Genomic DNA, 54,971 nt, shown 5'->3' on the forward strand with positions numbered 1-54,971 from the left:
CCTGCGCCCCCCTCCCCCCCCCCCCCCCCCCCCCCCCCCCCCCCCCCCCCCCCCCCCCCCCCCCCCCCGCTGCTCCGGGTCGGAGGAAAGGCTTGTTGCTCACCGGCCGACTCCGGTGTGGTGGGCCCGACGGCCCGTGTCGTCGGGCAGGCCGGGAGGTCTCGGCAGGGGGTCGCTGAAGCGGTAGGTCTCGATCCGGGCGTCGTGCTGGGCGTTGAGCAGGTGGATCAGCCGTATGCCGATACCGGTCGCGAGGATGATCACCGCGATGAAGACGAGGGTCTCCATGTCGCTCACCTCCAGGGGCTTGCGGGCAGCGGGAGGGTTCGGCCCATCGGGCTCCCGAAGGGCGACATGCAGGCCCCGCCTTCGGCCTCCCAGGTGGCTTCCCGGCGCACGGCGTCGCGGATGCCGCGCCCGATGACGGCTTCGTTGGCCATCAGGACGCCGGCGGTGAGAACGCTGCCGGGGATCGCTGCGGCGGCCATCAGGCGGGCTGCGGCGGCGGGCTCCGTCTCCGGCGGGATGACGAGGAGGTCCCAGCGTCCCACGGTGTAGGAGAGCAGGATCAGCTTGTCGGGATCCTGTTCGGTGAACCAGCCCACGTGCAGCACGCGCCCGTCCACGGCAACGGTATGCGGGACGACCGGCCAGCGGGTGGGGCTCACGGTGACGCGCGTGATGCGGCCCCAGCATTGCCCCAGGGCGGCAGCCAGCGGGGGGAGCTCGGTAGCGAGATCGCGGGTGTAGGGCCACCAAGCCCCGTCCAACTGGCCGGCGAGGGTGGTCGTCGGAGTGAGGGACAAGCGTGCCGGGAACTCTGCGACGAGGTCGCGGGGCGCGGTCCGGTCGAGGGTTGTGGTCATGATGTGGACCTGCCCCCGGACTGCCCGTCGGCAGTCCGGTTCTTAGCGATCGCCGGAAATGGCACCCGCGTGGAAGCCGGTGCGCGAAGGACTTCCGGTACTTCCACTGTACGCCCGTTCGATGGGTAATCACCGGTGTGACCAGGTATTTTCGGGCGGAGGCGCTGTGAAGGGCGTCGGTGCGGCGGCGGGGAGTGCCGTGAAACGACGGGCGGGCTCGCGTACGTCGCAGGCCGGGATCGGTTCCGACCTGCGACGGGGCACAGCCGTACCCCGTAGACAGGCGGATCCACATGGCTGACTTCGGTATTCCCGGGGTGCCCATCGGGATGCCGTCGGCGTCGCTGACCGTGGTCGGTGCCGGGCGCCGTACGTCCCGGTTCCGGCTCGACTTCCCGCACCTGGTCCTCGCCGACGACACCGAAGGGGAGGACCAGCTGTCGGGCTGGTCCACCGACGAGGACGCCTACGAACCGGCCGTCTTGACGGCGGGGGAGTTGGGAGCGTTGGTGTGTCGGCTGACGGCGCCGGGCACGGTGCCTTTGGCGGTGCTGGGGGGGGGGTGCGGGTGGTCGAGCGGTTCCGTTCGGGATCGGGCGGCCTGCGGGCGCTGGCGTGTCCGACCCAAGCACGGGGCGCCGCCGCGGAAGGGACGCGGGCGGGGCGGTCCGTCACGGGGTGCCGTACGCCGGCTTGGGGGTGGAGTGCGCGTGCCGCCGGCACGACTGCGGCGGCCTGGTCCCCGTGTCCTGGTGCGTCGAGCACGGGGACCAGGCCGGCCCGGCGATGGAGTGGCACCCCGGAGGCGGGATCCGCTGCGCCGAGTTGACCCCGAGGGCTGCGGGGAGGTGATGCTGTGATGACCTCGACCGCACTCGGGGAACGCTACCGGCGACTGCCGGTGACCACCCGAGGCCGCCCCGCAACAGCGCAGAGCGTGCGGGAACTCCTGCTCACGGCCCTGACGCGGTCGCCTGTCCGCTGTGCCGGCCCGACAGCGAACTGGGCCTCCGGCCCGTTGGAACGGCACCCAGGCCTTCAGCGACCACGACCTGGTCGCTTTTCGGCGCCCACCCGACGCGGCAGCCGGGCCGTCTGTTTGCCCACAAGCAGCAGTCTCCGCTCGGAACGAGCAGAAAGGGTCCGTCAGCAAGCTGACGGACTCTCATGCAAGATCGAGTTAGCTTGATCTTTAACGTGCGGCGTCGAACGGTGAGTCGTACTTGAACACTCGGTTCGGTACCCGCCTTACGCGGAAGCGGCCTTCGTCTGAACATGTGCTCCGACCAAGGAACACACACGTCCAGCACGAAGGGGGGCGAGTTCTGCTCCTGTCTCACCGCCCGTTCGGACGCTCTGTTCGAGCTGGCCGATGCGGTTCTGTGCGGTGACGGACCGGTGAAATCGCTGGCCGAGCTGTCGCTGGTGGGTGAACACCGCCATAGTCACGGCAGTCTCTACGCCGCCCTTGCCCAGGGCCGGGTCGACGCGGACCGGATGCGGCAGGCACTGGCTTCGGTGCCGCTGCCCTGGGCGGCGGACGGCCGACTGGTCCTGGCCGTTGACGTCACGTGCTGGCTCAGGCCGGCCGCCCACACGTCACCGCAGAGGATCCTGTGTCACACCTATGGCCGGGGCAAGGACCAGCACATCCCCGTTCCGGGCTGGCCGTACTCGATTGTGCGTGCTGGAGCCGGGCCGCAGTTCGTGGACCGCGCCGCTGGACGCGTTGCGTCTGGCGCCTGGGGACGACACCGCCACCGTCACCGCCCGGCAGCTGCGCGACCTGGTCGAGCGGCTGATCACCGCAGGTCACCGGCTCCGGAAGGGGTGATCAGTGGCCGCACCGAAGGGACCCACCAGCCGGCTGGTGCCCCTGGGGAAGGTGCTCACGAAAATGAGGGAGAACCGCGGAGAGCGACGCCAAGACGTCGCCGTGGCCCTCGACGTGAACCGGCTCTACTGGCCGACGCGCATCGAGCGTAGCCGGTCGGCGCTCCCGTAGGAGTCCAGGCGGAGGGCTCGTCGATACCTCTTCCCGGCGACGCCCAGCGGAGCTCTCCGCAGCTCCTCAGGCAGTGACTCTTTGTACCTGGCCACTTGCAGCAGGTAAGTTTGGGGAGTGGCTCTCCCGCTTCTCGGCCTCGCTGCGGCCACCACCGCGTCCGTCTTGCTGGCCTTACCCCAGCCCCTCCCAGCAGCCGCGGATGTCCGTGCTCCGGCGAGGTGTGTCCCTTCCGGCCAAGACTCCAAAGGCAGGTCGTCGGTGGACGCGGGCGTGATCGCTTGGGAAGACGAGACCGTCTTCGATGACGCCCGCACCTACGCGGCAGGCCAGTGGACCAGCGGCAACCTCAAGCAGGTCAAGCTCCACCCGGACACCGCCTCGGAGGTCGCCGACCTGGAGTGGAATGACACCCGCTCGAGCGGCGGCGACTGGAAAAACGTCCTGGCGCGCTGGACCGGACTACCAGGCACGGACAGCGTCACCATGAATCGCTACTACCTGGACGACGGCGGGACCCGCGGGACCGCCGCGCACAGGCGCCGCGTCGCCACTCATGAGCTCGGCCACGCCCTCGGCTTCTGCCACAAGAGCACGCAGGTCGCCTCGGTCATGTGGGCCGACAACGCCGAGGCTGCGCGCGCCGGCATCGACCAGATCACCACCACCGACCGCACCCATTACCACCAGCTGTGGGGATGAACATGAAGAAGATCCTCGTTCTCGCCGTCTCGGCCGGTGCGGCGGCCGCCCTGGCCGGCGGCGCCTGGCTCGGCTGGGACCAGTACCGCACCGCACACACCACGCAGAGCGAGGCAGTCCACGCCTTCGACACCACCAACCCAAACCTCGTGGCGCCTGAAGCCACCGCCGTGTTCACCGGCACCGTCCTGGAAGACCTCGGCCGGCGCACCGTCGAAGGCCTTCCCTCCGACGCCTACCGAGTACGCGTCGACCGCGTCCTCAAGGGCAGCGCGGCCGGGGAGATCCTGGTCAGCCAGAGCGACGAGACCGAGCACAAGTACCAGGTCGGCGAGACCTACATGTGGGCTACCAACCCCGCCACCCGCCCCGAGGAAGGGGTGGCCCAGCTCTACGACGCCGACCCCCGACCGGCCGACGCGGCGGACATCGATACATGGACCACCGCCCTGCACCACGCCTCACAACACTAGCGGAGAAACTGTCAGCGCCGACGGGGAGTTCTGGTCGGTGACCTGGCACACCCGTACCGACCGCGCAGCCGATTCTGATTCCCCGGCGGCTGTGGTTCCGCCCGGCTCGCTGTCAGTGGCCACTGAGAGGATCATCGAATGACGAACTCCGCCATCACGGCCTACTGGGACGCCGCGGCCGACGCCTTCGACGAAGAACCCGACCACGGACTGACCGCGGCACCCACCCGCGCCGCCTGGGCCGCCCGCCTGAACTCCTGGCTGCCGGCCACCCCAGCGAGCGTGCTGGACGTGGGCTGCGGCACCGGCTCCCTGTCCAAGCTCGTCGCCGAAGCCGGCCACCAGGTCACCGGCGTCGACCTCGCCCCGAAGATGGTCGAACAGGCCCGGGAGAAGCTGCGGGCGGCCGGCTTGAAGGGCCGGTTCCTCATCGGGGACGCCGCCAACCCGCCCACGAGCGACGAGCGGTACGACGTCCTGCTCTCCCGGCACGTGGTGTGGACCCTGCCCGACCCACAGGCAGCCCTTCGCCAGTGGACCGCTCGGCTCCGCCCCGGCGGCCTGCTGATCCTGGTCGAAGGACGCTGGCGCGAAGCCGGACAGAGCGGCGTTCCCTACGTCGCAGGCGCCGAAACCCTGCCGTGGTACGGCGGCATCACCGCCGAAGACCTCACCGCCGCCGTACGACCGCTCGTCGCAGGCTTGCGAGTGGAGGACCTCAGCAACGACCCCGACCTGTGGGGCGGCCCGGTCACCGACGAACGCTACGCACTCATCGCCCGCGTCTGACCAACCCCTCCGCAGCCCGGTGGTTCCGGCATCACGGGCACCGGGCTGTTGCCGCTGGCCCGAGCGGCCGCCGCCCCACCTCAAGGAATCTCCACCGCCTGGCGGGTGGCCGCCACCAACCTGGCGTTTGAAGTCACCAGGGTGCTTGCCAGGGCAGCATCGGGATGCTCCTGGCGAAAGGGCCTGGTCATGCCGCAGATGCCCAAGGTCGAGCTGTACGCGGCGATCCGGCGCGCCCACCGTGGCGGCATGAAGATCCGGGAAGGCCCCTCGGTGCGCGCCGAGGCCCCGTCCGCGGAGTCCGGTACCGGTTCAGCCTCCCGCTCGCGCACCCGGACACGGAACCGGCCCCGCAGCCATCGAGGCTGCGGGGCCGGTCGGTCGCCCATCGGGCACCGGCGGATCAACCGGCCTCGCCGCTGATCCCGGCGAGGATACTGCGCCCGTCGCCGCCACGGAGGGCCAGGGCCGCGGGGAGCACGGCCGCCGTCAGCGCGATGGCGGCGCTCACGGCGAGCAGTTCGCCGAGCGGGACCCACGGCACCATCGCCGGGGTCTCTCCGACCAGCCGGGTCAGTGCCACCCACGAGCCGGTGATGCTGATGGCCGAGGCGGCCGCGCCGATCACGGCGCCCGCCGCGACGCACATCAGCGTCTCCACCGTCACCGCCCGGAGTACTTGCCCCTTGGTGGCGCCGGCGAGCCGCAGCATCGCCAGCTCGCGGCGACGGTCGCTGACCGTCATCACGAGGGTGTTGGCCAACGCGAGCAGCGCGTACAGGACCGACAGGCCGAGGATCACCAGCATGCCGTTGCGGGAGCTCTCCGCGTTGGCGTCGGTGGCCGCGGCCGAGACCTCGTCGGGGGTGCTCACCTTGGCCCCCAGACCGTGCACGGCCGCTTCCAGGGCTGCCGCGGCACCTGCGCGGTCCGCGCCGTCCCGCACTCGTACGGTGATCCTGCCCGGCAGGCCGGAGCCCGCGTACGCGGAGTCCACGTACGCCCGCACGCTGTCGTTGCCCGGTGCCAGCACGGCGGCGACCCGCAGCTCCTTGGGGGAGCCGTCCGCCAGCCAGAGCTTGACCGTGTCACCGGCGTGCGGTGAACCCGGCCAGATGCTGCTCACCACGACGGATTCGGATCCGAGGGCGGAGAGCGAGCCCTCGGACACCTTCAGCGCGGCCAGGGACTCCAGCGCCGCCGCGTCGACGGCTGCCGCCGAGCGGGCGACCGCGGGCTTGGGGCCGCGGTCGGCGAGCAGCATCGTGGGCGTGCTGACCAGCGTCGTGACCCCGGGTACGGACTGCACCCGCTGGACCACGGCCCGGCTCAGGCCCGGCGTACCGGCCGGCGAGACGACGAAGTCCGCACGGGAGAGCTGCTGGCGGACGTTGCTGTCCTCAGCGGCGTTGATGGTGTTGATGGTCCCCAGCAGACAGCCGGCGAGGCTGATGATGATCACCACCGGGGTGCTGGTGGCGGCCGTGCGGCGGACCGCGGTCAGCGCGCTCTGCCGGGCGGTCGTCCACACGACGCCGCCCGCCTCCTCGGCGTCGGGGTCGCGGCGCCGGGCGGCCGCGGTGGGCAGCGCCGTCAGGAACTCGATCAGCGGGCCGGCGACCACGCCGGCGAGGGTGACGCAAGCGCCGACGATCAGCAGGCACAGGGATGCCGACGCGGCGGCGTTCGAGCCGGCCTCCGGCTGCACGGCGGCCGTACCGGAGACGGCGGCGACGCCCGCGGCCAGGGCCAGCCCACCGAGAACCCAGCGCACCAGGTTCCCGGCCCGGGAGGTCCGTTCGACCGCCGCGTCCCGCAGCGCCTCGCCGGGGGCGACCCGACCCGCCCGTACGGAGGAGACCATGACGCCGGCCAGCGCCGTGAACATGCCGATGCCCGCGGCGCTCAGCAGCGCCCACCAGGGCACCGGCACCGTGAAGTCCGGGGTGACGATGGAGTGGTCCACCAGCCAGTTCCGGGCCAGCGGGGCACCGGCCGGGCCCATCAGGGCGCCCGCGGCCGAGGCGAGCACGCCGACGAGCACGGCCTCGCACCAGATCACGCGGCGCAGCTGGCGCCGGGTGGATCCGACCAGCCGCAGCAGGGCCAGTTCCCGGCGGCGCTGCGCGATCGACAGCGCGAAGGTCCCGGCGACCACGAAGACGGCGACGAAACCGGCCACCCCGGCCGCCAGACCGAGCGGAGTGTCCACGCTGTCCATCTGGGCCAGCAGGACGAGGTGGTGGGGGTCGGCGACGGCGCGCTCGCTGCCGGTCAGGACGGAGACACGGGCGCCCCCGGCCGCCGCCACGGCCTTGCGCACCTCTTCGGCCGGTCCGTAGGCGGCCAGGGCGTCGACCGCCGGGGAGAGGCGTGCCGCCGCGCCGTCCGAAAAGAACAGCGCGTGCTCGAACGGCGCTTCGTCGGTGACGCCGGTGACGGTGGCGGTGCGCGGCCCGGTAGCGGTCGTCAGGCGCAGTTGCTTGCCGATGAGCACGGTGTCACCGCCGCCCACCACGAGCTCGTCGTCCGCGGCGGGCGGCCGGCCGCCCGCCAGGCGGTAGCCGCCGGCCTCGTGCGCCGACCAGCCGCGCCCCACCTGGTCTTTGGGCCCGCCCTCCAGCTGGGCGTAGAAACTGTGGTCCTCGACGACCCGGCCGGTCGCGGCGACGGCCGCCACGAGCTGCGGGGTAAGGCCCGGCTGCTGGGGCAGTGCCGTGCTCTGCGTCTGACCGGACGTGCCGACGACGTCGATCGTGCTGTTCGGGACGACGACGACCGGCGCCTCGGACCAGCGCTGCCGGGCGGAGTCCACGACGCTGCCGGTCGCGGCTATCACCGGGATCGCGGTCGCCATCAGCCCGACACCGAAGGCGAGCGCGACGAAGGTGCCGACGAAGGACACCCAGCGCACGCGCAGGGTGGCGAAGGCGACGCTCAGCATGCGACGGCTTCCAGACTGGTCATGCGGGCGGCCACCTGCTCGGCCGTCGGGGCCTGGAGGGAGCCGGCGAGCCTGCCGTCGGTGAGGAAGACGACGCGGTCCGCGTACGAGGCGGCGACCGGGTCGTGCGTCACCATGACCACCGCGCGGTCGCCGTCGTCCGCCAGGGCGCGCAGCAGACCGAGCACCTCGCGCCCGCTCTTGGTGTCCAGGGCGCCCGTCGGCTCGTCGGCCAGGACGACCGCGGGGCGGCTGATCAGCGCCCGCGCGACGGCGACGCGCTGCTGCTGGCCGCCGGACAGCTCGCCGGGCCGGTGCCGGGCCCGGTCGGCCAGGCCGACCGACTCGAGCGCCGCCAGCACCTCGGACTTCTTGGGCCGTCGGCCCGACAGCTTGAGGGGCAGCACGACGTTCTGAGCGGCCGTCAGGGACGGCAGGAGGTTGAACGACTGGAAGACGAAACCGATCTTCTCGCGGCGCAGCACGGTCAGTTCCCGGTCGCCCAGACCGCCCAGCTCGGTGCCGCCGACGAGCACGGTTCCGCTGTCGATGGCCTCCAGTCCCGCGGCCGAGCGCAGCAGCGTCGACTTGCCGGATCCGGACGGCCCCATGATGGCGGTGAAGGTGCCGACCGGAAAGCCGAGGCTCACCCGGTCGAGTCCCACGACGGGCTCGGGTCCAGAACGGTAGGTCTTTGCGACGGAGCGGAGTTCGACACCGAATCGTGTAACGGTCATGTTGGCAAGTACACCTTCCGGCCCATCGCGGAACAATGAACTGCGGATCAGTTGTGGGGGTGGTGCCTGCACCACCCCCAGGGTTCAGTGGATGCGGATTCCGCCCTTGCCGGTGCGCACGGTCACGGCGTGCCGGGCCGTGCGGTTGACCGGGAGGGAGATCATCGGGGCCGTGTCGCTGTGCGTCTCGACGGCGTACTCCGTGCCGGCGGGCAGGGAGAGATCGACCGCGCCGGTGTCCGTGAACACCTCGAGAGCGACGGGCGGTTCGGCGAAGTCCCCCCGCACCGCGCCCCGGGAGGTCTCCACGGACACCCGGGAGGAACGGCTGTCGGTGAGGGTGGCGGTGCCCGAGTCGGTGCGCAGCCCGACGGGACCGGCCGCACCGCGAACGTCGATGGTCCCGGTGCCCGTCCGCAGATCGAGCGGGCTGGCGAGACCACTGGCGGAGATCGCACCGGAGCCCGCGCCGACCCGGGCGGCCAGCCCCGCCGGGACCGCGATGTCCAGCCGCAGGGAGCAGCCCGTGCGGCACGTGGCCCGCACGGAGACCCGGCCGTCCTCCGCGCCGACCGACACCTCGGGCCGGGGGCCCGACCACGTGCCCGTCGCCGCGACCCGTACATCGGAATCGGTGCCCGGCCGCAGCGAGACGGCGGTGCCCTCGGTCTCCACCTCCAGCAGGGAACTGCCCGCGGCATCGGCCCACAGCGCCTGCTCGAACCCGCGGGGGGCCGCGAGCAGGGCGACGATGCCCAGGCAGGCGCAGGCCACGGTGACGACCAGCAGCGCGAGGCCGCCGCCGACGGCCCACCCGCGTTCCCGTGCCGACGCCGGACGTGCTGACGTACGGATCTCAGGCTCCCAGGTAGCGCAGGACGGCGAGGACGCGCCGGTGCCCGCCGCCGTCCTCCTTGGGCAGGTCCAGCTTCGCGAAGATGTTGTTGATGTGCTTGCCCACCGCGCTGTGCGTGATCGTCAGGGTCGTCGCGATGGTCGCGTTGGACTCGCCCTCGGCCATCAGCGCCAGTACTTCGCGCTCCCGGGCCGTCAGCGCCGTCAGCGGGTCCTGCCGGCGGCTGCGTGTCAGCAACTGCTTGACGACCTCCGGGTCGAGCACCGTCTCGCCCGCCCGCACCCGTTCCAGCGTCTGGACGAAGTCGTCCACGTCGGAGACACGGTCCTTGAGAAGGTAGCCGATCCCGCCGGTGTTCTCGCCCACGAGGTCGAAGGCGTACCGCTCCTCCACGTACTGGGAGAGCACCAGCACCCCGGTCCCCGGCCAGCGGCTACGGATCACCAGGGCCGCGCGCAGCCCCTCGTCGACGAACGTCGGTGGCATCCGGACGTCCACGACGCAGACGTCCGGGCGGTGTTCCGCCACGGCGGCCAGAAGGGCCTCACCGTCGCCGACCGCGGCCGCCACCTCGAAACCCTCCTCGCCCAGCAGCAGCACCATGCCGTGCCGCAACAGGGCGGAATCCTCCGCGATCACTACCCGCATTGCACATCCACTTCGATAAGAGTCGGGCCGCCCGGCGGGCTGGTCACCGTCAGCGTGCCGTCGATCCCCGCGACCCGCCCGGCCAGCCCGGCCAGCCCACTGCCGCGGGCCGGATCCGCCCCGCCCGCACCGTCGTCACCGATGATCACACGGAGCCGGTCGGCGTCCCGGCGGATCTCCACCCACGCCCGGGAAGCTCCGGCGTGCTTGGCGACGTTGGTCAGCGCCTCCGTCACCACGAAGTAGGCCGCGGACTCGACGGCGGCCGGGGGCCGCGGCTCCGCCTGCACGTCCACGGTGACCGGTACGGGTGCGCGGGCCGCGACGGCGGTGAGCGCCGCGCCCAGGCCCCGGTCGCCGAGCACGGGAGGGTGCAGACCCCGGGCCAGTTCCCGCAGCTCCGTGATGGCCGCACGGGCGTCCTCGCGGGCGCCCTCCACGATCTCCCGCGGCGCCTCGTCACCCGACTTGCGCAGACGGGAGACCACCCGGCCCAGCGTCATCGCCACGGCCACCAGCCGCTGCTGCGCCCCGTCGTGCAGATCACGCTCTATCCTCTTGCGTTCCGCCTCGACGGCCGCGAGCAACAGATCGCGACTCGATGTCAGTTGCACCACCCGCTCGGTGAGCTCGAGATCCCGGGGCGGCGCCAGCAGGGCCCGCCCGAGCGCCGCGTCGAGCGCCACCAGGGCCCGCACCAGGACGGGCGACACGAACACCCCGAACAGCACAGCGGCCACGGAGACCACGAGGGATTCGCCGACCCTGTCCACGGAGACCGGGCCGAGGGCCGCCCGGCCGCGCGGCAGCCGGTCGTAGTAGCCGGGCAGCGCCACGAGCGTGAGCGGCACGGCCCAGGCCAGCGCGACCCCCGCCCCGGTCACCACCGACACCGGGATCAGCGTCACGAAGTACCCGAGCTCCCGCCACGCGCAGCGGTCGCGGGCCAGCGAGCGCAACGCGGGCAGCAACGGCCCGACCCGCCGGACGCGGGGCGGCGCCGGGATCTCCACCCGGCAGGTCGAGGCGAAGCGGCGGCGTTCCAGAGCCGCTAGCCGGCCCAGCGCCCAGCCCGCGGCGACCACGACGGGTACGCCGGACAACGCGACGGGCAGCAGGACGATTCCCGCCACCAGCGCGAGCAGGAGGGCCGCGGCCGCCAGGCCGATCGCCCCGTCGGCCGCGAGATGCGCGCAGCCGCCCCACAGCGCGCCCGACCGAAGCGCCCGCCACGGCCGCCGCGGTATCGCGCCGCTCACCCCGGCCGTCGCCATCCGCCCCACCCCATCTCTTCCTGCAGTCGTCCGGCGTCCCGCGCCGCCGCCCGGTCCGCCCGGCCGGCCCGGTCGCTCAGTCCGACATGGCGACCAGCAGCCGGCGCGGACCGGTGTACGGCCGGTGGCCGTGACCGCCCAGGATCTTGTCGATCACCATGACATCACCGGCCCGCCAGTCCACATCGACCGCCGTCGCCAGACCGCGGTCGCGCGCCTGCACCACGTACTCGGCCGGGATCGGCTCGCCGTCGGCGAAGGTGACCGGCTGGGGCAGCTGCTCGGGAGGCATCAGCCGGGCCGGCGCGGCCGCCGCCTCATCGCCGAGCGCGGCCGGGTGCCACTGGTCGGACTGGTTGAACCGGACCTCCGCCCCCGTCCGGGGGTGCCGGACGGGGGCGGGCCGGTGCGGGGTGACCCGCGGGCTGCCGTCGGGTCAGGCGCTCCCACTCGGCCTCCTCGACCAGCCACTGCTCCTCGGCAGTTTGCTCAGCACTTCGTAGGCCGTGTTGTTGATCAGGTGTGAGCCCGGCGTGCCGGGCCGACATCCCATCACAGGACTGTCTGCTCATACACACGGCTCTGTCGGGGACCTTGTGATGTTGCAGGACCCGCAATATATGATCACCCCCCTGAGCCGGCCGGGCAGGTCCTTCCGCGCAGTGGTGGCCTTTTACTTTGGCGCCATGGGAGAGACGAACGTGAGGCGGCGGATCGAGTTGACGCACGAGAACGTCCACGCCGGTGAGCACGGTACCCGTGCGCGGTGTCTGCCCGAGCCGTGGATGTGCGATGTCTTCCATATCGACGGCAGCCTGAGGGACATTCGGGTCCTCGACACGACCCGCGTCGAGTGGATCGCGGTCCTCGAACGCCTGCGTGTCGTAGCCGACGAGACCGAGGTGGAGCACCCTTACGCGCGGCTCGATCCCGTGCGTCCGGCCTTCGCCGACCTCTTCCGTGTCTGGGCGGACGAGCCGGAGGGCCGGGGGACGAGTTTCGCCTTCCGGGCCCGCTTCGGCCCCGTGTGGTTCTTCGCCCTGCCCTGCGACGAGGAGGAGATCGAGTTCTCCGTCTGGCCCGAGGACGTCCTTGACGAGACGGGGGTGGCCTCCGTGCTGCGGTTCCTGGTCGAGGTCGCGACGGCCACTCAACGACGGGCCCTGATGACCGGTGAAACCGTCCGGTATGACCCGGGGATGCCGACACTGATCTCCCACGACCCGGTCACCGGCCTCACTTCCCACATCTGAAGAATGTTGGACGTGCGCGGCATGTCATCGGGAGCCTGCCGTGTCCGACCCCCGCGTCATCCCGGTCACCAGAGCCACCGGTCGGCAGGGCGGTGCCACCGCCCGCGCCTTGCTCTCCCGAGGCTCGGACGTCCGCGCGCCCGTCCGCGACGGAGGTGTTGGCGTGCGGACTTCTTTCCCCAGTTGTGTACGACGAACGCCCCATCTCTGGCCGCGGGTGGCGGCAGTGCGGCAGGGATCTCGGTTGAGATCGACGCCTCGACCAGGGACACTCGCGCGATGAGCCACAGCACGTCGTCTGAACTGGTCGAGCGAGGGTGGGACGAGCCCTGGTACCGGGTCCGTTCGGAGGGTTTCGAGGCGTTGTTCCTGCCCAGCGGCGGCGAGGACTTGGACGAGGTCTGCAACGTCGATGTCTTCGTGACTCTGGAGGATGGATCTCGTTGGACCGCGACCGCGTTCACCGTCGCGGAAGTCGAGCGCCTGATGAAACTCTGGGCAGGGACCGGCGAAGCCCTCGGGGGCCGGTACTTCTGGGCGTCGGACGGCCTGATCGTCAGGGATGCCGGCATCGACAACATGACCGGCGTGATCGCCGGACTGATCGAAAACGGCGAGTTCTCCGCGATCTTTCAGCAGGTGATCGACAACTGATGCACCGGAACATGAAGACCTGGCCCCACTCCCATCCGGAGTCCGGCCTGCTAGCACCGCAGCAGCGGCTGCGCTCAGTCCGGGCGGCGGGACCGCGTACGGGGCGGTGGCCCGCTTGAGCACGGTCAGCGCCTTCCAGCTCGGACGTGGCCGACGGACCCGCTCCAGCAGGGCCGTCGACACGGTCCGACCGCCGTGGCCCGGCTCGTCACGCGCCGCCCGGGGTCAGGGAGACGTCCCAGAAAGCGGCGTAGCGGCCGCCGAGGCGCAGCAGTTCGTCGTGGCTGCCTTCCTCCACGATCCGGCCGCCGTCCAGGAAGACGACGCGGTCGGCGCGTCGGACGGTGCGCATCCGGTGCGCGACCATCACCACCGTGCGGCCGGCCATCAGGCGTTCGATGCCCTCGTGGACGGCTGCCTCGTTCACCGGGTCCAGTGCCGAGGTCACCTCGTCCAACAACACCACGGGCGCGTCCTTCAGCAGTGCCCGCGCGATCGACACGCGCTGGCGTTCACCACCCGAGAGCAGCGCCCCGCCCTCGCCGACACGCGTGGACCATCCACCGGGCAGACGCTCGATCACCTCGTCCAGCCGGGCCGCCGTCGCCGCCGCCCGTACCTCGGCCTCGTCGGCGTCGGGGCGGCCCAGACGCACGTTCTCCTCGATCGTGCCGTCGAAGAGGTAGACGTCCTGGAAGACGATGGCGAACTGCTCCATCAACACCCGCGGGTCGACGGCACGTACGTCCACACCGCCCACGCGCACGGCGCCCGCGTCCACGTCGTAGAACCGCGCGAGCAACTGCAGGAACGTGCTCTTGCCGGAACCCGAGGGCCCGACCACGGCCAGCCGCTGACCCTGCGGCAAGGACAACGACAGGCCGTCGATCACCGTGCGCTCGCCGCGCCGGAAGGAGACGGACTCGAACTCCACGTCGTGCCGTACCGGCTGGACCGGTTCGGGAGCCTCCGGCAGCGGCTCGGTACGCAACACCGCTTCGAGTCGCGCCAGTTCGTAACGCGCGCTGCGGATCTGGCCGCCGATGTCCGACAGGGACAGCAGCGGATCCGCGCAGCGGGCGGCCAGCACCAGGATCGACAGGACCTCCGCCGCACCGATGTCCCCGCCGAGCGCGAGATAGGCGCCCAGGGCCAGCACGACGGTGAACGTCATCTGCACCGCGAGCGTCAACCCCACCACGCCGGGCAGCGCCGACAGCGCGGAGCGGCGGGACGCGCGCTCGACGTCCCGCAGCGAGTCGTCGAGCAGCCTGAAGCCTTCGACGGTCCGGCCTCCGGCGCGCAGCACCGGCTGGGCCTGGAGGTACTCGATGACCCGCCCGGTGGCCTCGTGGTCATGTTCGTGCCGCTCGGCGTCGGCGGCGGCCATCGAGCGGCCGGTCCGGACCAGGATCAACGCCACGATCGGTACGGCGGCCGCCGCGGCCACACCGATCTGCCAGTTGAAGGCCAGCATCACGACGACGATCGTCAGGGGGGTCACACAGGCGGAGATGAACGGGCCCAGCAGGTGCGCGATCACGCTCATCGCCTGGAGGACGCCGCGGCCGGCCAGCACGGACAGCTCTCCGAGGCGGCCCGCGTCGTACCAACCGAGGGGCAGCCGGGCCAGATGATCGCCGAGACGGTGGTACGTGCCGCGCAACAGCGTGGTCCCGGCATGAAAACCGGACCGGTCGCCGGCGTAACGCAGAACCGCGTAACCCGCGACCGCGGCCCCGAACGCGATCAGCCAGAGCCGGGCGTCTTCGGGTGTGCTGCCGAAAAGGGCCCGCAGCACGGGAACCAGCAGGGCGTAGGACAGGCCCTCGACCACCGCGGTCACGGTCATCAGGGCCACGGTGCGACGCACCGGCCGGGCGTATTCGCGGCCCAGCACGCGCAGCAGCATGCGGATCATCGGAGCTCGTCTCCTTGCGGTACGTCAGCCAGGGTCGTGGCCGGGTCGTCTTCCGTCGTACGCCGGGACTGCCAGAACGCGGCGAACCTCCCGGGCCGTGCCAGCAGTTCGGCGGGTCTGCCCTGTTCGACGATCAGTCCTCCGTCCAGCATCACGACGGTGTCGGCGTCGGCGATCGTCTCCAGGCGGTGGGCGATGACCAGGACGGTGCGGTCACCCTCCAGCGTGGCCAGTGCGCGGCGCACCGCCTGCTCGGTCTGCGGGTCCGCGAACGCGGTCGCCTCGTCGAGCACGAGGACGGGCGCGTCGGCGAGCAGTGCGCGGGCGAGCGCGATCCGCTGCGCCTCGCCACCCGACAGACCGGCGTCCTCACCGATCACCGACCGGTATCCGCGGGGCAGTTCCAGGATGCGATCGTGGATGTTCGCCAGCCGGGCGGCGCGCACCACGTCGTCGAGGTCGGCGTGCGGTACCGCCAGCGCGATGTTGTCCGCGACCGACGCACGCAGCAGGCGGACGTCCTGGAACACGAAGGAGACCTTCCGGTAGAGCTCCCGGCTGCCGAGCTCGCGCAGGTCCACACCGCCCAGGGTCACCGAACCATGGGTCGGGTCGAAGTACCGCGGCAACAGCTGGACCAAGGTGGACTTCCCGCTTCCCGACGGCCCCACGATCGCGGTGGTCGTTCCCGGTTCGAGCACCAGGTCGACCCCGCGCAAGACCTCGTGATCGGCTTCGTAGCCGAATCGGACGCCACGCAGTTCCACCCGGTGACCCCGCGGTGCCGCCGGGTGCGCGGGCTCCGGCAGCGGCCGCACCGCGAGCACCTCCCGGATCCGGCCGACGGCGCGGCGGGCGGCCTGCACGTCGTCGAACCCGTGACCGAGGGCCGCCACCGGAGCGGTCAGGCCCAGTCCGAGGAGCAGGAAGGGCAGCAGATCGGCCGGAGCCATGCCACCGGTGGTGATCAGAGCCGTACCGCCGATCAGGACGACCAACAGTACGAACGGCGGCGACAGCGCCACCTGCATCCCCGCGGCGATGCCGGCGAGCCCGCGCACCATCCTGAAGAAGCTGCCGACGAAATCGTCCACGGCGGTGAGGAACCTACGGTGGGCGCGCCCCGACGCGCCGAACGCCTTGACCACCGCGATGCCCTGGACGAACTCGACGACGGAACTCGAGATCCGTCCCATGGCCGCGTCGAACTCCTCCTGCTCGTGCAGCCGGGCCGGGGTCATCATCAGAGGAACGAGCGCCACTGCCATCACGACCGGTATCAGCGTGATCAGTGTGAGCCGCCAGTCGACGGTGAACAGGTAGACCAGCGACGCCAGAGGAACCACGAAGGCGGAAACCAGCTCGCCGGGGGTGTGGGCGATGAACGGGTGCACCGCGCTGACGTCGTCCCCCACCACCTTCGCCAGCTCACCGGTCCGGCGCCGGGAGAACCAGCCGATCGGTACCCGCCCGAGCCGCGCGGCCAGGCGCCGACGGAGCGTCAGTTGCACCCGGCCGTCCAAGACGTGTCCCAGTCCTGACGAGGCGGCCGTGAACAGAAGCCGGAGGAACAGGCCCGCGGCACCTTCGATCACGACGATCCGTACATGGCCGGCATCGGCCGGGCCGGGCGCCAGCAGCGTGCGCCCCAGCTCGACGACCGCCAGCAGCGGCATCAGACCGGCGAGGGCGCCTATGACCTGCAGCGTCACCACGGCGGCGAAACCCGGGTAATAGGGGCGCAGCAGCGCCGCGGTGCTCTCTTCCGCCGCGGAATCGGTACCGGGCGGTGGTGCGGACCGCTCCCTTGCCTGGGCGGGGTGGGTGGTGGTCATGGTCCTCCTGTCTTCGTCGATCCCGTCACGACCGGGCCCGGATTCGGGCCGGCCGGTCATGGGGTTCGTGGGGGATGGGCGGTGGCCACATGCCGTGATCAAGAACCGGGCCGGAACGGTTCGGCCAGCTGGGCGAGGTAGGAGGCCGGGTAGTCGGGTTTCGCGGCCATGCCCAGGTCTTCGGAGGTGAACCGCCGCTCCGGGTCGTAGGTGTAGGTGCGCATGGCGTGGTCCCAGACGAGGGTGAACAGGCCGAAGTTGACGTCTCCGATGCCGGCCCATTTCAGGTGGTGGAACCGGTGGCCCTGGTTGAGGGCGAGAACCTTGGTGAGCGGGCCGGCGCGGTAATCGGCGTTGGAGTGCTGGAGCAGTAGCTGGACGGCGACGGCGAAGGCCAGGACGGAGGCGACGTCGAGGGGCATGCCGAGCAGCAGCAGCGGGGTGACGCCCCCGAGGGTTTCGAGGCTCTGGTGGAGGGGATGCTTCATCAGACCGTTGAAGCCGTAGAAGCGCGTGACGCTGTGGTGGACGGCGTGCAGCCGCCACAGCCAGCCGACGTGGTGGCTGGCGCGGTGTACGAGGGTGATGCCGAGGTCGGCGACGGCGACGGCGAGCAGCACCTGGCACCACAGCGGCCAGCTGTCCGGCCACGCCCCCGGGGCCGGCGCGAGCGCGGCGGCCGCGGGCACGACGGCGAGCCCGGCAAGGGTGAACACCTCGTTGACGAACGCGTGGACGGTGTCGCGGCGGCCGTCCCCGCGCGGGGCGTTCCACGCGGGCAGGTACGGCAGCACGCGTTCCGCGGCGAACGAGCAGCCCACCGCGAACGCCAACAGCACCAGCAGCCACAGTTTCGGGGCGCCCGCCCCGACCAGCCAAATGGCGGCACCGTTGACGCCGAGCAGCATGAAGGGCACGTACGCGTACCGGACCAGGAATCGAGCGAGGGCGACAGCGGGCGCCGCGGCGGTCGTTGTAGGCATACCGGCAGCCTCGCGCCCGCGGTGCCCGGCGAGCTTGAACGGATCCGCTACCGGCCCCGCCGCGTACCCGGGCCGGCCGCCGGCGTCCAGTGGGCGGCGGCCAGGGCCTGGGAGGGGGTGATGCCGAACATGGCCTTGCACACGCGAGTCAGGTGGGCGCTGTCCGAGAACCCGGCGGCGTGCGCGGCCTCGGTGGCGTTCGCCCCACCACGCACCGAGACGATCGCGGCGTGCAGCCGCGCCCACCGCACCGCCGCCGGGAACGACCAGCCCAACTGCTCGGCGAACAGGTGTCCCAGCCGGCTCGCGGACACCCCGGCCCGGGCGGCGACCTCGCCCACCCGCACCGGTCCGTCCGCCACCGCGCCCGGCAGCGCCGCCAGCGCCGCCGCGAGGGCCGGATGCCGGGGCTGCCCGGGAGCGGCGGCGCCGAGCCGGTCCAGCGCCCGCAGCACGCCCGCCGCGGACACGGCGACGGGCGGCGGGTCGGCCTCGGCGAACACGGACGCCGCGGCGGCCCAGCAGGCCACCCCGCCACGGGCCGCTGTGTCGTGCAGCGCGCGTCCGGCGGTGGTGTCCGCGTCGAGGTAGACCATCACCCCCATCGGCGCCGGCCCCGGGGCCGGACGCACGCCATGCCTGTGCCCGGCGGGGATGACGGCCGCCCGCACGGGCAGTTCGTCCCGCCCGTCGCTCAGCAGCACCCTGCCGGACCCGCACGCCAGCACTTGCACGGCGGCGTGCGCGTGCTCCCGGGCCATGCCGATCACCCCGGCCACGACCAGGCGGCCCGGCGCCGCATCGACCTCGACCCGCCACGCGTCGGCACCACCCCTGGACGACGACGCGGACCCCACGGTGCCCGTGCTCAAGGCTGCCGCGCCGACGTGGACACCGGCGGTACCACCCGGCCGGCCATGGCGGGCTTCGGCGCGGTCGCCGGAACCCCGACCGACCGCAGGACCCCGGCGGGTACCCGTCCGCCACCATCTGCGGCGGCGCGCATACGGCGGGCCACGGGCGGACGGAGCGACCGCGGGACGCCGTCGCTCCCGCCGATCCGCGCGCGCCGAACGGGGCCCGACGCGTCGTCCCGATGCGGACGGCTGAGGTCCTTTGCCAAGCCCACGTGCGTGATCCTCTCCACCTGTCCTCGTCCGCCTGCAACTGGCCCACCTGCCGGGCCATGCCGGACAAACAGCGGGGGCCGGCTCGCGAGAGCCGACGACGGTCACGTACGGACCGGCGCCCCCGGAACACCGGGAGTATACGGAGGGAGACAGCGGCTGGCGGCGGCCGCGATCCGCCTATGGCTCCTCCCGAAGTGAAGCTCCCCGTTCAGAGATCCTCGGTACCCGGATAGTGGAGGCGGAGTTCGCTGAGTACGCGCTCGTCGACAGCTCTGACATCCCACAAGGAGCTGTCGAATTCGGTCAGGACAAGCACCAGCTCGTCCCCGGCGAACCCACACACTTCAGCGTCGATCAACTGAAGGAAGGGGGTCGTCAACGACAACAGCGTCAACGTGTCCATGCCGGAGTCTGCGGACATCCTCTCCATCTCGAGACAGCGAGGATCGACGATCTCGTCAAGTTCGACGCGCCAGGTCAGGTCCAGGCCGAAGCTGCCGAGGCGAACCAGCAGCTCGGCCAGCGTCACGTAGTGCTTCCCGCGCCAGGCACGAAACGTGATCCCCTTCATCCCCGCCTCTGCTTCGGCTGTAGCGCGCGACATGCGACCCCCCTTCGTTCAGCGAACACTAGGCCACAGCCCTGATCGGCTCACACGACCCGCCGGACAGTCCCGAGGGAGCTGGTGGAGCGTCATGAGCTGTGCGGCTCGCGGTGCGGGCCGGCTCGGTGAGTGCCCTCGGGTGGTGCTGGGCAGCACCCCGCCGGCCGGTCCGTTCAGGGACGCCTGCCGCCAGGGGCGGGCGGGCATTGGTGGGTCAGGTGAGGGGGGTGCTGGGGCAGGTGGAGGCGTACTGGGTCAGGACGGTCTTCTCGGCTTCGTCGACGGAGAGGCCGTAGGGGGTCTTGACCGCGATCCATTCGGTGATGTACCAAGCGCCACCAGCGTTCCTGGCGCCACATGGTGCCCCAGAAGCCTTCGGCGACGGGCGGGACAGCGCGAGGCACTTGGGGAAGTCCACGAAACATCTCGCCGACGAGGCGTCTCGCCCCGTGCCGGCTGCGGCGTGGGCTACAGGCGGCGCCGCATGACCGGGTACGGCATGACGATGACAGGGACACGGACGCTGATCAGGGGGGGGGCCGGTCAGCAGACCGATGGTGCTGGTCAGTGCCCCGAGTGCGGTCGCCCAAGGGGAGGAGGTGGGTACCAGCCCGTTCGTCACGACCACGATGACACCCACGAGGATCACGAAGATGCGCGACGGCGACAGCCGCCACGGCTTGTCGGTCGGGCGGGGGGAACGGAGGGGAATCGGGTACCGTCGAGAGACGACGTCATTTTGTGCTCCTCATACGAATGCACGATGGGGGAGGGCTTCCGCGCCCCGGCGCGACGTGGTGGTCGCGACGGTCTTCGCCGCCGCCCTGCGTGCCCGTACGACCCGCGCCGGGGTGATGCCGAGCGCCCCGAGCCGGGCCTGCTGCTCGGCGTTCAGCCGCTTCCAGTCCCGACGTTGGGTGGCGAGCCAGCGGCCGACGTCCTCACCGTGCCGGGTCACTCCGGGGGTGTGATGGCGTTCAGGCGGGCGCCTTCGTCCAGGAGCTTGGTGAGGTAGGCGTAGTGCCGCTGCCAGTCCACCGGCCACCCCAAAGTGGCGGGGTTCCAGTCGGCGTCGATCGCGGCCAGCGCCGCTGCCCGCTGCCACGCCGACCCCCAGATCACGGTAACCGACGCGTTCTGGGCCTGATGGGACTGCTCGGCACGTTGCCTTACCGTGGAGGCCGTCGACCCGGAGCATGTGCGGGCGGCGCTGCCCTCTCCGCCCTGCTTGCCGGCCAGCAGTTCGGGACGCTGGCCACCGTGAAGCAAAGTGGCCATCCCCACCTGACCACCATGCTCTACAGCTGGGATCCCGAGACGCGCACTGTGCGGCTGCCCACCACGGCCGACCGCGTCAAGGTCAGACACCTCCAGCGCAATCCCCGGGCGGCGCTGCATGTGCAAGGCGGCGACGTCTGGTCGTTCGCCGTTGCCGAGGGAGCGGCAGAAGTCTCGGGTATGACCACCGCACCCGGCGACGCGGTCGGACGTGAACTGCTCGCGATGATTCCGACAGCCGCGAAGCCCGAAGACGAGGACGAGTTCCTCAAGCAGCTGGTGGCCGAGCGTCGAATCGTCATCCGGTTGTCGGTGGAGCGGCTGTACGGGACGGCCTTGGACATCGGGTAGATGAGACCGCGTACGTGCGCGGCAGCTCCCCCCCCAGCCCCGCACGGCCCTATGCGACTCTGGACCTGCGGCTCGGGAGCCGGCTCCGTCCTTGGGCACCGGCATCAGCTTGTCGATCGTGATGGAGTTCCACGCTGGCGATGCCGCGCGGCTTCAGCGGGGCGCTGGGTTTCCAGGCTTTCTCGCCGAACCGGCAGGCCGTGTCGGCTTCCCGGCCCGAGTAGATGTCGTCGTCCAGTACGTCGGCTTCTGTGAGGTCCGGGCCGTCCACGCGGCGGTAGGCGGCCCACGTGTTCCGGTCCTTGAGGGGGACCCGCAGGTGGCTGCCCGCGCGGGAGTCCTTGCGGCGGAGCAGAAGTTCGACGGCCACCACCGGCCCAAGCGTGCTACTGGGCAAGCCCTTCACCCGCTGGAGCGTATTGCACAGATGATCTTGCGCGGGCAGCATGGCCTACTGAGGAGACATCGTGGTCGCAGGGAGGTTTGGCGACCGGACTGGAGGCGCACGCCATGATCAGGCTGTCGGACGGGCCCATGACCTGGGTGGCGACGGGGGACAGTATCACCCAGGCCGCACTGCACACCCATGGCGCGCGCGGTTGGGTCGAGCACCTGCACGAGCGCGTCCGATGGCAGCTGGGTCGGCTCACCGACGTCGTGGTCAACACCGGCGTCTGCGCGTGGGGCGCGGTCGACGTACTCGCGTCCCACGACCGCCTCATCGCCCGGTTCGAGCCCGATGTGCTGTCCGTGTCCCTCGGCACCAACGACTGCCTCGCCGGGGAGGAGGGACTGCGCGAGTTCCAGGACGCGATGCGCCGGATCATCACGGGGGCGGGCCCGCGGACGCAGGTGGTGGTGCATACGCCGGTATTGGTCAGTTCCTCGGACCGGGAGCGGCGCGCGGCACTTCCCCTGTACTGCCAGGCCGCACGGGACATCGCGAAGGACACCGGCGCACTGCTCGTCGACCACGAGGCCCACTGGCTGGAGCACCACGGCACGGCTGACCCGATCGCGTGGCTCGACGACCCGGCGCACCCGAACGCGGCCGGTCACCTCCACATGGCGAACCACACCCTGCGTGTCATGGGCTTGGGCGAGCTGGACCCCCTCTAGAGCTGTCAGCCGGACCGGACGGGAGAGACCATGGCTTTTGACCCGCAGTTCCAAGCCCTGTACGACCAGCGCGCCGCGCAAGGTGTCAGGCCGTTGTACGACATGACACTCGCCGAGGCCCGGGCGGCCGACCTGGCCGCTGTCCAGGCCGACGCCGGCGCTCCTGAACCCGTGCGAGAGGTTTTCGACGAGTCGATACCGGGGCCCGCCGGAACGCTGCTCGTCCGCATCTACCGGCCCGAGGCGGGACCGGGCCCCCTGCCCGTACTGGTCTATTTCTTCGGCGGCGGCTGGACACTGGGAAGCATCGAGACGAGCGACGCGATCTGCCGGAGTCTGACCAATGCCGCAGGCTGCCTCACCATCGCGGTGGGATATCGCCTGGCGCCGGAGAACAAGTTCCCCGCCGCGGTCCAGGACTGCTACGCGGCCCTGCGCTGGACCGCCGAGCACGCCGCACGCCTGGGCGGCGACGCTTCGCGTATCGCTGTCGGCGGCGACAGCGCCGGCGGTAACCTCACCGCCGCGATGACCCTCATGGCGCGGGACGCCGGCGGCCCGGCCATCCTGGCCCAACTGCTCATCTACCCCAACACCGACTATCTCGCGGACACCCGGTCCCGCCGCGAGAACACCGATCCGCTCCTGTTCAACGACAAGTCCGTCCAGTGGTACTGGGACAACTACCTGAGCAGCCCCGAAGAGGGGGAGAACCCTCTCGTATCCCCACTGCGCGCTTCCAGCCTCACAGGTCTGCCACCGGCTCTGGTCATCACCGCCGAGTACGACCCACTGCGCGACGAGGGCGAACAGTACGCCCAACGCCTGCGCGACAGCGGTGTACCGGTGGAGTCCACGCGCTACCCGGGCGTGGCCCACGGATTCTTCGCCATGGCGGGCGCCCTCGACGCGGGGAGACGCGCACTCGAGCAGGCGGCCGCATACCTGCGCACCGCCTTCGCCGGCGACTAGCCCGAAGCATGATGGCCTCGCCTTGTACCTGGAACCGATGATTCCGGCAGTGGCCGCGATGCGGCGAACCGTTCCGGCCACGGCATCGGGCCCTGCGCCCCTCCGCGCGGTGGCAGCCCCGCGGCCGCCCCGGCGCTCAGTCTTCGGTCAGGCCCCGGCCCGGGGCGGCTGCGTCGAGCCGGTGGCCCGCAGCGTCGCGCGCAGATCGACCACGCCGGTGGACACCGCGGCGCGCGACCGGCACTCCGTCGAGCGATGCGGGCGTGGCCTGAGATGCCTGAGGCTACCGCCGACGGCCCTCGCCGCACGGGGGGCGACTTGCTTGGCGTCGAAGCTCAGGGCGCGGGCGCCCTGATGCCGAGCTGGGCGATGATGGCGCGCAGGACGGATCCTGCCGCCACCGGTGCAGATTGCACGAACGGACTACAGCCCTCGCAGACTTCCTCCATCCCTACAACCACCACCGCTGCCACACCGTACTGGGCGGACACCCGCCCATCAGTCGCGTGAACAACGCTGCGGCCAATACACCCCGACGTCCATCCGGACCAGGTGGCCGCCCTCGCCCGCCGCCGGGACCTGCCCGCCCTCCTCGAGTGCAGGGCCTTGCGCCGGCGCTCGAGACGCCATGCGGACAGGACCGGCTCGATCAACTCCCAGCGGGCATCGGGCAGATCACTCGGATACGGACGTCGTTCCGACATGCTTCCGGCGTACCGCCGCGAACCGAATGCGCCCAGGCGCACAGCAGCGGCAGTGGAAGCACACCACGACGAAGACCGGGCATCCTGGGATCGACTCTGCCGCGCACCGGTGGGATCGCATCGAGAAAGGGCAGCAGCTGGGTGACGTCGTTGCGGTTGCCGCCGGTCAGCGACACTGCGAGCGGGATGCCCTGGCCGTCGGTGAGGACGTGGTGCCTGCTGCCCGGACGGGCACGGTCGACCGGGCTGGGACCGTTTCTGGGCCCCTGCGGGCCGTCCGGACATGAGAGGAATAGATCACCGTCCGCGAGCAGTCGAGCTTCTTTAGGAGGAGACGGCGGTGGGCCGGGAAGTCGTGCGGGACGGGATTTCCGCGTCGATCGGCAGTTCCGTGGTTTAAACGCTCGTCACTCGTTCGGCGGCAGTGACCCCCCTCTACCAAGCAAACGGCCTTACGTCAGATTTTGATAGGGAATGGCATGGTCGTCGCGGATACATCAGACCAGAGGAGAATCATGCGTACCCGAACCGCGAGCACGGCTGCGGCACTCGCCGTACTGCTCACGCTGGGAGCCGCGGGCACCGCCACAAGCGATACCGCGGCCCTCGACAGCCCCGCCTCCCGGACTCTTCGCATGGATGATGACCCGTCGTCCCCGGACGTCCACGAGTGGAAGGAAGGTTCATACAGCTCCATGTATGCCTGCGTCAGACGCGGGGACTGGGGCGTGCAGAACGGGAAGTGGAAGAAGTACAAGTGCCAGACCTATCCCCACTGGCAGTACGTCGAGCTGTGGGTCCAGGCATAGCCACTTCACGGTCCGCTTGCGCCCCGGCACAGAGCCGGCCGGGGCGCTGGCGTGAGCTGCTTGTGGGCCAGGCAGTACGAGGGTCCGGGGGCATCGTTGCCCCAGCCGTAGAGGCCTGACGGACCCACCCCCCTTCTGCGGTGCCCGGTCAGGGGTGGCTTCTGGCGGCGTGGTGGGTCGTTCCCCCGTGCTCGCCAGTGGCCGGGTCGGGCGCGGTGACAGTCATCGTCAGCTTGTACTCGAGCGTGCTCTCGCGGGGACCGTCGGTGCGGGCCCAGGCGAGGGCGTGCATCTCCAAGCTCGGTGCCTGGCGGGCGACCGCAGCGGCGGCCTGCAGGGCGTCGGCGTGGCTGTCGCCGGTGCAGACGATGGCGCCGAAGGCAGACACCTCGACGTCGCTGGAGCCGCCACCGCCATCCGTGAAGGCGAGCCCGCCAACGACGGTCGTGGCCTGGTGAAGGGTACGGACCAGGTCCTGCCCGAAGGACGGCCCGGGCAGGACATGAGACTGGAGCGCCGTCTCGGTCGAGGTGCGCGTGGGTGCGGGAAGGACGGTGTGCTGGGCGTCGGTCATGTCGTACCTTCAGTTGGGATGGGGCTGAATGGACTGCCAGGTAGCCGCACTGCCGCGGCGCCGGACTCGGTCTCAGTCGTGGCGATCGACGGGCAGCCGCCAGTCGGCGGGCACACGCTGTCGGGCGCCGTCGGTGAAGTGCAGAGTGATGTACGGGCTCGCTGGGGTACCGAAGAGGGCGACCGTGCGCTCCACGACGTGGACCTGGTCGTCGACGGGGACGATGTCGCCCGCGATGAGGGTGCAGGCGGCTCGAGGAGAGTGCGCCTTCACGGAGACCGGTGCCCGCCCCGGCTCCAGGGCTTCCACCGCGGACTGCGGGGGGTTGCTCGTCATGACGCCGCCCTCCTGGTCCGGGAAGGAGAAGCGCCTGCGCGCCGGAGAACGTCGGCGAGCTTGTCGACTTGCACGAGGGGAGGCGGGTCCTCGTGCGGCGGGCTGTCCCAGTACGCCGAAGGCGAGCCGTGCGGCCCCCAGGGGACAAGGACCTGAGCCCCCTGGGAGAGCACGCGGACGCCCGGCACACCCGCGGCGAGGTGTCCGGTGCCGGGCGGGACCATCACGTACAGGACCCCCCGGTCGTGGTCGGCGAGGACCGGGTTGCCGCGTCGCGGGCTGATCCACAGGGCGGCGAGCGCGTCCACGCCGCGACCGAGCGGGCTGATCGCGACCGCGTCCCAAACCCGGCCGCACGCCAGCCTGCCGGAGCCGCACGGGGCCGTACGCCATCGCGCCACGCGCTCGTCGGTCACTGCCGCTTGCGTGTGCCAGGTGGGGCTGGAGCGTCTCGCCATTTCCGCCTCCGGGTCCGTCCCTGCTCCTCCACCCCACGACACCAGTGCACGGATGCCGCCTGCGAGACGCGAGCGATGAAAGAGCGATGCAACTCGGCATTTACGCGGTGAAGGAACGGCAAGCAGCGGGCATGAACGACGTGGGAGCGGTACGGTCGCAGCCCTCCTAACCCGCCCCTGCGGACGCCCCTTTCGGAGCCTGGCATGGCCCACCGTCACCCCAACCGGGACTTACGCGCGCTGCGCGAGGTCGAGTTCCAGATGTCCCGCCCCGAACTGGCCAAGGCTCTCAACGAGCAGGCGAAGCAGATAGGCGAGAACATCGGCTGCTCCGTCCGCCTGATCGCCGCCTGGGAAGACGGCGACGTCGCATGCCCCCGCGCCGTCTACCGCCGCGTCCTGACCGCCTACAGCGGGCGGACCATGCAGCAGCGCGGGTTCGGACTCCCCGAACTCCGACCAGCCGGGCCGGGCAAGTCGACCGGCAGCGAGGCAGAGGAACACCGCCCACGCCTACACCCGCGCGGTCGTCGACCTGCTCGCCGAACGAGCACCGGGTCTGCTCAAGACGCTGCGCGAGCACGATCCCGACTTCATCCTGCTCGACGGCACCCTCGCCGAGTGCGACCGGGTCGGCGACGGCCGGGCCGACTACTCCCACAAACACCGGCGCCACGGAGTGAACGTGCAGGTCGTCACCGACCCCTACGGCCGGCTGCTGTGGCTCTCGCCCGCCCTGCCGGGCCGCACACACGACCTGACCGCCGCCCGCATCCACCGGATCATCCGGATCTGCGAGCGCCAGGGCGTTCCCATCCTGGCCGATCTCGCCTACCAAGGCGCAGGACTGTGGCTGACGACCGGCATCAAACGCAAGCCACTCCAGGAACTCACTCCCACCGAGAAGACCCTCCACCGGGCGCTGGCCGCAGCACGAGCGCCCGTTGAACGCGGTGTCGCGAGCCTGAAGTCCTGGTGGATCTTCCGCAGGTCCCGGTGCGTCCCAACCGCATGACGCCAAGCGTCAAGGCCATCCTCACGCTGGAGGGGCAGCGCTGAAGATCCTTAGTGAGCGCTTCGTCTGGCGATGACCGCCACATGAAGCGCTCACCCGGAACCGAAACCCCTGGGGTCAGTCCTGATCTTGGCTGTACTGGGCTGCGTACCAACTGGAGTCGATGGCGGGGTTGCGCAGCGCCGCCCAGAATCGGTCGTCAGGTATCGGTGGCAGGGGCTGATTGCCCAGGTCCGCATGCAGGTCCGCACGCCAGTCGAGAGTGAAGTGACTCCGGGTCTCCGCGCTCTCGCACACGGACCTGTACGGGGACCCCCAGATCCCAAGGGCTATTTTCTCCGCGGCCCACCTGCGTGTGTGGTCTCGGCCGGTGTCGGCCTGTGCGAGCACCGCGCGGAGTCGCAAGGCGAGTGGGCCGGTCTGGTCCGGCTGTGGCGGGGCCACACCGCGCTCCCGCGCGTCCAGGGCGGTCTTGACCTCCGGATAGTTGTTCAGACCCGATTCGACCGCCAGTCTGCGCAGCTGCTTCCGCGCGGCGTCGACCACCTGCTCATACGGCAGGACTGCGATCAGCGCACCGAGTTCCTCATGCCCGTCCAGGTGGCTCACGTGGAGGAGGTCGGTGGGACTGTAGGACAGGTCCAGCTCCGGCAGCTGCTCATCCGGTGCAGGAAGGGGCTCGTCGGCACTGTACTGCGGCCTGGCAGGCGGACGCCCCTCCCAGAACAGCCGGCCGTTGAAGATGACGACACCGGCATCCTGGCCGCGCTCAAGCGTGCCGGCCAGTTCGGCCAGATGCTCACCCAGCGAGTCGGCCTGCCCGAAACTGGTGCCGGTCTCGTCGAAGAACCGTCCGATCGCACCGAAGGAGTCCCGCCCGGTACGGCAATCCATCAGAAGACCGTCCGACGTCACGTCGTAAGAACCGAACTTCACGTAATCGTGAAGCCAGTAGTCCTCGGTCTCCCCGTCGAGGCCCTGGTCGATGCCTCGCATGAACCCGGTGTCCCCGAGGATTCCGCTCACTCCGAGCAGCCGGTCGCCCGTGCTGAAGCGGAAAGCCTCAGGTCCCTCCAGCGCCCCGTTGTGCCGGAGGAGTGAAGCGACCAGGTCCGGAGGAAAGGTGACCCCCAGTTCCTGTTGCGCTGCTGCGATCTCCTCGTCTCCTGCGGGCGGCCGAAGCGTGGCAAACGTGCGGGGCGCGTGCTCGCGCAGCCACGCGTCGATGCGAGTCCATGAGTCCTGGACCAGGTCTGATGTCATAGGGTCGACCTTAGAACCAGCCGCTGACAACAGCTTGATCGTCGCTCACCGGCCTTGCCGCCGGGTTGGCGTTCAGGCCGGCAAGCTTCGAGTGGCCCCTTGTCCCGGCTCACCAAGCTGCTGGCACCGGACGCTGCAGCCGCCCACTCGACGCTGAAGCGCTCAGTCGCAATCACCCGATCGGCGGCCAACTCGAAGAAGCTCAGTGGGCGGTGTCAGTTGTCTGTGGGTTCGTCGGGGTGTCGTTTTCTTGGCGACGGTTGCTGTCGCTTTCCAGTGAAGGCTGGTTGCCTTTCGTGTAGTGCGTGGTGGCTTCGTTCACTTCCAACGACAGCTTTTGTCGATGGGTTCGAGCGGCAGTGAGCGCTCGGTCCGCATGGGAATTTTCACCAGTTTTGGACGTTACGTGGGATCTGAGTCAGCTGTTGGACATCGATCACGGAGTCGTCACGGGTGTTAGCGCGTCCGTCCCGGGGGCCGAAGGCTGCGAGGGCGTCTGCGTCGGTTGCGTGGGCTTGGAGGAAGTAGTCGGCCCACTCGATGATTTCTGGGTAGGTCGAGTCATGGGTGACTTGGGCGATGGCGGCCTTGATGTCGAAGTTCGTGGTGCGAAGTTCGACGCCGGGGCCCAGGAGAGCCCAGTGGGCTCCGGTCCGCCCGTAGGGCATGCCGACGCTGCCGGGGTTGATGACGAGCCGGCCGTGGGCGAGGCGGACGAAGGGCATGTGGGTGTGTCCCAGGACAACGGTACGGATGTCGGCGTCGAGGTCGCCGAACACTTCCTGCCAGCGGTCGAGGCGGGAGTCGACGACGACGACTTCCTCGTCATCCCGAGGGGTGGCGTGGCAGAACAGGACCTTCCCCATGCCCCGCAGGGTCAGGTTGAGTGACTTCGGTAAGCGTGCGAGCAGGTCGAGGTGATCCCCGCGTAGCTGCTCTGCGGCCCAGGGCGCGATGGGGTCTGGAATGGCGCCGCGTTGGCCGCGGCGGTATTCGAGGAGTTCGCGATCGGCGTTCCCGCTGACCCAGATGACGCGGTCTCCGAGGCCGGTCAGAAGGTCCAGGACCTGGGTCGGTTGTGGGCCGGCTGTGATGTCGCCGGTGAGCACGATGCGGTCCGCGGCGCGCACTTCTGGCTCGTCGAGCACTGCTTTCAGGGCGGGCAGGACTCCGTGGATGTCAGAGAGGACGGCTACTCGGTTCAGCATGGTCACTACTGTGGAATGACGCCTGGCTGGAGATGGAGCCGTTCGCTTCCCGCGTAGCTACGTCGCGGTGTCGGACCGCCGTCGTGGAGGGCGGCGGTCCGTCTGGAGGGCTCCGTCGGTCAGCCGGCCTTGGCCAATTCTTTGGCGCGGGATCGTGTGCTGGCGAGGCGGTAGGAGTCGGTGCCCGAACATCGGCCGAACCATGGCCACAGCACCGGACCTCGGGCTGCAGCCCCCGGGTCCGGTCAGGGCGCTGGAAGTGGTTAGAGGCTGTCCGGGGTGGCCTGGGGGATCGGCACCGGCTCTGCCCAGTGCATGCCGAGTTTTCGCAGTGCGGCGAGCTGGTCGGCGGTGAGCTCGTCGCGCCGGCTCTTAATGTTGGAGACCCATACGCCGAGTGCCGGGTTGGTGTCAGTGGGGTGCTGGCAGTGACGGCCTGTCACGCAAGCGTGTTTGTGCTGGTCGTATGACCAGGATCCCGGTCCGTCACTGACAGGGGGTGGTGTTCGGGGTAGCTGCCACTGTCATGGAGCGGCACATGTGCAGGTCGCCCACTGACAGGAACGCGGGAGATCGCAGACAACGCTCGTCGCGCGGCGGTGCGAAAGCGGCCCCGTACCGCTCAGTCCTCCCAGTCCTCGTCGTCGCCGCCGCGCATGGTGCGCCATCCCTCGAGGTCTTCCAGCGCCTTTCGCGCCAACTGGGCGTACTGCACCGGGCACTCCCACAGCTCGCGGGCCGAGAGCTCGGCGGGCACGGGGGTGTCGGGGTGGTCCTCCGGCGCGTACAGGTGGACCACCGCGCGGTACCGGGACTGCACGTCGGAATCGGCGGTGGACCAGGGGTGCCGCGGATGGTCGCAGGAGACGTCCAGGTCGATGGTGGCGAGCGCGGCGGCCAGGTCGCGCGCGTACGAGGGCGGCAGACCCCCGTACGTCTGGGCGATGCCCATCCACAGGCACAGGAACAGGCCGATCCGCTCCTCGCCCCGCACCTGCCCGGTGAGCCAGCGGCGGGCGGACCACAGCGCGACCGGGCCGGTGTTGTCCTCCCAGCTACGCCTGATCGCCTCCTGCATGGCGACGAGGTCGAGGCGGCCGTCGTCCCGGACGAACTGCCCGTCCAGATGGGAGACGTCGATGCCGCCGAAGAGCTCCTGGTGCCCCTCGTGCAAGCGGCCCAGTGCCTCATCGGCGAGGTCCGCGAGGAACCCCTCGCAGTCGAACACCGCCAACTCCGTCTCGTCGAGACCGTAATCCTCGGCGAATGCGGCCCGTCCGTCCTCGGTCAGCATGCTCGCCCCCGCCTCGACCTGGTACTCCGAGTCCAGCTGCGCGGGGTGGGCGCCGCCCGGGCAGGTGCAGGAATCCCGGTCCAACTGCGCACGGAACCCATCGAGGGCCACTATGTACGACGCGAACAGGGACTTGCTGAAGATGCGTGCGCAGACGTACCAGCAGGTGGCATGCAGGAGGATCGTGTACCCGGTCCGCTCACGGCGGCCCTCCGGGGTGGCGTCACGGCCGAGCACGTCCGCCGCGTCCTGGGCGAGGACGGCGAGGGTCGATTCGGGATCCGCAGCGGGGTAGTCGCTGACGATCCCGGACAGGTCGGAGATCAGTTCGCGATGGTCGGCAGGCAGCATGGGCGTCACTTCAGTCACATCAGTAACCGACGATTGCGCAGGCCGGACGGTTCCCCCGGCGCACGTGACCGACGGGCCGGTCGGCCCCGTCCGGAGGCCCGGAGGGCGGGGAAGCACGCGACGCTCTGCCTGCGGACGTCGAGCCGGTTCGGGTCAGGGGCCTCTCGTACTCGCCGAGCATCCAGTCGCCGGGGCCGCCTGCTGTCCCGTGAACCGGTGGCGGGGCGCGGGCGGCTTGGCTGGCGCCGTCGGGTTAGCGTCTTGGCATGAGCGAAGAGAGCACTTCCGTACTGGTCGACATCCGGAAGTACGACGGCAGCCTGAGCGCACGGTGGACTGCTGTCCGGCTGGGTGAGGACGAGCACGGCGTGTGGTTGGGCACGGCGCAGGGTGTCCCCGTCAGTTCGTCCACGGGCGAGGAGCCAAGCCGGTTCGCGTACGTGATGTTGGTCCCGCGCGGTGAGTGGTGGACGGCCACCTTCTGTGCGGACCCGGGTCCCGAGGTGTACTGCGACGTGTGCACGGTTCCCGAGTGGAACGCGGACGGGACCGTCCTGCGCATGGTGGACCTCGATCTCGATGTCGTGCGGCCCCGGGGCGGCGAGGGGCACATCGAGGACGAGGACCAGTTCGCCGAACGCCGGATGCGCTACGGCTATCCCGACAGTGTCGTCGACACGGCCCGGCAGACCTGCGAGTGGTTGATGGAGAGGGTCCGTCGTGAAGGTGACAGTGATGGCGTCGAACCCTTCGCCTCGGGGTACCGCCACTGGCTCGGCCTCATCGGATAGGCCCGAATCAGCCACCCTCGCATCGAATCGTGCAGCCACCGTGCCCGAGCCGCGCCCCCGACCTCTCGGTTGCCGGCATACGGCATCTCCGTGGAGCGGTACAGGCTGCGGCAGCGCAGACGTAAGGGGTCGGCGTTGCGTCAGCGCAGGCGGAGTGTGACCTGTGCGCTGTTGATGTGGTCATAGGTCACGGAGAACGTCTTCCGGATACCGGCGCCACACGCTTCGAACTCGTAGGTCCGGCCGGCATCGGGGTCGATGCGGACGACGGCGCACTTGAAGTCACCGCGGGTGTCGTCGACCCAGCCGTGCACCTTGAGGTCCCCCAGGTCGCACTCGAGCCGCCAAGACGCCCGGGCGCCGTCGATGCGGGGCTCGCGGACCGAGGGGCAGCGGTCAGCGCTCGCTGGCGTCGCCACCGCCACGCCCAGCCCGGCAGCCAACACCGTGCCGGTCAGCGCAGACACCCATGCTCGGGCACGCTTCATCCGTTCGTCCTTCCTTCAGTCACCACGGTCAAGGGGGGATGCCGATCAGTCGGCGGGGTTGTAGGCGACGCTGGCGTTGGGGCAGTCGGCCGCGTACCGCAGCAGTGCCTCGCGCTCGGCGGGGTCGACGGCGAGGCCCCAGCGGTGTTTGGTGGCCACCCACTCGCCGAGGTAGCGGCAGTGCACCGCTGCCATCGGCATCCAGGTAGACGGGTCCTGGTCGCTCTTCTGCCGGTTAGAGCGGGCGGAGACTCCGACGAGGGTGTTGTCGCTGTTGAGATCGTTGGCGTAGCGGCGGCGGCGCTCGGTCGTCCAGCCGTAGCCGCCGGAGTCGTGGACTTCGGCGAGCGGGACCAGGTGATCGATGTCGACTCCAGCTGGGCCTTGGACGAGGACGTCATCGTAGTAGGAGTGCCAGGCGCCACCGGTGATGGTGCAGCCGACGCCAACGGTCGGCGCCTCGATCGCCTCCGCGCCGGCTTTGTATGCGAGGCCGGCAGGTCTTAGCCGGCCGGCTGCAAGGCCCAGTGGTGCGGCTCGATGGGGGCCGGCCTCACCACGAGTCGGCCGACCACGCCGGGATCGTCGACGAGCTTCCCCCACGAGGCGGACCGGTCGCCGGGGGTGTGTTCGATGTCGGCCCACACCGTGCTGCCAGGCCCCGCAGAACCGTAGAAGACGGTCCACTCGGCGTACCTGTCGCAGTTGTCGCTGATTCCCACCTTGTGGTCGTCCGTCAACCTCAGGCAGCCGCGCGGGGCCGAGTTCGGCACGGAGACGTCCATCGTTCCATTGGGGCGTTGCTGTACCTGCCAGTTCGCCGAGGTGTACGTGCTGTCCGTGCAGTCGCCCAGTGACACCATGCCGACAGGTCCGTTCACCTTGGGCCAGACCAGGCACTTGCCGTCCGTGAGCGCCGCGAACCGGTAGACCCCGTCGATGAGCGGGGCGGCGTGGACGGGCTGCGCGAGAGCCGCAGTGGCCGCGACGGCGGCGGCCATGAGGGCGATGACTCGTGAACGCATGGGACGGGACTCCTCGAACAGCCGTGGTCGAACCGATCGCACGGCACTGACACGGCCGACACACAAGCCGCCGGAGACAGCGGCGGCACCGATCCTGGAACACCGGTCCGCCCGGTAGCAGCCGGCGGTCGCCGCTGTCACTCGCCTGGCTGAGTCACGTCACCCGGGGGTGTGGCGGCTCGAGCTGCGCGGGGTCCAGCCCGTATCGGCGCGCGAACCCGAACCAGCATGGACCGCCGGCCTTCCCGTAGCCGCGGGCAGCCGACGGCCTGGGCCCCAATGCCGGTTCCCACCCAGGCTCAGGGCCCCGTGCCGGGCACACGGGGCAGGTGTCCCTGAGGGGGAAGGCGGTTGCGGTATCGGTGGTTCGGTGATCGGGTGTTCAGGGCGATGGGCGACCTTGTCCTGAACGGCCAGCCGCTGGCGCCCGCGATGACGACTGCCGGCGCGCACGTCCGCCGGGCCCGTCCCGGCGAGAGCCTCGGCGTGCTCCAGGTCATCCCCACCGTCTGCTCCCCTTGGGACGGCGAGGGCGCCGCCGAAGGCACCAGCAGTCCAGCACCTCATTGGGGATGCTCCAGTTGGGGGCGGACAGCAGTCGGACGAACCTGTCGTGGCGCATCGTTGAGGGTGTGGGTTCGTGGATGTGGTCGACGATCCACTGCTCTCTGGGACGGGCTGGGTTGACCCACGACGTCGTAGAGAGCGGGATGCCGGGCGTACGCCACAGGCCGACACGGCGGAGCAGGCCGCTGGCCAGCCATGCCGTGGACGCGCTCCGGGTGGCCCGGGGCACCAGCCCTGGCCCGTTGCTTCCGATGTAGCCCCGCTCATGCTCCTGGCCGCAGTGGCCGCCGACCTGGGCGCTACCTGATCGGCATACCGATCAAGGACTGCCCTCACGCAGCGCCTTTCCCCAGAGGCCGGACTCGGTGAGAGTCCGGCCTCAGCGCCTGGATGGATCCCTGCGTGGCTGGGGAGCTGTAGAGAGCGTGGATAACCAGATCAGGGGACGGGGAGGGCACGGGAACGGGCATGGTGGTACTGGTGGTGTTAGCCGTCTTGGGCGTGGGTGCCGTGGTCGGGGCTCTGGCGCGGGCCGGACGTCGGGAGGCTGAGGCGGAGAAGGCCCGACTTGAGGAGCAGGCACGGGTTCAGGCCCAGAGGTCGCTGGAATCCATCTGGGCCATGGGCCCTCTGGCGTTCGAGGAGTACATCGCCGAACTCTGCCGCCGGGACGGCTGCACCGGAGTACTCCGCGTCGGTGCAGCAAACGACCTGGGCGCCGACGTCATCGGCCGACTGTCGGACGGCCGGAAGCTCGTAGTGCAGTGCAAGCGCTACGCGAAACACCGCACCGTCGGTAGCCCGGACCTCCAGAAGTTCAACGGCACCGCCCGCAGCGAACACGGAGCAGATGTGCCGCTCTTCGTCGCCTCCTGCAAGTTCACCAAGCAGGCCCGAGCCTTCGCAGCCCGCCACGGCCTGGCCCTCGTCGACATCGACCTGCTCGGCTTCTGGAACAGCGGCACAGCCCTGTCCGCGCTCCTCGACCTGGACATCGGCCGGTCCGGCACCAACCGGAAACTAGCCCCGGACAGCTGAGCTCTCCTGGCACCGAGAGGGGGCCGTGCTTCCACTGCGACGACACCGGCCGTGCCCGCCGCCTGGGGGATCCGGCGGCCGGGCAAGCCTTAGGTGACCCTGGGCAAGCCCACCACGAGGAGGGCTTGCCCAGGCACTGGCGGCTACGGGCCGTCCCGTCCCGGGCGCAGGACGTCGGCGTGGATCCGGGCCCGGACACCGGGCTCGCCGGGATCCCGGCGTACGGGGGCGATGCCCGAGGCCGTCCAGCGCTCCTCCAGGGTGGTTATGACGGCCCGGACGGTGTCCTCGTCCCCGCCGGTGATGTCCATTACCACCAGGCCGGGCTCCGCGATGTGCTGCTCGTCGATCGGTTTCATGACCGCTGCGGCGGCGGTGAAGGCAAGGCGGTTCGCCGGCGGCCTCAGCTCCATCCGCACGAGGGAGTGGAATGGGCTCCGGGCGCAGGCACGCCCGGCGGGACGCTGTCGTGGTGTCGGGGTGGGGCCCCCGTCGCGGCCCCGGTGGCCAATTGCCGGACCGAGGGATGGCCGAATTCGCCGCTTGGCGCGAAGCCGTCGACAAGCAGCTCAACTGATACGACGGGCAGGTCAAAGGTCCACGCCAGCTACGCCCAGTCGACGCCGAGCTTCGCGAGGGCGGCGAGCTGGTCGGCGGTGAGCTTGTCGCGCCGGCTCTTGGTGTTGGAAACCCACACCCCGAGCTTCACGATCACCGGCTCCGCCTCACCCTCGACCGCGATCTCCTCCCCGTGGGCCCTCGGGACCGGCCGACGGGCGTCTTCTCGCTCCAGCCAGTGGGTGAGGGCTGCCAGGCCCCGCTGGAACGCCTGCTGCGTCTTGCTCGGCCCCTTCGGCCCGCGACTGGCCGCAGGGGCGGGAGACGGCGCCTGGTTGGGCTGCACGCCTAGCGCGGTTAGCGGCCGCCGACGCACAGGAGGTGCGGCGCGGGCGACCCCGGTTCCTTGGCTGCGCGGGCTGGTGCAGCGGTTGTGCGGCCTGCCGCCACGCCTGCCGAGGCATGGGCGGTGGAGGGCCGTGGGCAGAGGGCTGCCGGGTCACCGCCCGGTGCGGCGCACCTCCCACCGTGAGACGCCGCCGCGTTCCTCGGCAACGTACAGCGTGCCGTCCGGGCCGAAGACCAGGCCGTGGGGCTCGCGCTCGGGGGCTGCGAGCGGGTGCTCGGTGATCTTGCCGTCCGGAGTGACGGAGCCGATCCGGCCGGTGCCCCACTCGGTGAACCAGCAGGTCCCGTCTGGGGCGACCGCGACGGCGTGGGGGCGGCAGTCGGACTCGGGCAGCGGGAACTCCGTGATCTCCACGCCTGCCTCGCCCGTCGTGAGCCGCCCGATCCGGCCGGCGCCGATCTCGGCGAACCACAGGGTCCCGTCCGGGCCTGCCGCGAGCCCGACCGGGGCGACGCCGGGGGTGGGCAAAGGGTGGAGCCGGACCTCGCCGGAGACGGTGATCCGGCCGATTGCGTTCGCCTGGTTGAGGGTGAACCACAGGGCTCCGTCGTGTCCCGCCGTGAGGAACGACGGGAATCCCCCCTCGCACGGCAGCGGGAACTCGCGGACCTCGCCGTCCGTGCCGATGCGGCCGACGCGGCCTGTGTTCGTCAGGGTGAACCACAGGGCCCCGTCGGGTCCGGCCGCGATCCCGTACGGTCCGCCCGCGCCGCCGGGAAGCGCGTACGAGCGGGCTTCGCCGGCCACCGTGATCCGGCCGATCCGGTGGTCGCGGTACCGGGTGAACCACAGCGCGCCGTCCGGTCCGGCGGTGATCAGGGTGGGGCCGCAGTCGGGGGAGTCTAGAGCGAACTCCTCGACGCGGCCCGTCGACGGGGTGAGGCGGGCGATGCGGCCGCAGTGGACGAGAGTGCACCACAGGTGGCCGTCCGGCCCGACGGCCAGCGCGTACGGGCCGGAGCCGGCGGTGGGGAGGGCGAGGGTGCCGAGCGGGCTTACGGAGGTGGTCAAGCGAGGCGTCCTTTCGACGGCAGGGGAGGAGGGGCGGAGCGGCTGTCGGTCGTCACGGACAGATGCCGGCCCCGGCGGCCACCGGGGCGCGCAGCGCGAGTCGGTCACCCGACCAGCGGGCGCACAGCCGCCGGTCGTGGCTGACCACGACCACCGCGCCCGCGAATTGGGCCAGCGCCTCCTCCAGCTCCTCCGCCAGCGCGGGGGAGAGGTGATTCGTGGGCTCGTCCAGCAGCAGGACGTCGGCCGGTTCGGTGACCAGGCGGGCCAGGGCCAGCCTCTGCCGCTGTCCGACGGAAAGGGAGCCGACCGGAGCGGACAGCCGGTCGCGGGCGAACAGGCCCAGCGACAGAAGCCGTTCGGCGTGCTCCTCGGGAGTTCCAGCGCGGCCCTCGGCGTAGGCCGCGAGCAGTGTCCCGCGGCCTGCTCTCACGTCGGCCTGCTGGGCCAGCAGGCCGACCCGGCCGTGCCGTCGAACGACCTGCCCGAAGTCGGGGGCCAGGACGCCGGCCAGAACCTGCAACAGGGTGCTTTTGCCCGCCCCGTTCGGGCCCGTGACCAGCAGTCGGCCGCCCGTCGGCACGGTCAAGTCCACCGGCGCGAGCCTCCCCTCGACCGCGACGCCCGCTGCGGCCAGCAGCATCCGTCGCGCGTCGCCGGACCGTGCCGGCCCGGCGGGCGTCTCAGGTTCGGCGGCGCCGGCGATGGCGGTGCGCGGTACTGCGGTGAACCGCAGGGGGTCCGCGGGCGCGGGCACTGGCCGGGCCAGCAGCCGGGCGAGCCGCTCTTCGGCGTTGCGGACCCGGCTTGCGAGGGACTGCTGGACCCGGCCGGCGGCGCGGTCGTACGCCATCTTGTTGCCGTCTCTCATGGCCCGGCCGGGTGCCACCCGTCGGGCGGTGACGGCGGCGGCCTCGCGCAGTCGGGCCGCCTCGGCCCGCCAGGCTGCGTGGGCCTCGGCGCGGCGCCGCCGCTCGGCGGCGCGCTCCGCGAGGTAACCGGCGTAGCCGTTGCCGTACCGCACGGTCCGGTGCATGTCGCCGTCGACCTCGAGGAGGGAGGTGGCGACGCGTTCCAGGAAGACCCGGTCGTGGGAGACGACGACCGTGATGCCGCGTCGGGCGCGCAGGTGGTCCTCCAGCCAGGTCAGGGCGGAGCCGTCGAGGTGGTTGGTGGGCTCGTCGAGGAGCAGTACTTCCGGGGTGGCGGCGAGCAGTACGGCAAGGCGTAGGCGTACGACCTCGCCGCCGGACAAGTCGCCGACGGCGGACTCGCGGGGCAGGCTCAGCAGACCGAGGCCGTGCAGGGACCGCTCCACCCGGGCGTCCGCGTCGTACCCGCCGCGCAGTTCGAAGGCGGTGAGGGTGTCGGCGTACGCGGTGAGGGTCTCGGCAGTGGCGTCGCCGCCGGCCATGCGGGCCTCCAGCCGGCGCAGGAGCCGTTCCGATGCACGCAGCTCGGCGAGGGCGCGGTCGACCACCTGCTGGACGGTCATGTTCGGGGCGAGGTCTGTTGCGTGAGGTAGCCGACGCCGCCTTCGGCGCGCAGGACGACCTCGCCGCGGTCAGGGCGCTCGGCCCCCGCCAGCAGGCGGAGCAGGGTGGACTTGCCGGAGCCGTTCTCGCCGACGATGCCGAGGCGTTCGCCGACGAGGACGGAGCAGTCGACGGAGTCGAGGATCAGGCGGCCTTCATAGGACTTGGTGAGATCAGACGCGGTGAGCTGTGCGGTCACAGGGCGGCTCCAGGGGTTCGGGGGCGGGGATCGTCGTCGCGACGGTGGAGGGGTGAGTGGGGACGCGGTGAATGACCACGGGAGTTCTCCTCTAAGGCGACGAATGTTGCGTTAAGATGCTGGCATGCATTCCCGTACGCAGGCAAGCGAAGATCCCGGCCGACACGAACCGGCCACGAGGCGGCGCCGGACGGGCGGCCGGAGCGCCCGCGTCCGCACCCAGGTCCTGGAGTCGGTGGGCGCACTGCTCCTGGAGGCCGGGTACGACGGGCTGACAGTCGACGCGGTCGCGGAACGCGCCGGCGTCCACCGCACGACCGTCTACCGGCGCTGGCACGACGTCGGGTGCCTGCTCGCCGACGTACTCGACGCCGCATCCGACGACCTGTGGAGCCCCCCGGACACCGGATCGCTGGAGGACGACCTGACCGCCCTCAACCAGGAGGTGTTCGAGGCACTGGCGGGCGGCGGGCCGAACTTGACCACGGCCCTGATCGCAGCCGGGTTCCGGTCTGCGGAGGCGTCAACGGCGCTGTCGCGGTTCTGGGAGGACCGCTACGCCCGGTGTGCGGTGGTCGTCACCCGGGCGGCCGACCGGGGGGAGCTGCCCGGTCCCGCCGACAGCCGGGCGCTGCTCGTCGCCGCGACCGCCCCGCTCTACCACGAGCTACTGCTGCTCAGAGCATCCCCCGACCCGACGCTGCCGCGCCGCGCCGCCGCGGTCGCCGCCGCAGCGGCCGGCGCCGGCGCCTTCAGCACGCCCCACTGACCCCGGACGCCGTGTGAATGAGCGGGCTCGTGGCATTGGTTGGGCGTCAGCCGGGTCCGCGCGGTTGTCCCTGCTCTCACTGCGTTGTGATGCTGATCTTGGCTGCCGTGGGGTGACCAAGCTGCTGCCACGAGCTGCATAGCAGCAGGCGGTTGGCTGTCAGGGGGTTGCCCATTCCTGTGTGGCCCACCGGGATAGCGGTGTGCTGGTGGGAATGGCCGCGCCCCCTCGGGGCCGGGACTCTCCCCCAGGTGCGTGTGCTGCTGCCTGACGGTGAGATCGGCGGGGGGCTGGTGCGCCGTGGCAGACGGGCGCGGGGGCGTGGGTCTACCGGGTGGCGTTGCGGGCCTGGTCTAGCCGTACCGCGTCCACGGGTCAGGATTTGGCGGCGGACCTGGTCGAGATCGACATCCCCTCCGGCCGCGTCCGGCCGGTACCCGGGGTGTCTTACGAGGGGCGTGCCGGTATTGCGCGCGCAGCGCCGTCCGGCGCCGGCGGTACCGGCAGTGGACGCGGCCCCCATGACGCCGGCCGCTGTGGCCACTGCGGCCGGGCCGGGGGTCGGTGGTCCGGTGTGGGTGGCGGCGGCGGTGCGGCTGGGTGTGGCACGTCAGATCGTGGTGCACCGGGCTGACTGCTGTGTCATCGGCGTTGAGACCGGGCCGGCCGGGGCACTGACGACAGAGGACTGCCGCCGCATGCTCGCGATGGATCCGCAGGCTACGGCCTGCGATGTGTGCGACACCCGCGACATCCAGGCCGCTGCCGACGGGTTACCGCCCCGCTGAGTATGTCGGGAGCAGGGGCGCAGGCCGAGGCGGGTCGGGCGGAAGGACGGACACGGCTCAGCTCCCGTACTGCGCCCGCCGGGCCTCCTTGCACGCCGCGCACAAGGGCGACGCTCCCACCCCGTACCGGCAGGTCGGAGCATGACTTCCCTGCACCGACAGCGAGATCGGCGCCGTCATCGAAGCGTTGGCCGAAGACCTTCACGTTTCGACAAGTCCTCGCCTCGGGTGCTCGGCTACGGACGTGCGGACGCATCGGCTCGGCGGCGCCCCGCCAGGCGAGCCAGGCGAGCCAGAGATGCTGCGGTTGACACGGCACCATCGCGCGGCTGGTCAGCCGCAGCTACGCGCTCGACCTCTACTGCCCGCTTCGTATGGCCAGCACCAGCCAGACGACTGGTCCCGCTGCCAGAACGATCAGCAGTAGGCAGCACGGTAGCGAGGAATCCTTGAGGGGTGGCTGGGCTGCTATCTGCGGGGCCACTCGGCGCACGTCGTCGGCGTGATACCAACACTTACCGGCGGACCCGGTAGTGGTCATCCAGCTCTCCGTATGGACCCGCACTCCATGGGCCAGCGCATTTACATACACCGAGCGAGCACCGACGCCCGGCCACAACGTGCTCACCTGGCGCTCCGTCAGCCAGTCGCTCTCCAACTCGTCAGCCACATCCTGCCTTTCTCCCAGCAGTCAGGGACACGGCATCATGAACTGTCCCATAGCCAGGCGTAGTCCGCCCCCTCCCATCGCTTCTCGGGGTTCCGACGCGCCGATCCGCTTCCCGGGGTCTGAATGCCGCCCGACCCCGAATCACGGTGTCGAGGCGGGAGGACCGTTAGTGCAGTCAACAGGTCATCGGGCACAGGGTCCGGTTTGTGAGGGAGCCCAGGTGGCGACCTGTGGTCGGGCGATGGGTGGCGGGGCGGGGGAGGTCATGGCGCTGCTCCTGGGTGCGGGGGTCCCTCAATCCAAGCATGTGTTCGATTTGTTCGGCGAGGGGCGCGCCGCAGGTCAGCGGTAGGTCTGGTGGCACAGCGCGGTGATGGTCGGGCTGGTGACGCCGTGCGCGGAGCGGCACAAGGCGGCCATGTCCCCGGCCCGTACACCGGGGCCGGGCTGGGCCGGGGCGGCGCGGTGCGGGCGTACGGGCGGCGGGCTTCGCCTTCGCCGTGCCCGTGGTCCTGGCCTTCGCGGCCCGCTTGGGTGGGGCGGATCGGTGCGGGGCGGTGGCCCGGTGCGGCCGGGAGGGCCTGTGGTGGGCTCGGCGGGGGATGGCTGCGCTCTGGCGGCTCGGGGCGGTTGCGGGGGTGTGCCGGGCAGGCTCGGTGCGGGGCTCGGCTGCGGGTTGGGCGTCGGGCAGGGGAGAGAGGGGCAGGGTCGCCGGCTCGGCGGCCCGCTGTCCTGGCCGGGCGAGACTCTTGTGGTCGGCCGCTGCGGCGGCCGGGGAGGCCTTCGGGGCCGAGCTGGGGCGGGGTGGATGGTGACGCATCCGGAGGCCGCGAGCAGTGCGGCGAGGAGCAGGGGCAGGGACCAGCGGCGCATGCCGCAACCGTGCCGCACACGGGCCCCAGAGCGGCCCAGACGGCCCCGCTGCACCCCTCGGATGGATGACGCGGCGGCCGCCCCACCGGACCGTGCCGCGCCGAGCGGGTCGACGCTGGAAGGGGGCGACTGCGAGGGAGGCTCCGGGGATGGTGCTGAGACCGCCGGTGGAGCCGATGCTGGCGCAGGCCGCGGAGTCGGTGCCGGGTCCGGCTGCGCTGCGCGCAGGGGTGGCCTACGAGCAGAAGCTGGACGGGTACCGGGCGCTCGTCTTCACTGTGGCCGGGCCGGGCCGGGCGGTCGGGTGCTGGTGCAGACCCGCCGCGGGTCGCTGGTCCAGGACCGTTGGTCGGACCTGGTGGCGGCCGCCGAGCAGCAGCTGCCGCACGGCCTGGTCCTCGATGGCGAACTGCTCGTCTGGCACGCCGAAGCGGGGCGGTTGTCGTTCGAGGCGTTGCAGCGCCGGGCCGCCGCCCGTACCCGCGGCGCCGCCGGCCTCGCGGTCGGTCTGCCGGCCTACTTCGTCGCGTTCGACGTGTTGCAGCTGGACGGCCAGGAGCTCCTGACGCGCCCGTACGAGGAGAGGCGCGCACTCCTGGAGGAGGTGTTGCTGCTGATGTCGGAGCGCGGCACGTTCGGGCCGGGCGGCCCGTCCGACTACGAGCCGCTCCCGGCGTCCCCGTTTCGGCGGCCGGGAACCCGGTTTCGGCGGCGCCGGCCGCCGGGAGTGCGGGTACCGAGAAGCCGGGCCCAGGTGGACGTGCGCTGTGACTCCAGGACGGTGCGCAGGGCGGCGAAGTCCCGCAGGAAGCCCACTTCACCGAGATCGGCATCGACGCGGGGCGGAGGGGCAGGGCGCAGTCGGCAGCCGCGATCACGGCCGCAATGAGGGTCTGCCAGCGGTGAGAACCGGAAAGCTACCTCCGGAGGGGTCCGCCGGGGGACGCGGCGGCCAGGCTGGGGGTGCCAGCGATGTCTGCCGCGGGCTCGTCTGGAGGATCCGGTGAGGCTGTGCTGCTCATGTGCCTCGCCTGCTTCGACGGGCATCTAGCATGCGTTCCCCGCGGACGGACCCTGCCGTAGCCCTGCCGTAGCCCTGCCGTGAGGCATGGTCCCGGGGTGCGATTGGCCCAACGTCGCCCAGCGACAGCTGGCGGGCCCCCTCGCGGGCCTTCGCCGAGGCCTCGACCAGTGATGTTCCTTCTCCTTGGGATTGCCGCCTTAGCCCTGGACGCACCGGCCACCTGTGCGTCGTCCACCGCGCGCTCACCGGCCCGATCGCAGGGGCGGGCTGCGTAGCTTCGGCGCTGGGGTGTCATAGGCGCAGCGCGTGTACGCCTTCGTCGTTCGCGAAGTACAGCATCCCGTCGACGGAGAGGGGCGGGGGCCCCGAAATGGTCCCACCCGCACTCACCCGCCACAGGGCCTCGCCGGTGCGGGTGTCATGGCAGTACCAGTCGTGCAAGTAGCAGACGAACAGACGGTTCCCGGGGGCCCCGCCCGCCGCAGAGGAGGTGACATGGCGGGTACTTCGCCAGCGTTCACGCCCTGTGGCCGCGTCATGAGCTCGCAGCGTGGTGCGCTCCTCGTCGAGGCTGGCCTCGCTCCAGCACAGATAGGCGCAGTCCCCGTCAGCGGCGATGACGGGGCTTTCGTAGAGCCTGGTCGAGAAGGCGGGCGCGGTCCAGCGGAGCCTGCCTGACGCGGCGTCGAAGGCCTGGAGCCGCTGTTCGTCGCCCTTGCTCCGGCCGGGGCCGCTGATGTAGACGGCGTCGCCGTGCGCCACCGGCACCGAGGAGTGCACCGCCGGCGCGGTCCAGCGGACGGCGCCGGTGCGCCCGTCGTACGCCACCAGCTTCGAGCCGATGCCGACGTTGCCGCTGCGCCCGAAGAGCAACCCCGCGGCGTAGGCGTCCAGGGTGCACCGGCCACCCGACTTCTCCAGCGGCGCCACCCAGCGGACGGCGCCAGTGCGCGGGTCGAGCGCGGTCAGGCTCCCGTCCGGCGGGTTGACGTAGGCGAGGCCGTCGCGCACCTCCAGGAGCGAGGCCTCGGTCTCCCACAGCAGGTCCCCCGTCCTCGTGTCGAGTGCGTACAGGACACTGGGCGGCGGGTCCGGATCCTCGTCATAGGTGAACGGATCGAAACTGACCAGGGCGACGGAGCCGCTGGTCCACAGGTCCCCAGCCCTGGGCGTACGCAGGCGGCTCCCGGGGGCCTGGCGCCACAACGGCTCACCGTCCGCGGTGCGCAGCGCGTGCACGGCGCCGCCGTCCGTGGCGACGAACACGGCACCCGACGCAACGGTCGGTGAGCCGAGCCGGGCACCGGCCAACGGCGCGCGCCAACGCTCGTGCCCGGTGGCCGCGTCGACCGCGTACAGCCCGTCCTTTTCCGACCTGACGTAGATCACGCCGTCCTGGTACACCACCGGAACATGCCTGACGCCCTTGGCGCCGTCCTCGTCCAGCAGGGCGAAGGTCCACAGGGGCTTGCGGGCCGGCGGCTTGGCCTCCTTCGGTGCACCTCCGAGGACGTCGCACGCCGCGTTGGCGAGGCCGATGCCGATAGCACCACCGGCCACCCACTTCACGACCTGGCGGCGACCCACTTCCTGCTGTTCCCCCGTGGCACGCATCGGGGCAGGCTAAGCGACGCTTACGAACTGGCGCTACACCATATGAAGACGCGACATCGTGACCCCGCACCCGGGAGACGACCAACCCGCGCAGCACGTCGGTCGGCGCCTCGCGCCCGTCCATCGGCCCACCGCCTCCGGACCTTGTTACGGCGGCTGCGGCCGGTACCCCGACGGCTATAGCGCCCCTGGCCGACCCCGGTGCTGCTGGCGGAGATGGGAGCGCGCGGGCGTGGGCTGGGCCCGGGCGGAGCCAGCCAGTCGCGTTGTGACAGGCACCGGTGACCAGGGCGATCAGGTTCGCTCCGGCCTGCCCGCGTCGCGGGGCTAAACCACAGGCCACAGGCTGTTCCGCCCACGTGGAAGCCTCATGAAGGACTTGGTCCGCTCACGGTGCCGGGGTAGTTGGTGATGCCGTATTCGCGCTGGCAGGCGGGGCCCCTGGATGTGCTCACTCCGGTACAGGGGGAACGTGCTCAGGAGAGATCGGTCGTGGACGCGAGGAAGGATTTGACCGCGAGGTTGAACAGCTCCGTGTCCTCGAGGTTGACCATGTGGGCTGCCGATGCGAACCGCTGGCGCCTGGCACCGGGAACGGTCCGGGCGATGGCCCGGGCGTTTGACGAGATGTCACTGCTGTCGAGTTCTCCGTCGAGAACCAGGGTGGGCACGCCGATGGAGGCGAGCCGGTCCGCGGCACCGATTTCTCTCGGCATCCCCGCCCCGAGCCCGCGGGCGTGCCGCACGACATTGGCGGACGCCGAAGAACGCATCCGGTCGCGCAGTTTGCTGCTGACCTGGGACGGGTCACGGTGCGGCCCGTCCACCCACATCCGCAGAAAGTGCTCCACGAACCGCTGCGCGCCGCCGTCCGGGTCGCCCACCGCGGCCATCTGCTGTGCGGTGTGGTGCGCGACGTGAGGGTCGGTGAAGTGGCGACCGCTCACCCCGGGCGAGGCAAGGACCAGTCCCGACGCGGACGCCGGATGGGCTATCGCCGTATCGAGGGCGGTCCGCGCCCCGAGGGAAAGCCCCACGAGCGTGGCGCATGGGACATCGAGGTGGGTGAGCAGAGCGTGTAGATCGTCGTGGTGGGCGTAGTCCCGAACGACGGTGGAGGAACGCCCGTGGCCGCGGGCGTCATAACGGATGACGCGGTACCCAAGGCCCGCGAGCCACGAGAACTGCTCGTCCCACATGTTCAGGTCGAGCATGCCGCCGTGCATCAGTACGACGGGGGGTCCTTCGCCGGCCGACTCGTAGAAGAGCTCGCCCGCCTCGACGGGTACGGTGGCGGTTGTGACGGCGTGTGTGCGCGCATGTGTCATCGTGGGCCGTCTCCTCGATCCGTGGGGTGTGGCGGGGTCTCCTGTGCGAGATCCTTGAACTCCTCGCCAAGGCGACGGAGCACGTGCAGGGCCGTCGTGACGTCGCCGGCGGTCAGATCCGACAGCCGGCGCCGCAGTTCGGCTTCCTCGGCTTCCTGGATGCTCCTGATGGTGGCTTCCCCTTTCGGCGTGAGCCGGATCAGGCGCGAGCGCCGGTGCTCCGGGTTCGGGGCGCTCTCAGCCAGCCCCAGGGCTGTCGCGTCGTTCACCAGACGCTGGACCGGCTGCCGGTCCAGGCCCAGCAGGCGGGCCAGTTGAGGCACCGTTCGCGGGCCGCTCCTGCGCAGTCCGTCCATCACCGCATGCTGACCGGCTGTCATCCCCGTTGCCATCAGCTCCCGCTCCACGGCACGCACGACCGTGCGGTGCAGCGGCCACAGGCTGCGGATCACTTCGTAGAGGAGAGGCCCCAACGGGGACTCATCCTTCACACGCTCAGTGACACTCATGGTGTCAGCATGACACCTTTAGTGTCTTCATGGCCACAGGATCCGGCCGAGGACTGGGTGGTTGTAGCCTCACACCCCGTTTCCGCAGATAGGCGGCAGTGCTGTGAGGGTGTGAGCCTGTGCGCGACTCGCTGGACCTTCACGACCGCCCCGCGTGGGGCGGGTCCTTTACTGGCCCTTTACGATGATGTCGGGGACACTTCCACCCCGCCGTATCCCTGTGGATCCGCCCGATCCACCGAGCGAAGAAGGAGCAGCAGACCCGCAATGGGTGAACCTCCCAGTACTGGCCGTGCCACGCCTTGCCCGCAGAATCATCCGGGAGTGGGGGTGGCACGGTGACCGAAGTCCTGCTGCTGCTTCTCGCTCTGGCGCTGACCCTGGCGTGTGCGGTGTTCGTCGCCGCCGAGTTCTCCCTCACTACCGTCGAGCGCAGTGAGCTCGAACGCGCTGCATCTGCCGGTGAGCGCGGCGCCGAAGGCGCCCTGAAGGCCGCCAAGCGCCTCACCTTCCAGCTGTCGGGTGCCCAGCTCGGCATCACGGTGACCTCGCTGGTGATCGGCATGCTCGCCGAGCCGTCCGTCTCCGCGCTCCTGCGCGGCCCCCTCCAGGCCGTCGGCCTTCCGGCGGGCGCGGCGTCGAGCACCGCGACCCTCCTGGGCGTGGCACTGTCGACCGTCGTGCTGATGGTGGTCGGTGAGCTGGTGCCGAAGAACTGGGCGATCTCCCGGCCGCTGGCCGTGGCCAAGGTCGTCGCCGGTCCGCAGCGCGCGTTCACCGCCGCCTTCGGACCGCTGATCCGGCACCTGAACAACACCGCGAACCGCCTGGTGCGCCGCTTCGGCCTGGAGCCCGCCGAGGAGCTGGCCTCCGCGCGTACACCGGAGGAACTGGTCGCTCTGGCCCGGCACTCCGCCCGCGAGGGCGTGATCGAGGCGGACTCGGCGGAGCTGTTCGTACGGACCCTGCACCTGGCGGAGCTGACCGCGGAGAACGTGATGACCCCGCGGATCGACGTCCAGGCCCTGGAGCTGCACGCCAGCGCCACCGATGCCGCGAACCTCACGCACGCCACCGGCCTGTCCCGCTTCCCCGTCTTCCGCGACACCCTCGACGAGGTGGTCGGCACCGTCCACATCCGCGACATCGTGGACCTGGACGAGGACAAGCGGCTCCTGACCTCGGTGGCCGACCTGATGACCTCGGCGCTGCTGGTGCCGCACTCCCTGCCGGTGGACACCCTCCTCGGCCGGCTGCGCAAGGCCCGCACCATGGCCGTGGTCATCGACGAGTACGGCGGCACCGCCGGCGTCGTCACGGTCGAGGACATCGTCGGCGAGGTCCGCGACGAACACGACCCCCTCGAGGTCCCCGACCTCATAGCAGCCCCGGAGCAGGACGGCCGCAAAGTGTGGGAGGCCGACGGAAGCATCCGCGTGGACGAACTGGCCGAGATCGGCTTCACCGTCCCCGAAGGCCCCTACGAGACACTCGCCGGACTGATCGCCACCCGCCTGGAACGCATCCCCGTCGAAGGGGACACCGCCACCGTCACCGGCTGGGACCTCACCGTCCTCGACATAGACCACCACCGCGCCGACCGGGTCACCCTCACCGCACCCGCCGCCACCGACGCAGAGACCGTTTCCGGGGAGGAAGACCGATGACCGCGATCCAGCTCCTGATCGGCGCCTTCACCCTGATCACCAACGCCTTCTTCGTCGGAGCCGAGTTCGCCCTCATCTCCGTCCGCCGCTCCCAGATCGAACCCGCCGCCCAGAAGGGCGACCTCAGGGCGAAGACCACCCTGTGGGGCATCGAACACCTCTCGGCGATGATGGCCACCGCCCAGCTCGGCATCACCGTCTCCTCCCTGGCCCTGGGCGCGGTCGCCGAGCCCGCCATCGCCCACCTGCTGGAACCCCCCTTCCACACCATCGGCGTACCCGAGGGCCTGATCCACCCGATCGCGTTCGTCATCGCGCTCACCGCCGCGACGTACCTGCACATGCTGATCGGCGAGATGGTCCCGAAGAACATCGCGCTCGCCGCTCCCGCACCGACCGCGCTGCTTTTGGCGCCGCCGCTGGTCGCCCTCACTCGGGCACTGCGGCCGTTCGTCTTCGGCATCAACGCCTTCGCCAACGCCCTGCTGCGGCTCCTGAAGGTCGAACCGAAGGACGAGGTCGGCTCTGTCTTCACCGACGACGAACTCGCCCGGCTGGTGAAGGACTCCAGCGCCGCCGGATTCCTGGCGCCCGAGGGAGGGGAGCGCCTGCGTGACGCGCTCGCACTTGGCAAGCGGCCCGTCGGCGAGATCGTGACCCCCCGCGACGCCTTCGTCACGGTCGCCCTGGGCATCACCCCCCGCGAACTGGAGCGCACCGCCGCCGATCACGGATTCTCCCGTCTGGTCGTCACCGGGCCCAGCGGCGAGACCATGGGCTTCCTCCACATCAAAGACGCCCTCGGCGTCGCCGATCGCACCGCCCCGTTCCCTCCCTCCGTCCTGCACACGGTCACGCAGGTCGGCCAGGGCACCCCGCTGGACGACACCATGAACGCCATGCGCGACGCGGGCACCCACCTCGCCGCCGTCACCGACAGCAGCGGCGCGGTGATCGGCTTCGTCACCATGGAAGACGTCCTCGAAGAACTCGTCGGCGAAGGCGCCTGAACCCCCTTGCTCAGCAACGGAGGCCGGCCCTATACCGGGGTCGGCCTCCGGCATACCGCTGCCCACGACTCCGGGCAGGCAGACAAGCAGCACTGATCTCCGCATCAGCAACTCCCGCATCGAGTCGTGCAACAACCCGCCGCAGAGCCACACCCCCGGAGAACGAATCCAGGAGATCAACGAACCCGCCTCATCCCACGTCACACCACAGCTGACGCCCACCCGGAGCGGTTCGCCAGCTCGGATCCGGCGGGCGTCGTCGTCACGGTCGGCCCGGGGGCCGCGCGGAGCGGTTCCGGCTGACGGGCACCCCGCTGTACGGCTCGCACCGCGGCACCTTCGCGGCGGACCGGGTCGACTACCTGTAGGCCGTCCGGAGGAGTGGCCGGGGCTGCTGCGGCGGCCCCCGCTTCCGTGTGTCCGGCACCGGCCCGCAGTCCCCCGCAGGGGTGATTTTCGCCCTCGCGTACGCGTAGGTGGCTTATGCGGCGTGCTCCCTGGTGGAGTGCGACGCAGCCCGTGCAGAGGTGTCTGTCCCGTGTCTGCCGGGCCGCCGCGCACCGTGGGGCTGAGGCTGGTCCTAGGCCATCTATTCCGGATCTTGCTCCCCCAGTACCGCTGGGGGTGCCCCCAGACCCGCGCCGCCCGGTACCGCGCCTTGCCGCGTTGTCGAGGCACCCGAGGACGTCCAGTAAGCGGGAGCCGCTCCGCCTTGCGATGCACGGCACCTGGGGCCCCTCCCGATGGCTGGGGAAACGCGGGTTTAACCGGCCAGATCCGAAAGGGGCAACCTAGCCGACCCAGCGCCCGGCGTCGGCGGCTCGCGCAGACGGCCCGCCGCCGGCCTGCCGCGGTCCCGCCTGCGGCCGGGACTGCGGGCGCCCGGCCCCCGTTGTACGGTCGAGAGGGGAGCCCGCCCGGTCGGCCGGTCCGGCATTCCGTCTCCACTCCGGTGCCGCCAGGCTGCCGAGGCCCGTTCCGACAGGCACCGGAGGAAGACACCATGACCCGGCACCACCGCCTCGCGCTCCTCGTACCCCTCGCCGCGGCTGCGTGCGTCCTTGCGCCCGCCTTCGCCGCACCGCAGGCCGCCGCCGCCCCCGTCGGCACCTGCGCCCTGGTCAAAGGGGAACCCGGCTCGGACAAGAAGCCCACGTACGACCTCAAGCTCTCCGGCTTCGACAGGGGAGCACGCGTGACGATCTCCGGGGGCGCCTCGAGCCAGAACGTCAGGGTCGCGTCCAACGGGAAGTACGTCGACGAGAACGTGACCTACGGCACCTACACCGTCAAGGAGCGGAACAGGAACACGCCGCCCGTCACGTGCAGCAAGGTGCCGGAGGAACCGGCCGGGCAGGCCGAACCGCAGGCCAAGACTGCGGACGTCACCTCCGTGACCGCCAAGTACCTCGGCAAGCAGGGCAACATCGGGTGCATCATCTTCCCGGACGGGATCGTTCCGGGCTTCGACGGCACGGTCAGCACCTCGGGTCCCGGCACCGTCAAGTACCGCTGGACCCGCAGCGACGGCCTCGTCTCGGGTGCGGCGACCCTTACCTTCACCGCTGCCGGCACCCAGAACGTTCCCAAGATGTCCTGGGACGGCGTCGCCCTGAAAAAGGCTCCGGACAAGTTCAGCGGCTGGGCGCAGATCACGATCGTCGGCGAGGACGCAAAGTCGAACCGGGCCGACGTCTCCCTCACCTGCGTCGACTAGGGCACGTCGGACCGGCAAGAGAGCGCGGGGGATGGTGCTGCGGCCGCCGGTGGAGCCGATGCTCGCGCAGACCGCTGAGTCCGTCCCGGGCCCAGCCGCGCTACGGGCGGGCCTGGTGTACGAGCAGAAGTTCGACGGACACCGCGCGATCTTGTTCACCCCGGTCGGCCCCGGCGGGCGGGTGCTGCTTCAGACCCGGCGCGGGTCGCTGGTGCAGGACCGGTTCCCGGCCCTGGTGGCGGCCGCGGAGCAGCAGCTGCCCGGCGGCCTGGTGCTGGACGGCGAGCTGCTCGTCTGGGATACCGAGGCAGGCCGGCTGTCGTTCGAGGCGTTGCAGCGCCGGGCCGCCGCTCGCAGCCGCAGCGCGCCCGCCCCACCGGCGCCACACAGCGACACACAAGCGCGGCACGCAGCGGCTGTGTAAGCCCCGGCCCCCGGGTGCCGAAGGTGGCCATGAGGTCGACGACCTCCGCCGAGGCCGGCGGTGTCTCCTCGGCGGCCGCGGGCAGGGGGCGGGGGCCGCTCTTCGCGGCGATGACCTGCTCCAGCGCGTCCTGGTACTCGTCGTGCATCTGGGACAGGTCACTGCCGGCGAGGTCTCGGCGAGCCGGACAGCCGCGTCCACCTCCGCGTCGGAGATGACGGTGTCGGGGACGGGGACCTGCCCGGTGGAGCGGATGTTCGGTCAGGGTGCGTTCAGTTCGAAGGCCTGGCGGTTGGCGTTGCTGGCGCCGGGGGTGTTGATGTTGTTGTTCGTGGTGATGTTGTTGAACATCGGGATGACGCCGGTGAGGTTGACGGGGAGGATCGACACGGGGCTCCCGTCTCCGTCACCGTCTCCCTCGTCTCCGCCGCAGGTGCCGCCGGTGATGGTGGTGGGGTCTTCGGCCGTGTCGCCGACGTCCCCGGGGACGAGCGCCACGGCAAAGTTGTCGACGGTGCACGGGGCGTCCTCGGCGACGTTGACAGTGAAGGTGAGTGTGTAGCCCTCACCGGGATCCAGCGGCTCGCTCTCGCAGTTGACCCTGTTGTCCCCCTCGAAGGTGCACGAAACGTTTACATCCGAGTCGATTGCCGTCCCTGTGACGAATGTGACCCCTCCTGTCTGGATGGTGTCTTGCATGACCGTCCCGCCGGTGGTCGTCTGATCGCCTGGGTTGGTGACCGTGATCGTGTAGACGCCCTGCCCGCCTCTGGGGAAGCTGCCGGAATGCGTCTTTGTGATGTCGATCAGGGCCTGGGCGGACGCGGGGGTCGCCCCCAGGGCGAACGGGAGGGCGATGCCCAGTCCCAGGACGGTGGCGAGGGCGGACATCCGCCGCCTCAACGTGTGCGTGACCATGCTGGTCTCTGCTGTCGTGTGAAGGTCGCAGCGGCCCCGCCTGCGAAGGGAGGGGGAGCGCAGTTTACACGGGACGCCTGCACGACTGGAACGCATCAGAGGACGGCCTGATCACGGGCGCGGTCGCCGTTTCACTCGACCGCCTCGCCGCATCCGGGCGCAGTAAGCGGTGTCTTCGCCATCGGCCTGCGCACGACGGTGGCGTGCTTGATGTAGACGGTCTTGCCGGTCTTCTCCGCTAGCCGGAGCAGCGGGTCGGGCTGACATCCTTTCGCGTCTACCCATTCGTCGAGCTGACCTCACCGGCGGTGGTGCAGACAAGCCACGCTCCCACCTGCCGTTACGGGGTGGGAGCCTCGCTTCTCTGCGCGGCGTGCAAAGAGGCGAGGGTGGGACCACCCTTTAGAGGGCCTGGTCTGGGACGGCACACCGCACAGACGCGTTCGGGGGCGGTCACCGTGACCGCTCCCCGAACGGAAGCTCCCAGGGCGTTGGGAACTCCTGCCTCTGTAGGGGTGAACCACTCGGCGATGGCCTATCCAATGCGTGGCAGGGCGGCATGTCGCGCGTCAGGGCATGTCCTGATGAAGCTAGGTTCCACCTGCTTGTCACGACCGAACGCGAGCAGAACCAGGGAGTCTTTGTGCACCGTGCAGGACATTGGATCACAGCTCTGACAGTGGCGGCGGGCGCGCTTGTCATCAACGTGGGACAAGCCAACAATGCCCAAGCCGACGGGCTCCTGGACGTCCTTGGCGGCGGGATCCTCACGCAACAACTGTGCACGCCCGTCCAGTCGGGTGTGGGCAATCAGTTCGCCGCGCCCCAGAACACCCAGTGCAGCCAGGGCGCGTCGGCCTCGACCACCAGCCCGACCCCCACCCCGACTCCGAACCCCGGTGGCCCCGTCACGGGATACGAGTTTCTGCAGAGCTCTGACACGTGCAACACCGATGAAGTCTGCTCGGTGACGCTCACGTGCTCGACCGGAAAGAAGGTCGTCGGCGGCGGGTTCCTCGCGCCGACCGTAACGGGTCCGCACACAATCCAGCAGAACGGGCCGGATGGCGATAGCCAGTGGGGCGTGGGAGTGACGAACGAGGGAGCTGGCCAGCTCACCGTGACCGCGCGAGCCATCTGTGTGAACGCGACAGAGTGATCTGCTGGTAGTGCCAGTTCCTAACCCCATGGTCGAGGTCCTACGGCACTACCCTCGGAGCTGAGTCCCCAGGCCCCGTTCGCTACCGTGGGACGCAGTTACGGCGGTGAACGCCATACCTGCCATCAGGACCCACCAGAGAGTTCCATTCGTGGAGCGGTCACAGTGACCGCTCCACGAACGCATCTCTCAGCGCGAGGACCGGCCATTCCACCGTCGCCGGCGCGCCCGGCTGCCTCAGCGGCCGACGCGGGAGCCGGCGCGGACGGTGGCCGCCCTGGCCCCGCAGCGCGCCGCGCTCGCCCCGCGGCCTGCCGGGCCGCCCGTCTTGCAAGTCCGCGATGCGTTCACTCCGCTCCTCGAACTGCACGTACAGGTGCTCGGCCTTGGCCTCCGCCAGCTTCTGCCCGTAACCTGCGCAGGCCAGGGCCACGGCCAGGGCGTACTCGGCCCGGATCCGCTTCAGCTCCGCCCGCAGCGCGGCCACCTCATGGACGCCGGGGCCAACGGTTACAGGTGGGGCAGCGGACGGAGGCCGTGGTGTGTGCACAGTGAGCCGGGCGGCGGTAGCGGCCGCGATCGCAGATCTAATGGCGGCGCATCCACACCTGGCGGTGGATCCCTCCCCACATCCCGCACTGGCAGGGTGTGAGGAGGTCGCCTGGTCGGAGCTGCCTGGTTGTACGGACGTGGTCCCGGCATTGTTGTACGGCCTGGTCGACCCCGATGCCGCCGAGGCTGCGGGACGGACGCTGAGCTGGCTGGTGATGGCAGGACCGATACACATCAGTGCCGCGATGCCGGCGATCGTGCCGTACCTGCTCCGTCTGGCGGCCGACCCCGAAGTGCCCTATCGGGGCAAGCACTTCGATCTCATACTGGTGGCCGCGGCCCTGTCGGAGCCGGTTGACCCCGGTAACCCGCGGGATCTGGCCATCAACGGCCCTGAAGAAGAACACCCTGAGCGGGCCCTGTGTCGAGCGGCGTTCGAAGCCAACGCGGTATGGGTGCGCCGACTGCTGGCCGACGAGCAACTCCCGGAGGGCGAGCCGCTGAGCCAGGACGAACGCGACTCGCTGCTCCGGGCCGCCGGACTCAGTCCGGCCTGACCAGGCACGGTCCGCCGTGCTGTTCACGTGGATAGCGGTGCCCGCGGCGACTACGGGAGCGGGCGCGAGGACGGCTCGTCCGCGCGGGGGAGGGGATTCACCGGCGAAACGGTTAACCCTGGTCCAGGCGGCGGTAGCGCGTTGCGGTGGGGGCGTTTGGTGCCGGATACAGGCGTGCGCCCCGGGCGGGAGTTTGCTGCTCCCGCCCCGGCGCAGGCTCGGCCGGGCTGCTGCCCGGGGGAGCGCTGCGTCGGACTGCTGAGTGCCCGCCACGGGGTTGGTCGAGCACTGCAGACGCCGTTCGGTAAAGTACGTTTCTTCGGGCGTCGTTGGGGCCTGGAGTCCAGAAGGTGTGCCAATGACGC

At 70.8% G+C, this 54,971-nt stretch carries 54 protein-coding genes and 7 pseudogenes; 22 read left to right on the top strand and 39 right to left on the bottom strand.

Going from position 1 to position 54,971, the window contains the following annotated elements; genetic code table 11:
• Positions 1-99 precede the first annotated feature (99 nt).
• Positions 100-288, bottom strand: coding sequence for a hypothetical protein (locus tag ACZ4WZ_RS20670; protein WP_467892302.1), 189 nt, complete (start codon positions 286-288; stop codon positions 100-102).
• Between the two features lie 5 nt (positions 289-293).
• Entirely contained in the window at positions 294-866 is a 573-nt protein-coding gene (locus ACZ4WZ_RS20675) for a DUF5994 family protein (protein WP_467892304.1), read from the bottom strand.
• A 1,275-nt stretch (positions 867-2,141) separates the two neighbouring features.
• On the opposite strand from ACZ4WZ_RS20675, the pseudogene ACZ4WZ_RS20680 reads away from it, so the two are divergent.
• The 4 genes and pseudogenes from ACZ4WZ_RS20680 to ACZ4WZ_RS20695 form a co-directional block, all read left to right on the top strand.
• Positions 2,142-2,679: pseudogene (locus ACZ4WZ_RS20680) on the top strand (transposase); the annotation flags it as partial.
• Positions 2,680-3,144: 465 nt separating this feature from the next.
• Positions 3,145-3,573, top strand: coding sequence for a matrixin family metalloprotease (locus tag ACZ4WZ_RS20685; RefSeq protein WP_467892307.1), 429 nt, complete (start codon positions 3,145-3,147; stop codon positions 3,571-3,573).
• A gap of 2 nt (positions 3,574-3,575) precedes the next feature.
• Complete coding sequence (locus tag ACZ4WZ_RS20690; RefSeq protein ID WP_467892309.1) at positions 3,576-4,046, top strand: hypothetical protein; 471 nt, start codon at positions 3,576-3,578, stop codon at positions 4,044-4,046.
• Positions 4,047-4,184: 138 nt separating this feature from the next.
• Complete coding sequence (locus tag ACZ4WZ_RS20695) at positions 4,185-4,835, top strand: class I SAM-dependent methyltransferase (RefSeq protein ID WP_467892312.1); 651 nt, start codon at positions 4,185-4,187, stop codon at positions 4,833-4,835.
• 403 nt (positions 4,836-5,238) lie between these two features.
• Here ACZ4WZ_RS20695 and ACZ4WZ_RS20700 read toward each other — a convergent pair whose 3' ends face one another.
• From ACZ4WZ_RS20700 to ACZ4WZ_RS20725, 6 genes are all read right to left on the bottom strand, one after another.
• The gene (locus tag ACZ4WZ_RS20700) at positions 5,239-7,779 is read right to left on the bottom strand and encodes an ABC transporter permease (RefSeq protein ID WP_467892314.1); all 2,541 of its coding nucleotides are present in this window, start codon (positions 7,777-7,779) and stop codon (positions 5,239-5,241) included.
• Positions 7,773-8,516: an ABC transporter ATP-binding protein gene (locus ACZ4WZ_RS20705; RefSeq protein ID WP_467892316.1), complete on the bottom strand. Its 744-nt coding sequence runs from the start codon at positions 8,514-8,516 to the stop codon at positions 7,773-7,775. Before ACZ4WZ_RS20705 ends, ACZ4WZ_RS20700 begins: the two co-directional genes overlap by 7 nt.
• 84 nt (positions 8,517-8,600) lie before the next feature.
• Complete coding sequence (locus ACZ4WZ_RS20710; RefSeq protein WP_467892319.1) at positions 8,601-9,290, bottom strand: DUF4097 family beta strand repeat-containing protein; 690 nt, start codon at positions 9,288-9,290, stop codon at positions 8,601-8,603.
• 82 nt (positions 9,291-9,372) lie between these two features.
• Positions 9,373-10,020: a response regulator gene (locus ACZ4WZ_RS20715; RefSeq protein ID WP_467892321.1), complete on the bottom strand. Its 648-nt coding sequence runs from the start codon at positions 10,018-10,020 to the stop codon at positions 9,373-9,375.
• Entirely contained in the window at positions 10,011-11,294 is a 1,284-nt protein-coding gene (locus ACZ4WZ_RS20720) for a sensor histidine kinase (RefSeq protein WP_467892324.1), read from the bottom strand. Before ACZ4WZ_RS20720 ends, ACZ4WZ_RS20715 begins: the two co-directional genes overlap by 10 nt.
• A gap of 76 nt (positions 11,295-11,370) precedes the next feature.
• A complete protein-coding gene (locus tag ACZ4WZ_RS20725) occupies positions 11,371-11,586 on the bottom strand; it encodes a hypothetical protein (protein WP_467892327.1) in 216 nt (71 codons plus the stop codon).
• Between the two features lie 394 nt (positions 11,587-11,980).
• On the opposite strand from ACZ4WZ_RS20725, the gene ACZ4WZ_RS20730 reads away from it, so the two are divergent.
• Both ACZ4WZ_RS20730 and ACZ4WZ_RS20735 read left to right on the top strand, forming a co-directional pair.
• On the top strand, positions 11,981-12,547 hold the full coding sequence (locus tag ACZ4WZ_RS20730) for a hypothetical protein (RefSeq protein ID WP_467892329.1): 567 nt from the start codon (positions 11,981-11,983) through the stop codon (positions 12,545-12,547).
• A 279-nt stretch (positions 12,548-12,826) separates the two neighbouring features.
• Positions 12,827-13,201, top strand: a complete 375-nt coding sequence (locus ACZ4WZ_RS20735) for a hypothetical protein (RefSeq protein ID WP_467892331.1) — start codon at positions 12,827-12,829, stop codon at positions 13,199-13,201.
• Positions 13,202-13,409: 208 nt separating this feature from the next.
• Here the strand turns inward: ACZ4WZ_RS20735 and ACZ4WZ_RS20740 are convergent, their stop codons facing one another.
• From ACZ4WZ_RS20740 to ACZ4WZ_RS20775, 8 genes are all read right to left on the bottom strand, one after another.
• The gene (locus ACZ4WZ_RS20740; RefSeq protein ID WP_467892334.1) at positions 13,410-15,122 is read right to left on the bottom strand and encodes an ABC transporter ATP-binding protein; all 1,713 of its coding nucleotides are present in this window, start codon (positions 15,120-15,122) and stop codon (positions 13,410-13,412) included.
• Complete coding sequence (locus ACZ4WZ_RS20745; protein ID WP_467892337.1) at positions 15,119-16,957, bottom strand: ABC transporter ATP-binding protein; 1,839 nt, start codon at positions 16,955-16,957, stop codon at positions 15,119-15,121. Before ACZ4WZ_RS20745 ends, ACZ4WZ_RS20740 begins: the two co-directional genes overlap by 4 nt.
• A gap of 98 nt (positions 16,958-17,055) precedes the next feature.
• Positions 17,056-17,940, bottom strand: coding sequence for a sterol desaturase family protein (locus ACZ4WZ_RS20750; RefSeq protein WP_467892339.1), 885 nt, complete (start codon positions 17,938-17,940; stop codon positions 17,056-17,058).
• A 47-nt stretch (positions 17,941-17,987) separates the two neighbouring features.
• Entirely contained in the window at positions 17,988-18,812 is an 825-nt protein-coding gene (locus ACZ4WZ_RS20755; protein ID WP_467892342.1) for a helix-turn-helix transcriptional regulator, read from the bottom strand.
• A gap of 466 nt (positions 18,813-19,278) precedes the next feature.
• Positions 19,279-19,674: a hypothetical protein gene (locus ACZ4WZ_RS20760; RefSeq protein ID WP_467892344.1), complete on the bottom strand. Its 396-nt coding sequence runs from the start codon at positions 19,672-19,674 to the stop codon at positions 19,279-19,281.
• Positions 19,675-19,888: 214 nt separating this feature from the next.
• The gene (locus ACZ4WZ_RS20765) at positions 19,889-20,092 is read right to left on the bottom strand and encodes a hypothetical protein (RefSeq protein ID WP_467892347.1); all 204 of its coding nucleotides are present in this window, start codon (positions 20,090-20,092) and stop codon (positions 19,889-19,891) included.
• Positions 20,093-20,422: 330 nt separating this feature from the next.
• Complete coding sequence (locus ACZ4WZ_RS20770) at positions 20,423-20,632, bottom strand: helicase associated domain-containing protein (RefSeq protein ID WP_467892349.1); 210 nt, start codon at positions 20,630-20,632, stop codon at positions 20,423-20,425.
• Positions 20,629-20,796 carry a hypothetical protein gene (locus ACZ4WZ_RS20775; RefSeq protein ID WP_467892352.1) on the bottom strand — a complete coding sequence of 56 codons (168 nt, stop codon included), beginning with the start codon at positions 20,794-20,796 and terminating at the stop codon, positions 20,629-20,631. Before ACZ4WZ_RS20775 ends, ACZ4WZ_RS20770 begins: the two co-directional genes overlap by 4 nt.
• 24 nt (positions 20,797-20,820) lie before the next feature.
• Here ACZ4WZ_RS20775 and ACZ4WZ_RS20780 point away from each other — a divergent pair, with 24 nt between their 5' ends.
• Entirely contained in the window at positions 20,821-21,303 is a 483-nt protein-coding gene (locus ACZ4WZ_RS20780; protein ID WP_467892354.1) for a PPOX class F420-dependent oxidoreductase, read from the top strand.
• A 49-nt stretch (positions 21,304-21,352) separates the two neighbouring features.
• Here ACZ4WZ_RS20780 and ACZ4WZ_RS20785 read toward each other — a convergent pair whose 3' ends face one another.
• Entirely contained in the window at positions 21,353-21,676 is a 324-nt protein-coding gene (locus tag ACZ4WZ_RS20785) for a hypothetical protein (protein WP_467892356.1), read from the bottom strand.
• 110 nt (positions 21,677-21,786) lie between these two features.
• Between ACZ4WZ_RS20785 and ACZ4WZ_RS20790 the strand changes: the two genes are divergently transcribed.
• From ACZ4WZ_RS20790 to ACZ4WZ_RS20800, 3 genes and pseudogenes are all read left to right on the top strand, one after another.
• Positions 21,787-22,422: an SGNH/GDSL hydrolase family protein gene (locus tag ACZ4WZ_RS20790; RefSeq protein WP_467892358.1), complete on the top strand. Its 636-nt coding sequence runs from the start codon at positions 21,787-21,789 to the stop codon at positions 22,420-22,422.
• A gap of 102 nt (positions 22,423-22,524) precedes the next feature.
• Positions 22,525-23,394: an alpha/beta hydrolase gene (locus ACZ4WZ_RS20795; RefSeq protein ID WP_467892419.1), complete on the top strand. Its 870-nt coding sequence runs from the start codon at positions 22,525-22,527 to the stop codon at positions 23,392-23,394.
• Between the two features lie 416 nt (positions 23,395-23,810).
• Positions 23,811-23,915, top strand: a pseudogene (locus tag ACZ4WZ_RS20800) (IS481 family transposase); the annotation flags it as partial.
• 90 nt (positions 23,916-24,005) lie between these two features.
• Here the strand turns inward: ACZ4WZ_RS20800 and ACZ4WZ_RS20805 are convergent.
• Both ACZ4WZ_RS20805 and ACZ4WZ_RS20810 read right to left on the bottom strand, forming a co-directional pair.
• Positions 24,006-24,098: pseudogene (locus ACZ4WZ_RS20805) on the bottom strand (IS5 family transposase); the annotation flags it as partial.
• A gap of 95 nt (positions 24,099-24,193) precedes the next feature.
• Positions 24,194-24,450, bottom strand: a pseudogene (locus ACZ4WZ_RS20810) (transposase); the annotation flags it as partial.
• A gap of 163 nt (positions 24,451-24,613) precedes the next feature.
• Between ACZ4WZ_RS20810 and ACZ4WZ_RS20815 the strand changes: the two are divergent.
• Entirely contained in the window at positions 24,614-24,907 is a 294-nt protein-coding gene (locus tag ACZ4WZ_RS20815) for a hypothetical protein (protein WP_467892360.1), read from the top strand.
• Between the two features lie 148 nt (positions 24,908-25,055).
• On the opposite strand, the gene ACZ4WZ_RS20820 is transcribed toward ACZ4WZ_RS20815, so the two are convergent.
• The 4 genes from ACZ4WZ_RS20820 to ACZ4WZ_RS20835 form a co-directional block, all read right to left on the bottom strand.
• Positions 25,056-25,481 (bottom strand): hypothetical protein, encoded by a 426-nt coding sequence (locus ACZ4WZ_RS20820; protein ID WP_467892362.1) that lies wholly within the window; start codon positions 25,479-25,481, stop codon positions 25,056-25,058.
• A gap of 72 nt (positions 25,482-25,553) precedes the next feature.
• Positions 25,554-25,817 carry a hypothetical protein gene (locus tag ACZ4WZ_RS20825; protein ID WP_467892364.1) on the bottom strand — a complete coding sequence of 88 codons (264 nt, stop codon included), beginning with the start codon at positions 25,815-25,817 and terminating at the stop codon, positions 25,554-25,556.
• Positions 25,814-26,233, bottom strand: coding sequence for a hypothetical protein (locus ACZ4WZ_RS20830; RefSeq protein WP_467892366.1), 420 nt, complete (start codon positions 26,231-26,233; stop codon positions 25,814-25,816). The genes ACZ4WZ_RS20825 and ACZ4WZ_RS20830 overlap by 4 nt, the downstream gene beginning before the upstream one ends.
• A 273-nt stretch (positions 26,234-26,506) precedes the next feature.
• Positions 26,507-26,779 (bottom strand): hypothetical protein, encoded by a 273-nt coding sequence (locus ACZ4WZ_RS20835; protein ID WP_467892368.1) that lies wholly within the window; start codon positions 26,777-26,779, stop codon positions 26,507-26,509.
• Here ACZ4WZ_RS20835 and ACZ4WZ_RS20840 point away from each other — a divergent pair.
• Positions 26,775-27,334: pseudogene (locus tag ACZ4WZ_RS20840) on the top strand (transposase family protein); the annotation flags it as partial. The gene ACZ4WZ_RS20835 and the pseudogene ACZ4WZ_RS20840 overlap by 5 nt on opposite strands.
• Positions 27,335-27,407: 73 nt before the next feature.
• On the opposite strand, the gene ACZ4WZ_RS20845 reads toward ACZ4WZ_RS20840, so the two are convergent.
• The 4 genes and pseudogenes from ACZ4WZ_RS20845 to ACZ4WZ_RS20860 all read right to left on the bottom strand — a co-directional run bounded on the left by ACZ4WZ_RS20845 (position 27,408) and on the right by ACZ4WZ_RS20860 (position 31,406).
• Positions 27,408-28,553, bottom strand: a complete 1,146-nt coding sequence (locus tag ACZ4WZ_RS20845; protein ID WP_467892370.1) for an SMI1/KNR4 family protein — start codon at positions 28,551-28,553, stop codon at positions 27,408-27,410.
• Positions 28,554-28,939: 386 nt separating this feature from the next.
• Entirely contained in the window at positions 28,940-29,761 is an 822-nt protein-coding gene (locus ACZ4WZ_RS20850; RefSeq protein ID WP_467892372.1) for a metallophosphoesterase family protein, read from the bottom strand.
• Between the two features lie 263 nt (positions 29,762-30,024).
• A pseudogene (locus ACZ4WZ_RS20855) lies at positions 30,025-30,210 on the bottom strand (helicase associated domain-containing protein); the annotation flags it as partial.
• A 173-nt stretch (positions 30,211-30,383) separates the two neighbouring features.
• Positions 30,384-31,406: a hypothetical protein gene (locus ACZ4WZ_RS20860; RefSeq protein WP_467892374.1), complete on the bottom strand. Its 1,023-nt coding sequence runs from the start codon at positions 31,404-31,406 to the stop codon at positions 30,384-30,386.
• 266 nt (positions 31,407-31,672) lie between these two features.
• Here ACZ4WZ_RS20860 and ACZ4WZ_RS20865 point away from each other — a divergent pair, with 266 nt between their 5' ends.
• The gene (locus tag ACZ4WZ_RS20865) at positions 31,673-32,197 is read left to right on the top strand and encodes a DUF402 domain-containing protein (RefSeq protein WP_467892376.1); all 525 of its coding nucleotides are present in this window, start codon (positions 31,673-31,675) and stop codon (positions 32,195-32,197) included.
• Positions 32,198-32,337: 140 nt separating this feature from the next.
• On the opposite strand, the gene ACZ4WZ_RS20870 is transcribed toward ACZ4WZ_RS20865, so the two are convergent.
• Genes ACZ4WZ_RS20870 through ACZ4WZ_RS20880 form a run of 3 tightly spaced genes read right to left on the bottom strand, consistent with a single transcriptional unit; the run spans position 32,338 to position 33,710 of the window.
• Positions 32,338-32,685 carry a hypothetical protein gene (locus ACZ4WZ_RS20870; protein WP_467892378.1) on the bottom strand — a complete coding sequence of 116 codons (348 nt, stop codon included), beginning with the start codon at positions 32,683-32,685 and terminating at the stop codon, positions 32,338-32,340.
• 45 nt (positions 32,686-32,730) lie between these two features.
• Complete coding sequence (locus ACZ4WZ_RS20875) at positions 32,731-33,288, bottom strand: GmrSD restriction endonuclease domain-containing protein (protein ID WP_467892380.1); 558 nt, start codon at positions 33,286-33,288, stop codon at positions 32,731-32,733.
• Entirely contained in the window at positions 33,189-33,710 is a 522-nt protein-coding gene (locus tag ACZ4WZ_RS20880; RefSeq protein ID WP_467892382.1) for a hypothetical protein, read from the bottom strand. Before ACZ4WZ_RS20880 ends, ACZ4WZ_RS20875 begins: the two co-directional genes overlap by 100 nt.
• A gap of 1,188 nt (positions 33,711-34,898) precedes the next feature.
• On the opposite strand from ACZ4WZ_RS20880, the gene ACZ4WZ_RS20885 reads away from it, so the two are divergent.
• A complete protein-coding gene (locus ACZ4WZ_RS20885; protein WP_467892384.1) occupies positions 34,899-35,315 on the top strand; it encodes a restriction endonuclease in 417 nt (138 codons plus the stop codon).
• 143 nt (positions 35,316-35,458) lie between these two features.
• Here the strand turns inward: ACZ4WZ_RS20885 and ACZ4WZ_RS20890 are convergent, their stop codons facing one another.
• The 4 genes and pseudogenes from ACZ4WZ_RS20890 to ACZ4WZ_RS20905 all read right to left on the bottom strand — a co-directional run bounded on the left by ACZ4WZ_RS20890 (position 35,459) and on the right by ACZ4WZ_RS20905 (position 39,027).
• Positions 35,459-35,728, bottom strand: a complete 270-nt coding sequence (locus tag ACZ4WZ_RS20890; RefSeq protein WP_467892386.1) for a DUF6207 family protein — start codon at positions 35,726-35,728, stop codon at positions 35,459-35,461.
• Between the two features lie 194 nt (positions 35,729-35,922).
• Entirely contained in the window at positions 35,923-36,219 is a 297-nt protein-coding gene (locus ACZ4WZ_RS20895; RefSeq protein WP_467892388.1) for a helicase associated domain-containing protein, read from the bottom strand.
• A 153-nt stretch (positions 36,220-36,372) separates the two neighbouring features.
• Positions 36,373-37,293: a Vgb family protein gene (locus ACZ4WZ_RS20900; protein WP_467892389.1), complete on the bottom strand. Its 921-nt coding sequence runs from the start codon at positions 37,291-37,293 to the stop codon at positions 36,373-36,375.
• 52 nt (positions 37,294-37,345) lie between these two features.
• Positions 37,346-39,027: pseudogene (locus ACZ4WZ_RS20905) on the bottom strand (ABC-F family ATP-binding cassette domain-containing protein).
• 124 nt (positions 39,028-39,151) lie between these two features.
• Between ACZ4WZ_RS20905 and ACZ4WZ_RS20910 the strand changes: the two are divergent.
• Positions 39,152-39,796, top strand: a complete 645-nt coding sequence (locus tag ACZ4WZ_RS20910) for a TetR/AcrR family transcriptional regulator (protein WP_467892391.1) — start codon at positions 39,152-39,154, stop codon at positions 39,794-39,796.
• Positions 39,797-42,431: 2,635 nt separating this feature from the next.
• Positions 42,432-43,016, top strand: coding sequence for an ATP-dependent DNA ligase (locus ACZ4WZ_RS20915; RefSeq protein ID WP_467892393.1), 585 nt, complete (start codon positions 42,432-42,434; stop codon positions 43,014-43,016).
• A gap of 426 nt (positions 43,017-43,442) precedes the next feature.
• Here ACZ4WZ_RS20915 and ACZ4WZ_RS20920 read toward each other — a convergent pair whose 3' ends face one another.
• The 3 genes from ACZ4WZ_RS20920 to ACZ4WZ_RS20930 form a co-directional block, all read right to left on the bottom strand.
• Complete coding sequence (locus tag ACZ4WZ_RS20920) at positions 43,443-44,765, bottom strand: outer membrane protein assembly factor BamB family protein (protein WP_467892394.1); 1,323 nt, start codon at positions 44,763-44,765, stop codon at positions 43,443-43,445.
• A gap of 476 nt (positions 44,766-45,241) precedes the next feature.
• Entirely contained in the window at positions 45,242-46,093 is an 852-nt protein-coding gene (locus ACZ4WZ_RS20925) for an alpha/beta fold hydrolase (RefSeq protein WP_467892396.1), read from the bottom strand.
• Positions 46,090-46,602 (bottom strand): MarR family winged helix-turn-helix transcriptional regulator, encoded by a 513-nt coding sequence (locus ACZ4WZ_RS20930; RefSeq protein WP_467892398.1) that lies wholly within the window; start codon positions 46,600-46,602, stop codon positions 46,090-46,092. The genes ACZ4WZ_RS20925 and ACZ4WZ_RS20930 overlap by 4 nt, the downstream gene beginning before the upstream one ends.
• Positions 46,603-46,940: 338 nt before the next feature.
• Here ACZ4WZ_RS20930 and ACZ4WZ_RS20935 point away from each other — a divergent pair, with 338 nt between their 5' ends.
• From ACZ4WZ_RS20935 to ACZ4WZ_RS20950, 4 genes are all read left to right on the top strand, one after another.
• Positions 46,941-48,269 (top strand): hemolysin family protein, encoded by a 1,329-nt coding sequence (locus tag ACZ4WZ_RS20935; RefSeq protein WP_467892399.1) that lies wholly within the window; start codon positions 46,941-46,943, stop codon positions 48,267-48,269.
• A complete protein-coding gene (locus tag ACZ4WZ_RS20940; protein ID WP_467892401.1) occupies positions 48,266-49,279 on the top strand; it encodes a hemolysin family protein in 1,014 nt (337 codons plus the stop codon). The genes ACZ4WZ_RS20935 and ACZ4WZ_RS20940 overlap by 4 nt, the downstream gene beginning before the upstream one ends.
• A gap of 1,003 nt (positions 49,280-50,282) precedes the next feature.
• Entirely contained in the window at positions 50,283-50,996 is a 714-nt protein-coding gene (locus ACZ4WZ_RS20945; RefSeq protein WP_467892403.1) for a hypothetical protein, read from the top strand.
• A 58-nt stretch (positions 50,997-51,054) separates the two neighbouring features.
• Positions 51,055-51,420, top strand: coding sequence for an ATP-dependent DNA ligase (locus tag ACZ4WZ_RS20950; protein ID WP_467892421.1), 366 nt, complete (start codon positions 51,055-51,057; stop codon positions 51,418-51,420).
• Between the two features lie 261 nt (positions 51,421-51,681).
• Here ACZ4WZ_RS20950 and ACZ4WZ_RS20955 read toward each other — a convergent pair whose 3' ends face one another.
• Positions 51,682-52,338 (bottom strand): hypothetical protein, encoded by a 657-nt coding sequence (locus ACZ4WZ_RS20955; protein ID WP_467892404.1) that lies wholly within the window; start codon positions 52,336-52,338, stop codon positions 51,682-51,684.
• 679 nt (positions 52,339-53,017) lie between these two features.
• On the opposite strand from ACZ4WZ_RS20955, the gene ACZ4WZ_RS20960 reads away from it, so the two are divergent.
• Positions 53,018-53,497, top strand: coding sequence for a hypothetical protein (locus ACZ4WZ_RS20960; protein WP_467892406.1), 480 nt, complete (start codon positions 53,018-53,020; stop codon positions 53,495-53,497).
• A gap of 160 nt (positions 53,498-53,657) precedes the next feature.
• Here ACZ4WZ_RS20960 and ACZ4WZ_RS20965 read toward each other — a convergent pair whose 3' ends face one another.
• Positions 53,658-53,984, bottom strand: coding sequence for a hypothetical protein (locus tag ACZ4WZ_RS20965; protein ID WP_467892407.1), 327 nt, complete (start codon positions 53,982-53,984; stop codon positions 53,658-53,660).
• A gap of 202 nt (positions 53,985-54,186) precedes the next feature.
• Between ACZ4WZ_RS20965 and ACZ4WZ_RS20970 the strand changes: the two genes are divergently transcribed.
• Positions 54,187-54,606 carry a hypothetical protein gene (locus ACZ4WZ_RS20970; RefSeq protein WP_467892409.1) on the top strand — a complete coding sequence of 140 codons (420 nt, stop codon included), beginning with the start codon at positions 54,187-54,189 and terminating at the stop codon, positions 54,604-54,606.
• Positions 54,607-54,971 lie beyond the last annotated feature (365 nt).

It is taken from the genome of Streptomyces sp. NPDC029122, assembly GCF_055569445.1.

Coding starts and splice junctions, on each gene's coding strand:
- ACZ4WZ_RS20750 (WP_467892339.1), bottom strand. CDS start 17,940: ATGCCTACAACGACCGCCGCGGCGCCCGCTGTCGCCCTCGCTCGATTC.
- ACZ4WZ_RS20825 (WP_467892364.1), bottom strand. CDS start 25,817: ATGACGAGCAACCCCCCGCAGTCCGCGGTGGAAGCCCTGGAGCCGGGG.
- ACZ4WZ_RS20945 (WP_467892403.1), top strand. CDS start 50,283: ATGACCCGGCACCACCGCCTCGCGCTCCTCGTACCCCTCGCCGCGGCT.
- ACZ4WZ_RS20675 (WP_467892304.1), bottom strand. CDS start 866: ATGACCACAACCCTCGACCGGACCGCGCCCCGCGACCTCGTCGCAGAG.
- ACZ4WZ_RS20705 (WP_467892316.1), bottom strand. CDS start 8,516: ATGACCGTTACACGATTCGGTGTCGAACTCCGCTCCGTCGCAAAGACC.
- ACZ4WZ_RS20725 (WP_467892327.1), bottom strand. CDS start 11,586: ATGCCTCCCGAGCAGCTGCCCCAGCCGGTCACCTTCGCCGACGGCGAG.
- ACZ4WZ_RS20885 (WP_467892384.1), top strand. CDS start 34,899: ATGGGCCCTCTGGCGTTCGAGGAGTACATCGCCGAACTCTGCCGCCGG.
- ACZ4WZ_RS20910 (WP_467892391.1), top strand. CDS start 39,152: ATGCATTCCCGTACGCAGGCAAGCGAAGATCCCGGCCGACACGAACCG.
- ACZ4WZ_RS20820 (WP_467892362.1), bottom strand. CDS start 25,481: ATGACCGACGCCCAGCACACCGTCCTTCCCGCACCCACGCGCACCTCG.
- ACZ4WZ_RS20845 (WP_467892370.1), bottom strand. CDS start 28,553: ATGACATCAGACCTGGTCCAGGACTCATGGACTCGCATCGACGCGTGG.
- ACZ4WZ_RS20720 (WP_467892324.1), bottom strand. CDS start 11,294: ATGGCGACGGCCGGGGTGAGCGGCGCGATACCGCGGCGGCCGTGGCGG.
- ACZ4WZ_RS20850 (WP_467892372.1), bottom strand. CDS start 29,761: ATGCTGAACCGAGTAGCCGTCCTCTCTGACATCCACGGAGTCCTGCCC.
- ACZ4WZ_RS20955 (WP_467892404.1), bottom strand. CDS start 52,338: ATGGTCACGCACACGTTGAGGCGGCGGATGTCCGCCCTCGCCACCGTC.
- ACZ4WZ_RS20735 (WP_467892331.1), top strand. CDS start 12,827: ATGAGCCACAGCACGTCGTCTGAACTGGTCGAGCGAGGGTGGGACGAG.
- ACZ4WZ_RS20745 (WP_467892337.1), bottom strand. CDS start 16,957: ATGACCACCACCCACCCCGCCCAGGCAAGGGAGCGGTCCGCACCACCG.
- ACZ4WZ_RS20780 (WP_467892354.1), top strand. CDS start 20,821: ATGGGACTGCTCGGCACGTTGCCTTACCGTGGAGGCCGTCGACCCGGA.
- ACZ4WZ_RS20700 (WP_467892314.1), bottom strand. CDS start 7,779: ATGCTGAGCGTCGCCTTCGCCACCCTGCGCGTGCGCTGGGTGTCCTTC.
- ACZ4WZ_RS20930 (WP_467892398.1), bottom strand. CDS start 46,602: ATGAGTGTCACTGAGCGTGTGAAGGATGAGTCCCCGTTGGGGCCTCTC.
- ACZ4WZ_RS20890 (WP_467892386.1), bottom strand. CDS start 35,728: ATGGAGCTGAGGCCGCCGGCGAACCGCCTTGCCTTCACCGCCGCCGCA.
- ACZ4WZ_RS20690 (WP_467892309.1), top strand. CDS start 3,576: ATGAAGAAGATCCTCGTTCTCGCCGTCTCGGCCGGTGCGGCGGCCGCC.
- ACZ4WZ_RS20795 (WP_467892419.1), top strand. CDS start 22,525: ATGACACTCGCCGAGGCCCGGGCGGCCGACCTGGCCGCTGTCCAGGCC.
- ACZ4WZ_RS20925 (WP_467892396.1), bottom strand. CDS start 46,093: ATGACACATGCGCGCACACACGCCGTCACAACCGCCACCGTACCCGTC.
- ACZ4WZ_RS20920 (WP_467892394.1), bottom strand. CDS start 44,765: ATGCGTGCCACGGGGGAACAGCAGGAAGTGGGTCGCCGCCAGGTCGTG.
- ACZ4WZ_RS20815 (WP_467892360.1), top strand. CDS start 24,614: ATGCGTACCCGAACCGCGAGCACGGCTGCGGCACTCGCCGTACTGCTC.
- ACZ4WZ_RS20950 (WP_467892421.1), top strand. CDS start 51,055: ATGCTCGCGCAGACCGCTGAGTCCGTCCCGGGCCCAGCCGCGCTACGG.
- ACZ4WZ_RS20940 (WP_467892401.1), top strand. CDS start 48,266: ATGACCGCGATCCAGCTCCTGATCGGCGCCTTCACCCTGATCACCAAC.
- ACZ4WZ_RS20730 (WP_467892329.1), top strand. CDS start 11,981: ATGGGAGAGACGAACGTGAGGCGGCGGATCGAGTTGACGCACGAGAAC.
- ACZ4WZ_RS20670 (WP_467892302.1), bottom strand. CDS start 288: ATGGAGACCCTCGTCTTCATCGCGGTGATCATCCTCGCGACCGGTATC.
- ACZ4WZ_RS20865 (WP_467892376.1), top strand. CDS start 31,673: ATGAGCGAAGAGAGCACTTCCGTACTGGTCGACATCCGGAAGTACGAC.
- ACZ4WZ_RS20760 (WP_467892344.1), bottom strand. CDS start 19,674: ATGTCGCGCGCTACAGCCGAAGCAGAGGCGGGGATGAAGGGGATCACG.
- ACZ4WZ_RS20860 (WP_467892374.1), bottom strand. CDS start 31,406: ATGCTGCCTGCCGACCATCGCGAACTGATCTCCGACCTGTCCGGGATC.
- ACZ4WZ_RS20740 (WP_467892334.1), bottom strand. CDS start 15,122: ATGATCCGCATGCTGCTGCGCGTGCTGGGCCGCGAATACGCCCGGCCG.
- ACZ4WZ_RS20880 (WP_467892382.1), bottom strand. CDS start 33,710: ATGCGTTCACGAGTCATCGCCCTCATGGCCGCCGCCGTCGCGGCCACT.
- ACZ4WZ_RS20715 (WP_467892321.1), bottom strand. CDS start 10,020: ATGCGGGTAGTGATCGCGGAGGATTCCGCCCTGTTGCGGCACGGCATG.
- ACZ4WZ_RS20870 (WP_467892378.1), bottom strand. CDS start 32,685: ATGAAGCGTGCCCGAGCATGGGTGTCTGCGCTGACCGGCACGGTGTTG.
- ACZ4WZ_RS20695 (WP_467892312.1), top strand. CDS start 4,185: ATGACGAACTCCGCCATCACGGCCTACTGGGACGCCGCGGCCGACGCC.